A 57,105-nucleotide genomic window follows, 5' to 3' on the forward strand; every position below is an offset into this window, starting at 1 on the left:
ATGGGGGAGGTCCTGTCCGGTCAGGCTGAGCGTGCCGAGACCATCGAGCAGTGCCGCGCCAGGACCGTCGAACTCTGCGAAAAACTCTCGGCCTGGGACAGCGCGCGCGGCGCGGCGCAGGAGGAGGGGGCGAACGACCGCGTGCTGTGGCTGGAAGCCTTCACCCATTCGCTGCAGCTGCATCGCACGCCGCTGTCGATCGCGCCGATCTTCAACAAGCAGCGCGAAGGTTCGCCGCGCGCCTGGATCTTCACATCCGCCACCCTGGCGGTGAAGAACGACTTCAATCACTATCTTTCGCAGATGGGGCTGTGGGATGAACAGGCGCAGGCCTGGCCGAGCCCCTTCGACTATGGCAAACAGGGCTTGCTGTATGTGCCCGAGAACCTGCCGCAGCCGAACGCGCTGGAATACACGGACGCGGTGATCGATGCCGCGCTGCCGATGATCGAGGCGTCCGGCGGCCGCGCGTTCCTGCTCTGCACCACCATCCGCGCCGTCAATCGCGCCGCCGAGCGCTTGCGCACCGAATTCGAGAAGCGCGGCTTGCCGTTTCCGCTGCTGGTGCAGGGGGAGAGCGGCCGCACCGAACTGCTCGACCGGTTCCGCACCGCGGGCAACGCCGTGCTGATCGGCAGTCAGAGCTTCTGGGAAGGCGTCGATGTGCGCGGCGAGGCGCTTTCGCTGGTCATCATCGACAAGCTGCCTTTCTCGCCGCCCGATGATCCGGTGCTGGCCGCACGCATCGACGCGCTCGAGAAAAAGGGATTGAACGGCTTCGTTCACCACCAGCTGCCGGCGGCCATCATCAATCTGAAGCAGGGCGCCGGACGCCTGATCCGCGACGAGACCGATCGCGGCGTGCTGATGATCTGCGACCCAAGGCTTATATCCAAGCCCTACGGCCGTCGCATCTGGCAAAGCCTGCCGCCGTTCCGGCGCACGCGTGATGCGCAGGTCGCGCGCAGCTTCTTTACGGCTCCGCCAGACGGGGATTCGCCGGCCGAGTGAGCCGGCGGGGAGAGGGCGCCGGCTCAGCGCCGGCGCGCGCCGCCTATCGCTGCGGCTGGATCACGATCTTGCCGGTCACCTTTCGCGCCGCCATGTCGTTCAGCGCCTGGGGCGTCTCGGCGAGCGCATAGCGCCCCGAGATATGCGGCCGTACCTTGCCCTCGGCCATCCAGCGCATCAGTTCCTGCATGGCCGCCGCGTTCGCCTTCGGTTCGCGCCGTGCGAATTCGCCCCAGAACACGCCGACGATCGACGCGCCCTTGAGCAACGGCAGATTCAGCGGCAGCTTGGGAATTTCGCCGTTGGCGAAACCGATCACCAGGTAGCGGCCGCGCCAGCCGATCGAGCGGAATGCCGGCTCCGCATAAATGCCGCCCACAGGATCGTAGATCACATCCGGGCCCTTGCCGTCGGTCGCCGCCTTGATTGCTTCACGCAGGTCTTCGGTGCTGTAGTTGATGATCGCGTCGGCACCGTGCTCTTTACAGATCGCCAGCTTCTCGTCGGTGGAAGCAGCGGCGATCACGCGCGCGCCCAGCGCCTTGCCGATCTCGATGGCCGCCAGTCCCACGCCACCTGCCGCGCCCAGCACCAGCATGGTTTCGCCCGCCTTGAGCTGTGCGCGGTCAACCACGGCATGATGCGAGGTGCCGTAGGTAAGCGTGACCGCCGCCGCGGTGTCGAAGTCCAGGCCTGGCGGCATTGGCATGACGGCCTTGGCCGGCACCGCGACCTGTTGCTGGAACGCGCCCTGGCTGACGAACGCAAGCACCTTGTCGCCCGCCTTCAGATGCGTGACGCCTTCTCCGACGGCGCGCACCACGCCCGACAGTTCGCTGCCGGGGGTGAAGGGCAGTTCGGGCTTGAATTGATACTTGTTCTGGATGATCAGGACGTCGGGGAAATTGACGCCGGCCGCGTGCACGTCGATCGCGACCTGGCCGGGCCCCGGCGCAACGTCGGGCAATTCCTCCACAACGAGGGTATCGGGTAATCCCCAGGACTTGCAGAGGACTGCTTTCATGTTGTCTCCTTTTCGCTTTGTGAATAAAAAAAGAACGATCGTTTTATTCTAGGCGTCCGCGAGAAAATGTCAACAAGCGCAGACAGAGCGCGCTGATGCTTCAGGTAAAATTCGCGTATGAAGATTCTCGTTAGTAACGACGACGGCTATCTCGCGCCCGGCCTTGCGGCACTGGCGGATGCGCTGTCCGCCATCGCAGACATCGTCGTCGTGGCGCCCGACAGCAATCGCTCGGGGAGTTCGAACTCGCTGACGCTGGATCGTCCGCTTTCCGTCTACCGCGCCGCCAACGGATTCTACTTCGTCAATGGCACGCCCTCGGATTGTGTCCATGTGGCGCTGACCGGCGGCTTGTCGTTTCGTCCCGATATCATCGTTTCCGGTATCAACCAGGGCCAGAACATGGGTGACGACACGCTGTATTCCGGCACGGTGGCTGCGGCGACCGAAGGTTTCTTGTTCGGCATTCCCGCAATCGCCTTCTCCCAGGTCGAGAAGGGCTGGCTCCATGTCGATGCGGCGGCAAAAGTCGCGCGCGACATCGTCGAGCATGGTTTCGACATGCTGCCCAAACCCTATCTCCTCAACGTCAATATTCCCAACCTGCCGTACGACCAGTTGCGCGGATGGCGCGCCACCCGGCTCGGCAAGCGGCATGAGTCGGAGCCGGTGATCAAGGCGACCGATCCGCACGGCCGGGAGATTTTCTGGATCGGCCCCGCCGGACGTGCCAGGGATGCGGGCGAGGGCACCGATTTCGACGCCGTGGCGACCGGCCATGTGTCGATCACGCCGCTGCGGGTCGATCTGACCCACACCCAGCAGCTAGACCTACTCAGAAAGGGCCTCCAATGAGCGGCAGCGACAAGCGCTTTCCGTTGCCGTTGTCCTCGGTGGTGGAGAAGCCGCCGGCGGTCGCGAACGGCAGGAAACAGCCGCTGGCACGAATCGCCACGCCCCAGACGGCGACGCAGAACGCCGTGCAGAATCTGCAGCGAGCCCCGCAGCAGGCGCAGGCGATCCGGGTCATGCCCGCCGCCGCTGTCCCCGATGCGGCGCCGCGGCCGGCGGCAATGGTCTCGCAGGCGGTGCGCGCGGCAATGGTGGCGCGGCTGGCAAAACAGGGCATCAAGGACGGCAAGGTGCTTGCCGCAATGGAGGCGGTGCCGCGCCACATGTTCATCGAGCCGGGGCTGTCGAGCCAGGCCTATATCGACGCGTCGCTTCCGATCGGGCATCATCAGACGATTTCGCAACCGTACATCGTGGCCCGCATGATCGAAGTGCTGCGCGCCGGACCGAACGGCGCGGCGATGGACAAGGTGCTCGAGATCGGGACCGGATGCGGTTACCAGGCGGCGGTGCTGTCGCTGGTGGCCAAGGATGTTTTCTCGATCGAGCGCATCAAGGGTCTGCATGAATTAGCCAAGGCCAACCTGCGTCCGCTTCGCATTGCAAACATCCGTCTGCAGTATGGAGATGGTATGCTTGGCCTGCCTCAGGTTGCGCCGTTCGACGGCATCATCCTGGCGGCAGCAGGCCTGGAGGTGCCGAAAGCGCTGCTGGAACAGCTCAGCATCGGCGGCCGGCTGGTGGCGCCGGTGGGCGACCGCCGCCAGGTACTCCATCTCGTCGAACGCGTGAGCAAGTTCGAATGGACGAATACCCAGCTCGAAGACTGTCACTTCGTCCCGCTTCGGCCGGGCGTCGTATGAAGCGGTCATCGGGCGTGCGCCGGATATCGGCGCGCATCGGCAAAATAACCTAAGAGTGAGAATGACAATAGCACGTTACGCCGCCGCGGCAGTCCTGCCCCTGTTCATTGCCGCCTGTACCACGCCGCGCCAGTCGGCGCCCGTCGTCGACCGTCCCTTCGGCGGGAGACAGGCGGAAGCCCCGCGCGCAGCGGCACCCGCAACGCCTTCGGCGAGCGCGCCGACCGGGCCGGTGCGCCAGCTCGAAAACCGCGCCTACTATACCGTCCGCAAGGGCGACACCCTGCTGCAGATCGCACTCGACTTCGGACAGAACTACCGCGACCTGGTCGTGTGGAACAACCTGGCCAACCCGAATGACATCAAGGTCGACCAGGTCCTGCGCGTGCTGCCGCCGGAAGGCGCGCCGCAGACGGGCAGCGTCGCCACGTCCTCGGGCATCGAAACCCGCGGCCTGAACACGGCACCGGCGCCGGCCGGCGTGCCCAACAAGACTGCACCGCGCGGCGAAAAACGGCCGTACTCGGATGCGGCACTGGCGGAGCTGCAGAAGCCCGACGGCGCGGCTGCGCCTGCCGTGCCCCCGGTCACGCGCGGCGAGACCCGCCCGCCCGAAAAATCGGCCGAGCCTCCCCAGGCGATCGCCCCCGACGACGAGAACATCGCCTGGGTCTGGCCGGCAGAGGGACGCATCGTATCCACGTTCGGCGACGGCAAGCGCGGTATCGACATTGCCGGCAAGCTCGGGCAACCGGTTGTTGCGGCGGGAGCGGGAAAAGTGCTGTATGCTGGCAGTGGCATTCGGGGTTACGGTAATCTCGTGATTGTGAAGCATTCGAACAACCTCTTGTCCGCCTATGCGCACAACAAAACGATCTTCGTGAAAGAGGATCAGAATGTGAGCAAGGGACAAAAGATCGCCGAGATGGGTAATTCCGACAGCGAAGAGGTGAAGCTGCATTTTGAGATTCGTCATCAGGGAAAACCGGTTGATCCAACCAGATTTTTGCCAAGCCGCTAAATGAATCGCGACCCGCACAATCCTCTCGACGATGAAACACCTTCGGACGACATCTCCGGCGGGATTCCCCTCGACATGGCCGAGGGCGGAGAGGGTGGGCTGAGCGACGACTCGGAGGCGGCGGGCGACGACGAGGTGCTCGAGGCGTCGGACGCCGTCGATGAACTCAAGACCGTGCTGGCGGCTGAGCTGTCCACCGACACCACCCAGCACTACCTGAACCAGATAGGCGCACGGCCTCTGCTCACCGTGGAGGAAGAGGTTCGGTACGCCACACTGGCCAAGCAAGGCAACTTCGAAGCGCGTCAGAAGATGATCGAGCATAACCTGCGGTTGGTTGTCTCGATTGCAAAGCACTACATCAATCGCGGCGTCGTCCTGCTCGACCTGATCGAAGAGGGCAATCTCGGCCTGATGCGCGCGATCGACAAGTTTGAGCCCGAACGCGGCTTCCGCTTCTCCACTTACGCCACCTGGTGGATCCGCCAGAGCATCGAGCGCGCGATCATGAACCAGGCGCGCACCGTCCGGCTGCCGGTGCACATGGTGCGCGAACTCAACCAGATACTGCGTGCCAAGTACCATCTGGAAGCGCAGCACCATGACGGCAAGGATGCGACGGCGGAGGACATCGCGCATCTCGTCGACCGGCCGGTGGAAGACGTGCAGGACATTCTTGCCCTGTCCGAGCATGCGACATCGCTCGATGCGCCGCTCGACAACGACCCGCAGGCGAGCCTGATGGACATGCTGCCGGGCGATGCCGAAGACGGGCCCGATCTGCGCGCCGAACAGCATGAAATGAGCGTGCTGGTGCGGGACTGGCTCAAGAAGTTGCCGGAGAAGCAGCGTCTCGTGATCGTTCGCCGTTTCGGCCTCGACAATGACGATCCCGCGACACTGGAGGAGCTGGCGGCAGAAATGAGCGTCACCCGCGAACGCGTCCGGCAGATACAGCAGGAAGCACTGGTCAAGCTCAAGCGCGCACTGACCGCGCGCGGCGTCGGAAAGGACGCGCTGTTGTGATTCCGGTTCTCGTATTCGACATCGAGACGATCCCCGATGTCGCCGGCCTGCGCGCCCTGAACAACAGCCCCGCGGAACGCAGCGACGCGGAAGTCGCATCCGACGCTTTCGCAGCGCGCCGCGAAAAGACGGGGTCCGACTTCCTGCCGCACCATCTGCAGCGGGTGGCTGCGATTTCCTGCGTATTCCGGGATGACGAAGGCTTTCGGGTACGATCGCTCGGCACGCTCGAGGATGGCGAGACACGCCTGATCAACGATTTTTTCCGCATCATCGACAAGTACACGCCGCAACTCGTGTCGTGGAACGGCGGCGGCTTCGATCTTCCGGTCCTGCACTACCGGGCCATGATCAACGGCGTGACCGCTGCCCGCTACTGGGAAATGGGTGACGACGATCGTGACTTCAAGTGGAACAATTACCTCAGTCGCTATCACACGCGCCATACCGACCTGATGGATCTGCTGGCGCTGTACACGGGACGCGCCAATGCTCCGCTGGACGATCTCGCGAAGTTGTGCGGCTTTCCGGGCAAGCTCGGCGTCGACGGGTCGCAGGTCTGGACGCTGTACCAGGAAGGCCGGCTGGAGGAGATCCGCAACTATTGCGAAACCGACGTGGTGAACACATATCTGGTCTATTGCCGCTATCAGCTCATGCGCGGCACATTCACGCGGGAAGCGTACGACCGTGAGGTCGAACTGGTAAGATCCGCTCTCGGCGCGCTCGCGGCGCCGCACTGGAAGGAGTATCTGGCCGCATGGTAGGCTGAAAGCTCGCCGGATCTCGCATGACAACGGGCCCTTGCTGGCCCGTCATTTTTTTCAATTCTTCTCTATGCAGCAGAACACCATCGTTATCGAATCCCTGGACATGGAAGGCCGAGGGGTAGGCCACCTCGTCAACGAGGACGGCAGTTCCGGCAAGGTCATCTTCGTCGAGGGAGCCCTGCCCGGCGAGCGCGTGAGCTTCCAGTCCTTCCGCAGGAAGCCGAAATGGGAAGCCGCGACGCTCACCGAACTGCATAACGAATCCTCTCTCAGGGTCCGTCCGAAGTGCGTCCATTTCGGCGTGTGCGGCGGCTGCGCGATGCAGCATCTCGAACCGGGCGCCCAGGTGGCGATCAAGCAGCGTGTGCTCGAGGATAACCTGTGGCATATCGGCAAGGTGCGCGCCGAGCGCATGCTGCGCCCGGTCTACGGCCCCACCTGGGGCTACCGCTACCGCGCTCGGCTTTCGGTGCGCAACGTGCCGAAGAAGGGGGGTGTGCTGGTCGGTTTCCACGAGCGCAAGTCTTCGTACATTGCCGACATGAAGACCTGCGAGATCCTGCCGCCGCATGTATCGGCGATGCTGGTGCCGCTGCGCGGGCTGGTCGCGTCGCTGTCCATCTTCGACCAGATGCCGCAGATCGAACTGGCGGTCGGCGAACAGGTGACGGCTCTGGTCATGCGCAACATGGCGCCATTGACGGCTGACGACGAGCAGAAACTGCGCGCGTTCGCCGACACCTGGAAGATCCAGTGGTGGTTGCAGCCCAAGGGACCGGACACGGTGTATCCGTTCTATCCGGCGGAGCAGAAACTTGAGTACGTGCTGCCGGAGTTCGGCGTGCGCATGCCCTTCAAGCCGACCGACTTCACCCAGGTCAACCACCAGATCAATCGTGTCCTGGTGTCCCGCGCACTGCGTTTGCTCGAGGTGCAGCCGGGGGATCGCGTGGCCGACCTGTTCTGCGGTCTGGGCAATTTCACGCTCCCGCTGGCCACGCAGGCGCGCGAGGTCGTGGGCATCGAAGGGAGTACCGCGCTGAACAGCCGCGCCATGGAAAACGCCAAGGCCAACGGACTGGACACCAGGACGGCCTTCCATTGCCGCAATCTGTTCGAAGCAAGCGTCGAGGATTTCATTGCCCTGGGCAAGTTCGACCGCATGCTGATCGATCCGCCCAGGGAAGGCGCTATCGCCGTGTGCCAGGCCATCGTCGGCATGGGAGAGCAATTCCCTGAGCTGCGGCCGAAGCGCATCGTCTATGTGTCCTGCAGTCCCTCGACGCTTGCCCGCGATGCGGGTTACCTGGTCCACCAGGGCGGCTATGTGCTGTCGCAGGCCGGCGTCGTCAACATGTTTCCGCATACGGCCCACGTCGAATCGATTGCGGTCTTCGACCTGCCCTCCAGGCAATAAAAAAGCCGGCCATGCGGCCGGCTTTGCTGGGGGCGAGGGCGTTCAGTCGCGGTCGCCGCCGAAAATGCCGAGCAGCGCCAGCAGATTGCTGAAGATGTTGTAGACGTCGAGGTAGATCGCCAGCGTGGCGGTGATGTAGTTCGTTTCCCCTCCGTTGAGCACCTGCTGCACGTCATACAGGATATAGGCGGAGAAGATGGCAATCGCGATCACCGAGATCGCGAGTTGCAACGCGGGCAACTGCAGGAAGATGTTCGCCACCAGGGCGACAAGCAGGACCAGCACACCGGCGAACAGCCATTTGCCAAGGCCAGAGAAGTCTCGCTTGGAGACGGTGGCGATGGTTGCCATCACGGCGAAGATCGCGGCAGTGCCGCCAAAGGCGGTCATGATCAGGCTTGCACCGTTGGAAAAACCGAGGATATGGCCGATCAGCCGTGACAGCATCAGGCCCATGAAGAATGTAAAGCCGAGCAGCACGGCGACGCCGAGGCCCGAATGCTTGGTTTTCTCGATGGCAAAGAAGAAGCCGAATGCGATTGCCAGGAAGGCGATCAGACCGATTCCCGGGCTGCCGCTGAAGAAGCTGAAGTTGAACTGCACGCCGATCCATGCACCGAGCACGGTGGGCAGCATCGACAGAGCCAGCAGCCAGTAGGTATTGCGCAGGACGCGGTTGCGCACCACCAGCGCGTCGCTGCGGTTTGCATAAGTGTGTTGTAGTTCCTGATTCATATGTCCTCCGTTTATCCACGGCATGGCCGCGTTCCAAAAGCATAACACGTACGATACCACCTACGATGAGCCTGCAGCAGGGAAGTTCGACGAGGCGCAGGCGGAGACGGGGGCGCATGCCAAATTCCGGCTGCTTTGCTTTCCTGTTATAATGGAAGGTTAGTTCAGTCCTGGATTATCAACCTTAACCCCTTCTTTTTATTGGAGTTTTTACAGATGGCAATCGAACGCACCCTGTCGATCATCAAGCCCGACGCCGTGGCAAAGAACGTGATCGGCCAGATCTACACCCGCTTCGAAAACGCAGGCCTGAAGATCGTCGCCGCGCGCATGGCGCAACTGTCGCGCGCTGAAGCCGAAGGTTTCTACGCCGTGCATCGCGAGCGTCCCTTCTTCAAGGACCTGGTCGATTTCATGGTCTCCGGCCCGGTGATGATCCAGGTGCTCGAAGGCGAAAGCGCAATCGCGAAGAACCGCGAACTGATGGGCGCCACCGACCCGAAGAAGGCCGAGAAGGGCACCATCCGCGCCGACTTCGCCGACTCCATCGACGCCAACGCCGTGCACGGTTCCGACGCACCGGAAACCGCGCAAGTCGAGATCGCCTATTTCTTCCCGGCGCTCAACGTCTATTCCCGCTAATGCAAGTCCCGTCGGAGCGGCTCCGCGCCGCTCCGACGGCAGTTTGAGAGAAATATCATGACGCAACTCACCAACCTGCTGGATTTCGATCCCGCGCAACTTGCCGCCTTCTGCGCCGGGTTGGGTGAGAAACCGTTCCGCGCCAAGCAGTTGCAGCGCTGGATACATCAGTTCGGTGTCGGCGATTTCGATGCCATGACCGACCTGGCGAAATCCCTGCGTGACAAGCTCAAGACGAGCGCGACGGTCGTTGCGCCCGCTGTCATCAGCGATCACACCTCGGCCGACGGCACCCGTAAATGGCTGCTGGATGTCGGCCAGGGCAACGCTGTCGAGACCGTCTTCATTCCCGAGGAAAACCGGGGCACGCTGTGCGTGTCGACCCAGGCGGGATGCGCGGTGAACTGCCGCTTCTGCTCCACCGGCAAGCAGGGATTCAGCCGCAATCTGACGGTTGGCGAGATCATCGGCCAGCTCTGGATGGCGGAGTTCGCCCTGCGCCGCAGCAAGGGCGTCGAGCCTGGTCCCAAGGGCGAGCGCCAGATCACCAATGTCGTGATGATGGGCATGGGCGAGCCGCTGCTCAATTTCGAGCCCACCGTCACCGCGCTCAGGCTCATGCTCGACGACAATGCATACGGTCTGTCCCGCAGGCGCGTGACCGTTTCCACGAGCGGCGTGGTGCCGATGATGGACAAGCTCGCACAGGAATGTCCTGTCGCCCTGGCGGTTTCGCTGCACGCGTCGAACGACCCCTTGCGCGACGGCCTGGTGCCGCTCAATCGCAAGTATCCGCTGGCCGAGTTGATGGCGGCCTGCGTGCGCTACCTGGACCACGCGCCGCGTGATTTCATCACCTTCGAATACTGCATGCTCGATGGCGTCAACGACAGCGACGAGCATGCGCGCGAACTGGTGGCGCTGGTGCGGCAGGGCAGTCAGCCGGTGCCGTGCAAGTTCAACCTGATTCCCTTCAACCCTTTCCCCGAGTCGGGCCTGAAGCGCTCGAACAATGCGCGCATCAAGGCGTTCGCCCAGATTCTGATGGACGCCGGCATCGTGACCACGGTGCGCAAGACGCGCGGTGACGATATCGATGCTGCCTGCGGACAGCTGGCGGGCGAGGTGCAGGACAGGACCCGGGTGCAGGAGCGTATGCAGAAAATGGTCGAATATCAGAAGAAATTCGGGCCGGGATTCGGCCGTATCGTCGAGGTGCGCAAGTGAGGCTGGCGGTTCGGCCCAGGCTTCTTGCCGCGACGCTGCTGGCCGCATTGCTGGCGGCGGGATGCGGCGCGCCGGGCGAGCGCGCCGGCGACCTGCCTACCGCGTCCGATCAGACCGACAGTCAGCGTCGTGCCCAGCTTCGACTCCAGCTGGCCATCAGCTACTATGAGCAGCGACAGATGGCGACGGCGCTCGACGAGATCAAGCAGGCGCTGACGGCGTATCCGAACTTTGCCGAAGCGCACAGCATGCGCGGGCTGATCTACATGGACATGGGCGAGAACCGGCTCGCGGAAGAAAGCTTCCAGCAGGCGCTCCGGCTTTCGCCGGCTTCGCCGGATTTCAACAACAACTACGGCTGGTTCCTGTGCCAGAACGGCAGGGAGCGCGAATCCCTGTCCTACTTCGAGACTGCGCTCAAGAGCCGCGCCTACCAGTCGCCGGCCAAGGCGCTGAACAACGCCGGCACATGCAGTCTGCGTCTGAAGGAAACGAAAGCGGCGGAGCAGTATTTTACGCGCGCGTTCCAGGCCGATCCGGGCAACCCGACTACCAACTTCAACCTGGCGAAAATCCATTACAACCAGGGCGACTATGAGCGGGCGAAGTTTTACGTCGGCCGCGTCATGAAGGCTGAAGTCATGAGCGCCGATGTGCTGTGGCTGGCGATCCGGATCGAGCGCAAGCGCGGCGACCGGACGGCGGAACAAAGCCTCGTCACGCAGTTGCGGCGCCGCCATGGATCGTCCGCAGAGTTCGCCGCATACCAGAGAGGTGCGTTCGATGAATGAGCAGGATAGCGGCGATCACATGCGGCCGGATGATAACCTCGCTTCGCAGCCCGCCATGTCGGCCGGCGCGCAGCTTGCGGCCGCGCGCGAAGCCCGCGGCTGGTCCATCGAGGACGTCGCGGCACAGCTCAATCTCGCACCTCGCCAGGTTTACGCGATCGAGACCGACAACCATGCTGCACTGCCGGGTCTGCCGATTACGCGCGGTTTCATCCGCGCCTATGCGAAGCTGCTGAAGATCGACGCCGCGCCGCTGCTGGCGACGCTGGGTGGGCAGGCCAGCGCGCCGATGGAGCCGAGCGCCACGCGCAAGGTCGTGTCCGCGCCTTTCGCCGAGTCGCGCCTGCCGTCACTTGGCGCGCGCAAGCGCTCGCCGCTGCCCGTGGTTGCCGTCGTGGCCGTGCTCGTGCTGGGTGCAGCCGGCTACTGGGTACTGCAGAACCGCGACCTTTTGCCCGCGATCCCTGGCGTCACATCGTCGCCGGCTGCAAGCGAACGGGCGCCCCAGTCGTCGGCCGAAACACCGGCTGCCGGGACCCCTGCGGCGCCCGCCGAAGGTGCGCCGGCGGCAGCGCCTGCCGAGCCGGCAGCGACGGCGGCGCCTGTGGCGCCAGTTGAGCCGTCCGCAAATCCCGCTGCGGATGCTCCGGCCGGCAATGCGCCCGCGCCAGCCACGTCGCCCGCATCCGCCGCTCCCGCATCAACGCCATCGGCCGGCGCCGCAAGCGTTCCGGCATCGGGGCAGCCGGCGTTGCCCGTGCCTGCACCGTCGGCCTCCGTTACCTCCGCGTCCGATGCGTCGGCCGACGTACTGCAACTCACCGCGCGCGAAGAGACCTGGGTCGAAGTGCGGCGCGTCAGCGGCAACGCTATCGTGCTGTCGCGGCTGCTGAAGCCCGGTGAGTCGCAGACCGTGCCGGTCGGCGAACCGCTGTCGGTGGTGATCGGAAACGCCGGAGGCGTCGACCTGACATTGCGCGGCTCGCCGGTGGCGCTCAAGGGCGGTACCGGTAATGTTTCGAAAATCACGGTTAAATGAGATTGAACATGGCAACTGACGCGCCGATTCCCTCCGGACCTCAGGCAAGACGCCTGACACGAGGCGTCACCATCCGCTACGGAACCAGGGAAGTCCTGGTCGGCGGCGGTGCGCCGGTGGTGGTCCAGTCCATGACCAACACCGACACGGCCGACGCCATCGCCACCGCGATCCAGGTGAAGGATCTCGCGCGCGCCGGCTCGGAGATGGTGCGCATCACGGTGAACAACCCCGAGGCGGCGCAGGCGGTGATCGCCATCCGCGAGCAGCTCGACAGGATGGGCATCGATGTGCCGCTGGTCGGGGATTTTCACTACAACGGCCACAAGCTGCTCACCGAGTATCCGGACTGCGCGCAGGCGCTGTCGAAGTATCGTATCAATCCGGGCAACGTCGGGCAGGGCGCCAAGCGCGACACCCAGTTCGCACAGATGATCGAAGTCGCCTGCCGCTACGACAAGCCGGTGCGCATCGGCGTCAACTGGGGCAGCCTGGATCAGTCCCTGCTGGCCCGTATCATGGATGAAAACGCGGCCCGCGCGGAGCCCTGGAGTGCCCAGGCCGTGATGTACGAAGCGCTGGTGACGTCCGCGATCGAGAACGCGCGGCGCGCCGAGGAACTCGGCCTGGCCGGCGACCGCATCATCCTCTCGTGCAAGGTATCGGGCGTGCAGGACCTGATCGCGGTGTACCGCGAGCTGGCACGCCGCTGCGATTACCCGCTGCATCTCGGACTGACCGAAGCGGGCATGGGCAGCAAGGGCATCGTGGCGTCGACTGCCGCATTGTCGGTGCTGCTGCAGGAAGGCATCGGCGACACCATCCGCATCTCGCTCACACCCGAACCCGGCGGCGACCGCACCCGGGAAGTCGTGGTGGGGCAGGAAATCCTGCAGACGATGGGACTGCGCAAGTTCACGCCGATGGTGATCGCTTGCCCGGGCTGCGGCCGCACCACTTCCACGGTGTTCCAGGAACTGGCGGACCGCATCCAGACTTACCTGCGCGAACAGATGCCTGTCTGGAAGCAGCAGTATCCCGGCGTCGAGAACATGAACGTCGCGGTCATGGGCTGCATCGTCAACGGCCCGGGCGAGTCCAAGCACGCCAATATCGGCATCAGCCTGCCGGGCACCGGCGAATCGCCGGCGGCGCCGGTATTCGTCGACGGCGAGAAGAAGATGACACTGCGCGGCGAACGCATCGCCGAAGAGTTCCAGGAGATCGTCCTGGACTATGTGAAGAGTCGTTATGGAAAGGCGGCCGCCTGATAAGGCCGCATCAAAGGTTTCAACAACAGAATGTCCGAAAACAAGAAGACTGAGAAAATCGTCGGCGTGAAAGGGATGAACGACATCCTGCCGGCGGATGCGCCCCTATGGGAGCTGTTCGAGAATACGGTGCAGTCGGTTCTCAAGAGCTATGGCTTTCAGCAGATCCGCACGCCGATCGTGGAGCCGACCGCGCTGTTCGCGCGCGGGCTCGGTGCGGTCACCGACATCGTCGAAAAGGAAATGTATTCCTTCGTCGACTCGATGAACGGAGACCAGTTGACACTGCGCCCGGAAAGCACCGCCGGCGTGGTCCGTGCCGCGCTCGAGCACAACCTGACTTACGACGGCCCCAAGCGCCTCTGGTATGCCGGCCCGATGTTCCGGCATGAGCGTCCGCAGCGCGGCCGCTACCGGCAGTTCCACCAGGTCGGCGCGGAAGCGCTCGGCTTTGCCGGCCCCGACATCGATGCAGAGCTGATCATGCTGTGCCAGCGGCTGTGGGACGATCTCGGCCTGCAGGGCATCCGCCTCGAACTCAACTCCATCGGCAACGCGGAAGAGCGCAACCGGCACCGGGCGGACCTGGTCGCCTATTTCGAGCAGCACAAGGATATCCTCGATGCGGACGCCCAGCGTCGCCTGCATTCGAATCCGCTGCGCATCCTCGATACCAAGAACCCGGCGATGCAAGACATGGTCAACGCGGCGCCGAAGCTGCTCGACTATCTCGGCGAAGAGTCGCGCACCCATTTCGAGGGTGTGCAAAAGATCCTGCGCCACAACAACATCCCGTTCACGATCAATACCCGTCTCGTGCGCGGTATGGACTACTACAACCGCACGGTGTTCGAGTGGGTGACGGATCAGCTCGGCTCGCAGGGCACGGTCTGCGGCGGAGGCCGGTATGACCCGCTGATCGAGATGTTCGGCGGCAAACCCACGCCTGCATGCGGATTCGCCATCGGCGTCGAGCGCCTGCTCGAACTGCTCAAGGCCAACGGCGAGCAATATGCACCCAACCAGTGCGACGTCTACGTCGTTCACCAGGGCGAAGCCGCGCAACTGCAGGCATTCGTCGTGGCCGAGCGGCTGCGCGACGCGGGGCTCGATGTGATACTGCACTGCGCCACGGCGGCCGGCGCCGGCAGCTTCAAGTCGCAAATGAAGCGTGCCGATGCGAGCGGTGCAGGTTACGCGGTCATCATCGGCGAGGACGAAGTCGCGGCCGGCGTCGCCTCGGTCAAGACGCTGCGCGCACAGGAAGGCGAGGGCGGCCAGCAGAGCGTGCCGCTCGAATCGGTCGCCGATTACGTGGTCGGCCAGATCACCTGCGGCGACGGCTGCGACGACCCTTCGCACCACCATCATCATTAATCGACTGACGATCTCCCCATGGCATACGATCTCGAAGAACAGGAACAGCTCGCCACGCTCAAGGCGTGGTGGAACAAGTACGGCGATCTCGTCACCTGGCTGCTGATCGCCGCGCTGGCCGGTTATGCGGCCTGGAGCGGCTGGAACTACTACCAGCGCAACCAGGCCACCCAGGCAGCCCTGCTGTACGACGAGCTGCAGAAAGCCGTCAGCGCGAAGGACAACGCGCGGGTACTGCGTGCGGCGGGCGACATGCAGAACAAGTTCGGGCGCACCGCCTATGCGCAGATGGCAGCGCTGGCAGCCGCGAAGACGGCATGGGAGTCCAAGGATGCGGCCGCCGCCAAGGCGCAGCTGCAGTGGGTGATCGACAACGGTCGGGACGCCGAGTACAAGGCGCTCGCACGCATCCGGCTGGCCGGCGTGCTGCTCGACGAGAAGGCGCATGACGACGCGCTGAAGGTGCTCGCAGCCGACATGCCGCCTTCGTTCGCCGCCGCGGCGGCGGACCGCAAGGGCGATATCCTGGCTGCGCAGAACAAGCTTGAGGATGCGCGCGCGGCGTGGAAGCTCGCACTGGACAAGACCGATGAGAAGAACCCGGCGCGCCAGCTGATTCAGCTGAAGCTGGATGCGGTCGGCGGCGCCCCGAAGGCAGCCTGAAAATAATAAAAGGGAGGTATTGAATGCGTCTGAAGGAAAAGCTCTGGTGTGTCGGGATGATTGCCGTTTTGGCAGGATGTTCCTCCCTCAATCCTTTTGCCAGCAAGGCGGCGCCCCGCAACCCGCCTGCGCCGCTGCAGGAAATCAAGCCCGCGCTCGGCGTGCGCACGGTATGGTCTGCGACGGTCGGCAACAGCGGCAACTACCAGTTCGCGCCCGCGCTTGCCGGCGACAGCGTCTACGCGGCGGCGGCGGACGGCACTCTGACCCGCATCGACGCCGCCAGCGGACGCAGCATCTGGCGGATCAGCGCAGGCGCGCCGCTGACGGCCGGCGTCGGCAGCGACGGCACCACCGTCGCGGTCGTGGCGGACAAGGGCGTGCTGATGGCGTTTGACGCCGACGGCAAGTTGCGCTGGAAGGTACAGGCATCGAGCGAGGTGCTTTCCGCACCGGCGGTCGGCCAGGGGCTGGTCATCGTGCGCAGCGCCGACAATCGCGTTTCCGCCTATGACGTCAGCTCGGGCACCCGGCGCTGGGTCGCGCAGCGGCCGACACCGCCGCTGACGCTGCGCAGCGCTCCCGGCCTCGTCATTTCAGGCAATAACGTCTATGTCGGCCTGCCCGGCGGCCGCCTGCTCGCATTGGCCCTGACCAATGGCGGCGCGCGCTGGGAAGTGGCGGTCGGCGACCCGCGCGGCACGACTGAACTGGAACGTATAGCCGACATGTCCGGCACGCCGGTGGTGCAGGGTGGCGAGGTCTGCGCGGTCGCCTATCAGGGACGGCTTGCCTGTTTCGATGCCGCTTCCGGCGCCGCCCGCTGGGGCAAGGAACTGTCGAGCGAAGTCGGCGTCGGTGTCGATGAACGGCATGTGTATGCCGCCGACGCCGCCGGCAATGTCACCGCTTTTGTCCGGGGCACGGGCAGCGGCGCGTGGCGCAACAACAAGCTCTCATACCGTCGTCTGTCGGCGCCGGTGCCCGTCGGCAAGGCAGTGGCGGTAGGAGATTTCGAGGGACACGTTCATTTTCTGTCGCGTGAAGACGGCGCCTTGCTCGCCCGCGTCCCGACCGACGGCAGCCAGATCAACGCCGGACTCGCCGCCGGCAACGGCGTGATGATTGTCCAGACCCGGGCGGGTACTGTCACGGCCCTGAAAGCAGAATAAGGAATTAATGAAGCCGGTTATTGCATTAGTAGGCCGACCGAACGTCGGCAAATCCACGTTGTTCAACCGGCTCACCCGGTCGCGCGACGCGCTCGTTGCCGACCTTCCCGGATTGACCCGCGATCGCCACTACGGTGAAGGCCGGATAGGCGAGCGCCCGTTTCTTGTCATCGACACCGGCGGTTTCGAGCCGGTGGCCAAGGACGGGATCATGCACGAGATGGCCAAGCAGACCAAGCAGGCTGTCGCGGAGGCCGACGTCGTCGTCTTCATCGTCGACGGCCGTCAGGGGCTCACGCCCCACGACAAGACCATCACCGATTTCCTGCGCAAGTCTGGACGACCGGTGATGCTCGTGGTGAACAAGGCCGAGGGCATGAAGTACACCACGGTCACCGCCGACTTCTACGAGCTCGGTCTCGGCGACCCGTACGTGATCTCGGCGGCGCATGGCGATGGCGTGATGGATCTGGTCAACGAGGCACTCGATGCCGCGTTCGCCCAGCGTCCCGCCGAAGAGGCCGCGCCGGACCCGGCAACCAGGGGAATCAAGCTGGCGATCGTGGGCCGGCCGAATGTCGGCAAGTCCACGCTCGTCAATACGCTGCTCGGGGAAGAGCGGGTGATCGCCTTCGACATGCCGGGCACGACCCGGGACTCGATCGAAATTCCTTTCGAGCGCGACGGCAAGCACTACACCCTCGTCGACACCGCCGGCATCCGCCGCCGCGGCAAGGTCTTCGAAGCGATCGAGAAGTTTTCGGTGGTCAAGACCCTGCAGTCCATTTCGGAAGCCAATGTCGTTCTGCTGCTGCTCGACGCGCAACAGGACATTTCCGAACAGGACGCGCACATCGCAGGCTTCATCCTCGAGTCCGGGCGCGCGCTCGTCGTCGGGGTCAACAAGTGGGACGGCCTGGACAACGACCGGCGCAACCAGATCAAGATGGACATGGAGCGCAAGCTGAACTTCCTGTTCTTTGCCAAGTTCCATTTCATCTCCGCCCTCAACAATAGCGGCATCGGGCCGCTGATGAAGTCGGTGGACGCCGCCTATGCCGCCGCCATGGCCAAGCTGTCCACGCCGCGACTGACCCGTGCCCTGATCGAGGCGGTCGAGCACCAGCAGCCGAGGCGCAAGGGATCGATCCGGCCGAAACTGCGCTATGCTCACCAGGGCGGCCAGAACCCGCCGGTCGTGGTCATCCACGGTAACGCCCTGGAAGCGATCGACGATAACTACAAGCGCTACCTGGAAAAGCACTTCCGCGAAACTTTTTCGTTAGTAGGCACTCCATTACGTATCGAACTGCGTTCCGGAAAGAACCCCTTTGTCAGGGAAGAAAGGTAGTTTGTACGGATTGCCAGCCACCGACGAAATCGTATACATTCATTATTAACAATATTTCGGGCGCTTGAAATTCCTTCGGGTCGCCTCCAACTCCTATCACAACAACACAACGGAGCCGCCATGAGCAATAAAGGGCAACTTCTACAAGACCCCTTCCTCAACGCCTTACGCAAAGAGCACGTCCCGGTTTCGATCTACCTCGTCAACGGAATCAAGCTGCAAGGCCACATCGAGTCCTTTGACCAGTATGTCGTTCTGCTGCGCAATACCGTCACGCAGATGGTCTACAAGCACGCCATTTCCACCGTCGTGCCGGCCCGCGCAGTCAATCTCAACCTCGAATCCGACGCGGAATAACCTATCGTCACCTCGTCCCAACCTCAAATGCGCGCAGCCCTGGTCGGTGTTGATTTCGGCAAGGGCGACTTTGCCGCGAGCCTCGAAGAGCTTTCCCTGTTATCCCGTTCGGCGGGTGCGGAGCCGGTCGTCACAATCACCGGCAAGCGCTCCAGCCCGGACGCGGCCCTGTTCGTCGGGTCGGGAAAGGCCGAAGAAATCGCCGGCGCGGTCGGCGATGAAAAACTCGACCTGGTCATCTTCAATCATGCGCTCTCGCCGGCGCAGCAGCGCAATCTCGAGCGTCACCTGAAAACCCGGGTGATCGACCGCACCAGCCTGATTCTCGACATCTTTGCGCAACGCGCGCAAAGCCACGAGGGCAAGGTGCAGGTCGAACTCGCGCAGCTGCAGCATCTCGCCACCCGCCTGATCCGGGGCTGGACCCACCTTGAGCGTCAGAAGGGCGGTATCGGCTTGCGCGGTCCCGGTGAGACGCAGCTCGAAACCGACCGCCGTCTGCTCGGCGACCGGGTAAAAGCCCTGCGCGCGAGACTCGACAAGCTGCACAAGCAGCGTGAGACCCAGCGACGCGCGCGCGGCCGCAACAACACGTTCTCCGTCTCGCTGGTGGGCTATACCAACGCCGGCAAGTCGACCCTGTTCAATGCGCTGACGAAGGCTCAGGCCTACGCGGCCGACCAGCTGTTCGCCACGCTCGACACCACCTCCCGGCGCATTTACCTCCCTGAAGTCGGCAATATCGTCATTTCAGACACGGTCGGTTTCATTCGCGAGCTGCCGCACCAGCTGGTGGCTGCCTTTCGTGCCACGCTGGAAGAAACCATCCATGCGGACCTCCTGCTGCATGTCGTCGACGCCGCCAGTCCGGTGAGGATGGAGCAGATCGAGCAGGTCAACGATGTGCTGGCGGAGATTGGCGCGGATCACATTCCCCAGATTCTCGTCTGGAACAAGATCGACGCCGCCGGCATGGAACCAACGGTGGAACATGATGAATATGATAAAATCCGCCGGGTTTTCATCAGTGCCCGGACCGGCGCCGGCCTCGATCTCCTTCGGGACGCGATCGCCGAGTACGCGAAGGGGAGCGCGGAGGCGCATCTGGAGCATCTGAACGTGCCTGACGATATCGCGCGTGACAAGGGGCCGCTTCCTCTCAGGGGCCAGCCGGAACAATAAGCAGGAAGTCATCAACATAAGCCGGATAGCGAGAGAATGCCTATTCCTCTAATCAAAAAAATCGGCCTCAAGTTTTCTTTGAATGATCCAAGGTGGGGGCGGGGCAATCAGGATAACGACGGTCAGAACCAGGACGGCAAGCGGCCCAATGACGGGCCGCCCGATCTTGATCAGCTGTGGCGCGATTTCAATCAGCGCCTGAACCGCCTTTTCGGAGGCAAAGGGGGCGGTCGTGGCGATAATGGCGGGTTTGGACCCGACATGAAAGGCGCGGGAATCGGCGTCGGCCTGATTGCCGCCATCATTGCCTTCCTCTGGCTCGTCAGCGGCTTCTTCATCGTCCAGGAAGGCCAGACCGCAGTCGTCATGACCTTCGGTAAGTACGACGCGCCGGCCCGTCCGGCGGGTTTCAACTGGCGCTGGCCCTATCCGATACAAAGCCACGAAATCGTGAACGTGTCGCAGGTGCGCACGGTCGAGGTCGGCTATCGCGCCAACATCAAGAACAAGCAGCCCCGCGAGTCCCTGATGCTGACCGACGATGAGAACATCATCGATATCCAGTTCGCCGTCCAGTACCGCCTGAAGGATGCCGCCGAGTGGGTCTTCAACAACCGCGATCAGGAAGAAACCGTGCGCCAGGTGGCAGAGACCGCCATCCGTGAGGTTGTCGGCCGCAGCAAGATGGATTTCGTGCTGTACGAAGGCCGGGAGAAGGTCGCCTTCGACGCGGGCCAGTTGATGCAGCAGATCGTCGACCGCTACAACGCCGGCGTGCAGATCGCCAACGTGACCATGCAGACCGTGCAGCCGCCCGAGCAGGTCCAGACCGCTTTCGACGACGCGGTCAAGGCCGGCCAGGACCGCGAGCGCCAGAAGAACGAGGGCCAGGCCTACGCGAACGACGTGATTCCGCGTGCCCGCGGCGCGGCATCGCGCCTGCTGCAGGAGGCAGAAGCCTACCGCTCGCGTGTCGTCGCGAATGCCGAGGGTGATGCCTCCCGCTTCCGCCAGGTGCTGGTCGAATACCAGAAGGCGCCTGCCGTCACCCGCGACCGCATGTACCTGGAAACCATGCAGCAGATTTTCACCAATACCGCGAAGATCATGGTCGACAGCCGCAGCGGCAGCAACCTGCTGTATCTGCCGCTGGACAAGCTGATCTCGCAGACGGCGAGCGAGGCCAACCCGGCTCGCAACGGCGCAGCGTCCGGGCAGCAGCCTGCCGCCCAGCCGAGCGCCGACGCCCTGCAGCAGAATATGGAAACGCAACGACAGAGGGATTCCCGCACGCGCGACAGCCGGGATGCCCGTGACAGGGAGACGCGCTGATGAACCGTCTGGTGTCTTATTCGATCGCAGCGCTGATCGTCCTGTCGGTGCTGATGTCCACGCTGTTCGTGGTCGACCAGCGCAAGTTCGCCATCGTGTTCGCGCTTGGCGAAGTCAAGAAGGTGATCAGCGAACCCGGCCTGCACTTCAAGCTGCCGCCGCCTTTTCAGAATGTGATCTTCCTCGACAAGCGCATCCTGACGCTGGATACGCCCGAAGCCGACCGCTTCATCACGGCCGAGAAGAAGAACATCCTCGTGGATGCCTACGTGAAGTGGCGCATCGCCGACCCGCGCCTGTATTTCGTCAGCTTCACCGGCGACGAGCGCCGCGCGCAGGACCGGATGTCGCAGATCATCAAGGCAGCGCTCAACGAAGAGATCACCAAGCGCACGGTGCGCGAAGTGATCTCCGGCGAGCGCGGCAAGGTGATGAACGCGATTCACAAGAAAGTAACCGACGAGGCCAAGCAAATCGGCGTCGATATCGTCGACGTGCGCCTCAAGCGCGTCGACTATGTCGAGCAGATCAACAACTCGGTGTACGACCGGATGCGCGCCGAACGGGTGCGTGTGGCCAACGAATTGCGCTCCACGGGTGCGGCCGAGTCGGAAAAGATCCGCGCAGACGCCGATCGTCAGCGGACCGTGATCCTGGCCGAGGCCTATCGTGAAGCCGAACAGATCCGCGGTGACGGCGACGCCAAGGCGACGCAGATCTACGGCCAGGCATTCGGCCAGAACCCCGAGTTCTTCAAGTTCTACCGCAGCCTGGAGGCCTATCGCGCGAGCTTCAAGGGCCGCAACGACATGCTCGTGGTCGACCCGAATTCCGAGTTCTTCCGGTATTTCAAGAATTCCTCCGCCGGCCCCGCCGCAAACGCGAAGTAAAGATGGCCGGTCGTGGAGAATCCGTGGTTAACCGCTCTTGGAATGATGTTCCTCCTCGAGGGCATCATTCCTTTCCTCTTTCCCGGGCGGTGGCGCGGCATCTTTGATCGCATCTGCCGCCTGAGGGACGGGCAGATCCGATTTCTCGGCCTGGGCGCCGTGGTGGTCGGCTTCGCTCTCCTGTGGCTGGCTCCTCTCTAATTCATTCAGCTTCTTCCCGCCATGCCGAACTGGCTCCTCCCTGAAAACATCGCCGACGTTCTGCCGTCCGAAGCGCGCAAGATCGAAGACCTGCGGCGCGCGCTGCTCGACCATTTCCGTCTCTACGGCTACGAGCTGGTCATGCCGCCGATGCTGGAATATCTCGAGTCGCTGCTGACCGGCGCCGGAAAGGACATGGACCTGCGCATCTTCAAGCTGGTCGACCAGTTGTCCGGACGGACCATGGGCGTGCGGGCGGACATGACGACGCAGGTTGCGCGCATCGACGCGCACCTGCTCAACCGCGACTCGGTTACGCGCCTCTGCTATGCGGGGAGTGTCCTCCATACCCGTCCCTCGGGCTTCCATTCAACCAGAGAGCCGGTGCAGATCGGGGCGGAGATTTACGGTCACGCCGGCCTGGAAGCGGATGCCGAGATCCAGGAACTGGCGCTGGCCTCGCTCGCACTGGCGGGTTTTGGCGAAGTCCGCCTCGACTTGTGCCACGTCGGCGTGCTTCGGAGCATCATCGCGGGAGATGAGGCGGCCAGGCGGCATGAAGCCGAGCTGTTTGCGCTGCTCGAGTCCAAGGACGTGCCCGGCCTGCGGGGCCTCTGCCGGAATTTCGCGCCCGAGACGGGGGCCGCGCTGCTCGCATTGCCCGGCCTGTACGGCGGGGTCGAGGTGCTTGAACGCGCGCGAGCGCTGCTCGGCGCGATCCCGGGCGTCGCCCGGGCGCTTGACGAACTGGAAACGCTGGCGCGCCAGGCGGGCGCTGCAGCAACGGTTACAGTGGATATGGCGGACCTTCGCGGATACCATTACCACAGCGGCGCGATGTTTGCGGCTTACGTAGCGGGCTTGCCCAATGCCGTCGTCCGCGGCGGACGCTACGACCACGTCGGCGAAGCGTTCGGCCGGTCCCGACCGGCGACCGGATTCTCGATGGACTTGCGCGAACTGGCGCGCTTGATGCCGGGCGCCGAACGCAAGCGTGCGATCCGCGCCCCGTGGGGCACCGATGCCGCGCTGCGGGAAAAAATCACTGAATTGAGAAAACAGGGCGAGGTCGTCATCCAGACCTTGCCCGGTCATGAAAATGACCAGGATGAATTCGACTGCGACCGCGCAGTCGTGTGGGAAAACGGAAACTGGATTCTTAAAAACTAGGCAAAAGCATGGCAAAGAACGTCGTTGTCATCGGCACCCAATGGGGCGATGAAGGAAAAGGGAAGATCGTCGACTGGCTGACCGATCACGCGCAGGGCGTGGTCCGCTTTCAGGGCGGACATAACGCAGGCCACACGCTGGTGATCGGCGGGCAGAAGACCGCCCTGCAGCTCATCCCCTCGGGCATCATGCGTGCCGGCGTGGCCTGCTATATCGGCAACGGCGTGGTGCTGTCCGTGCCCGACCTGCTGCGCGAGATCGACAAGCTGCAGGCCAACGGGGTCGAGGTGGTCTCCCGCCTGAAGGTGTCCGAAGCCTGCCCCGTGATTCTGCCGTACCACACCGCCCTCGATGCCGCCCGCGAGGCGGCCCGCGGCGCGGCCAAGATCGGCACCACCGGCAAGGGCATCGGTCCCGCTTATGAAGACAAGGTGGCGCGCCGTGCGATCCGCGTGGCGGACCTGCTGAATGCCGAGCGCTTTACCGAAAAGCTGCGCGAGAACCTGGATTACCACAACTTCGTGCTGACGCACTACCTGAAGTCCGACGCCGTGGATTTCCAGAAGACGCTCGACGATGCGCTTGCGCTCGTGCCGCGCCTGGCGCCCATGGTGGCCGACGTGTCCAGCGCGCTCTATGCCGCGCACAAGGCAGGCGGCAACCTGCTGTTCGAGGGCGCGCAGGGCAGCCTGCTCGACGTCGATCATGGCACCTATCCGTTCGTCACCTCCAGCAACTGCGTGGCGGGCAATGCGGCTGCCGGCACCGGCGTCGGCCCGAACATGCTGCATTACGTGATGGGCATCACCAAGGCTTACACGACGCGCGTCGGCTCAGGCCCGTTCCCGTCCGAGCTGCCGACCGATCAGGGCGTCGGCAAGCACCTGGCCAGCGTCGGTCATGAATTCGGCACGGTGACCGGTCGCGCACGCCGCTGCGGCTGGTTCGATGCAGCGCTGCTGCGCCGCTCCGTCCAGATCAACGGGGTGTCCGGCATGTGCCTGACCAAGCTCGACGTGCTCGACGGACTCGAGTCGCTGCAGCTGTGCACCGGCTACAAGCTCGACGGCAGGATGGTCGACATCTTCCCGGTCGGCGCCGAGGATGCATCGCGCTGCGAGCCGGTGTACGAAACCATGCCGGGCTGGGCCGAGTCCACCGTCGGCGCCAAGTCGCTGGACGCGCTGCCGGCCAATGCGCGCGCCTACATCAAGCGCATCGAAGAGTTGGTCGGGGTGCCGGTCGACATGATCTCCACTGGTCCGGATCGCGAGGAAACCATCGTCCTTCGCCATCCATTCGCCTGACGCCGCAGGATGCAAGAGATGACAGACAAAATGAACGACATGTCCAGCGACAAGGACCTGTGGGTATCCTGGGACGACTACAACCGGGCCGTGGTCGGACTGGCGCGAATGATTCACGAGTCGGGCTGGAAGTTCGACCAGGTGCTGTGCCTCGCGCGCGGCGGCCTGCGCCCGGGCGACATTTTTTCGCGGATATTCGATGTGCCGCTGGCGATACTCTCGACCAGTTCATACCGGGAAGATGCCGGCACCGTGCGCGGTTCGCTCGACATCGCCAAGCACATCACGATCACCAAGGGCGCGCTCGCCGGCAGGATTCTCCTGATCGACGACCTCGTCGACTCGGGGGTGACGCTGGAGAAGGTTCAGGCCCACCTGAAGGAAAACTTCCCCTCGGTGACCGAAGTCCGCACCGCGGTGATCTGGTGCAAGGCCTGCTCTTCGGTGCGGCCGGATTACTATCTGCACTATCTGCCGACCAATCCCTGGATCCATCAGCCGTTCGAGGAGTATGACAGCCTGCGCCCGCACCAGCTGTCGGCATGGCTGAAGAAGGGCGAACCCGGTTGAGGCGTCCGAGCGGCGGCGCGGCCGGTTCGTGCCGCACCGTTCAAACGTGTGCCGGGGCAGAACTTGCCCCTCGATTCAGACTCAAATTTGCCGGTCGCAGAGATACGAGCGAAGGAGAGGGCGGTGCCATGAATGAAAAACCCGTTGCTCGCCAACGGGTTTTTTGTTTGGGCGGTGAACGGCGATCACGCGACGAGGTGGTTGCGCGATGTGGCAGGCAAGAGGAAGCGCGGGGTGGACGATTTCCGGGGCGGAAAAAGAAAAAGGTCCGCGATTGCGGACCTTTTTAAACCTGGTGCCCAGAAGAGGACTCGAACCTCCACAGTGTTGCCACCGCTAGGACCTGAACCTAGTGCGTCTACCAATTCCGCCATCTGGGCTGCGAAAGACAGGCATTATATCGGAATTTCTGGTCATGTCAATTCGCGGGTGCAATGCAGTGAATTCAGTGATGAGGCGGGGGCATTAGGACAATGCAACAGTAGTCCGTTACACTAGCCCCTGAATGAATAACAATTTTAACGAAGCAGCTTTTGAGCCAATTTCAATACTCCATTCCCAGCCGTGAAGAAATCCTCGGCATCTTGCGAACCGTGGGCGCGCCGCATGACCTGCAGTCGCTCGCCGCCGCACTCGATGTGAAGCCCGAGGAAATCGACGCACTCACCCGACGCCTCAATGCGATGGAACGTGACGGTCAGATCAAGCCGAACCGCAACGGCGAATACCAGCTTGCGCACCAGACCAATTTCCTCGAAGGGCGCGTCAGCGGCCATCGCGAGGGTTACGGATTTCTGATTCCCGACGACGGCGGCGACGACATCTTCCTCCCCGAGAAGGAAATGCAGAAGGTGCTGCACGGCGACCGGGTACAGGTACGCATCGTCGGCCTCGACCGCCGCGGCAGGCCGGAAGGCAGCATCGTCGAAGTGCTGGAACGGGCCAACACCCAGGTCATCGGCCGCCTGCTCAATGAAAACGGCGTGTGGCTGGTGGCGCCCGAGGACAAGCGCATCGGCCAGGATATTCTGCTCTCGGGATCGCCAGGCAAGGCCAAGACCGGCCAGGTCGTGACCGTCGAACTGATCGAGCAGCCCTCGCGCTACACCCAGCCGGTCGGCAAGATCGTCGAGGTGCTCGGCGACATCGACGACCCCGGCATGGAGATCGAGATCGCGGTACGCAAGTATGGCGTGCCGCACGAGTTTTCCGATGCCGCCCTCAAGCTCGCGGCCAAGCTGCCGCTGGAGGTGAGGGAAGCGGACCTGCAGGACCGGGTCGACCTGCGTGACGTGCCACTAGTGACGATCGACGGCGAAGACGCGCGCGACTTCGACGATGCGGTGTACTGCGAACCGGTCAAGATCGGCCGCAGCAACGGCTTCCGCCTGATCGTGGCCATCGCGGACGTCAGCCATTACGTCAAGCCCAACGATGCCCTGGACGAGGACGCGCTCGAGCGCAGCACCTCGGTGTATTTCCCGCGGCGGGTGATACCGATGCTGCCGGAAAAACTGTCCAACGGCCTGTGCTCGCTGAACCCCGCGGTGGACCGCCTGGTGCTGGTCTGCGACGCCGTCATCACCGGCAAGGGCGAGATCAAGGCATACCAGTTCTATCCGGCGGTGATCCATTCCGCGGCCCGCCTGACCTACACGGAAGTGGCGGCGATACTGGGCAACACCAAGGGACCGGAAGCCGCGAAGCGGCAGGCGCTGGTGCCGCATCTGCAGAACCTCTACGGCGTCTTCCAGGCCCTGCTGCAAGCCAGGCAGGCGCGCGGCGCCATCGATTTCGAGACGACCGAGACCTATATCGTCTGCAATGCGGCGGGCAAGATCGAACAGATCCTGCCGCGTACGCGCAATGACGCCCACCGCCTGATCGAGGAGTGCATGCTCGCGGCCAACGTCTGCGCCGCCGACCTGCTCGCCCGTCACAAGCATCCGGGGGTGTACCGGGTACACGCCGGGCCGTCGAAAGAGAAGCTCAACCAGGTCCGCACCTTCCTCAAGCAGATGGGATTGCACCTGGGCGGGGGCGACACGCCGGTGGCCTCGGACTATGCCGAACTGATCCCGAAGATCAAGATGCGGCCGGACGCGGTGCTGCTGCAGACCATGCTGCTGCGCTCGATGCAGCAGGCGGTCTACAGCCCGGACAATATCGGACACTTCGGCCTCGCCTACGAGGCCTATGCACACTTCACCAGTCCGATCCGGCGCTATCCCGACCTGCTGACCCACCGCGCGATCAAGGCCATCCTCCAGGGCAAGCGCTATGAGCCCAAGGGCATCGACCTGAGTCAGCTCAACACGCAGCTTTCGCCCGCCGCCCGCCGCATGGCCGCCGAGGACAAGGCAAGCGGCAAGAAAAAGAAGGAAGGCGACCTCGCGATCTGGGAAGCGCTCGGCATCCATTGCTCCGCCAATGAAAGACGGGCCGACGAAGCCTCGCGCGACGTCGAGGCATGGCTCAAGTGCTATTTCGTGCGCGACAAGCTCGGCGAGGAATTCACCGGCACGATTTCCGGCGTCGCGCCCTTCGGTATCTTCGTTCAGCTCGATGCGCTGTTCATCGAGGGCCTGGTGCATGTCACCGAGCTCGGTTCCGATTACTTCCAGTACGACGAAGTGCGGCATGAATTGCGCGGCGAGCGCACCGGCATCCGCTACCAGTTGACCGATCGCGTGACGGTGCAGGTGAGCAGGGTGGATCTGGACGCGCGCAAGATCGATCTGCGCCTGGTCAACGAGCCCGATATCCGCACCGTGATCAAGAACGAGGCGCGCCGCGCCGATGCCGCCCAGTCGGCCGAGAAGAAGCCCAAGGCGAAGAAGGCGGCCAAGCCCGCGACCAGGACGGCGGGCGCCTCGGCGGGCGCGCGCAAGGGCGCGGCATCCAACAGCACCAACAGCAGCAAGAGCGCCAAGACGGCCCGCACCAGGAACGGCAAGAAGAAACGATAACAATGAAAAGCAAACTTATTTTCGGCTTCCACGCCGTGACCGCACGCCTCCGTCATGAGGCGTCGTCGGTGGAAGAAATCTACATCGATGCCGCGCGCCATGACCGCCGCATGCAGGATCTGATCCGTGCGGCCGAGGATGCGAAGGTGCGCATCATCCATGCCGAGGGCGGGAGGCTCGACGGCATGGCGGGCACGCGACGCCACCAGGGCGTGGTGGCCAAGGCCGGCGAGCTGTCGCTGGCGCGGAACCTGGATGAACTGCTCGACGCGATTTCGGGGCCGCCGCTGCTGTTGATCCTCGACGGCATCACCGATCCGCACAATCTCGGCGCCTGCCTGCGCGTCGCGGACGGCGCCGGCGCGCATGCGGTGATCGCACCCAAGGACAGGGCGGTCGGGCTGAATGCGACCGCGGCCAAGGTCGCCAGCGGCGCGGCCGAGACGGTTCCCTACATCACCGTCACCAATCTCGCCCGCACCATGCGCGAACTGAAGGAGCGAGACATCTGGCTGATCGGCACCGACGACCAGGCGCCCCGGGGCCTGTATGAAGCCGACTTCTCCGGCCCCTGCGCGCTGGTGATGGGCTCCGAAGGCGAGGGCATGCGCCGCCTGACGCGCGAGACCTGCGACCTCCTGGTCAACATACCGATGCTCGGCAGCGTCGAAAGCCTGAACGTGTCGGTGGCCTCCGGCGTCTGCCTGTACGAGGCGCGGCGCCAGCGATTTGCCAGGGCCTGAGGCGCGTCGCTGTTCATTCCGTTTCACTCCCTCATGTTCAATCGTCTTCGCGAAGACATCGCCAGCATCATCGAGCGCGACCCAGCGGCCCGTAACGCATGGGAAGTGCTGACCTGCTATCCGGGCCTGCATGCGATCGTCATGCATCGCTGGGCCAACTGGTGCTGGCGGCACGGGCTCAAGTGGTCCGGACGTTTCATTTCTCACGTCGCCCGCGGCCTGACCGGCATCGAGATCCATCCCGGCGCGACCATCGGCCGGCGCGTCTTCATCGACCACGGTATCGGCGTGGTGATCGGTGAAACCGCCGAAGTGGGAGACGACTGCACCATCTACCAGGGCGTCACCCTCGGCGGCACGTCGCTCAGCAAGGGCGCCAAACGTCACCCGACGCTCGCGCGCGGCGCCATCATCGGCGCCGGTGCCAAGGTGCTCGGCGCATTCACCGTGGGCGAGGGGGCCAAGGTCGGCTCCAATGCGGTGGTGGTCAAGGAAGTGCCGCCGGGTGCGACGGCGGTCGGAAACCCGGCGCATATCGTGCAGAAGGACGCCGGCCGGCAGCGGGAGGAAGCGACCGCGCGGGTGTTCGCCGCCTACGGCATCAGCCCCGGCAGCGGTGAGGACCCGCTGGCGACCGCGCTGCATCAGCTGATCGATCACGCTGCGGCGCAGGACAGGCAGATACAGGCGCTGATGGCGGCCCTGGGACGGGCGGGGGTGAGCTGCGAATCGGTGCCGCCGGCGGGCGGCATCGATCCCGAACGCTTGAACAAACTGGTTGACTAGAGGCGAAGATGGAAGCGGATACGATGGCGAATCCCGGGCAGGACCTGCTCGACGATTTCGAGGTGCGGGTGCTGGCGGTGCTGGCCGAGAAGGAGGCGATCACGCCGGACAATTATCCGATGTCGCTCAATGCGCTCACCGCCGGCTGCAATCAGCTGTCGAGCCGCGATCCTGTGATGTCCATCAGCGAGGATACCGTGCTCGACGTGCTGCAGCGCCTGACGAACCGGCGCCTCGTGTCGGAGGTGCGGCAGGCCGGCGCGCGCGTGGCGAAATACGAGCACCGGATGCGCATGAAATGGTCGCTGGAGCAGGACAAGCTCGCCGCCCTGGTGCTGCTGATGCTGCGCGGTCCGCAGACTGCCGGCGAACTCCGGACCCGCAGCGGCAGACTGCATGAATTCGGCTCGGTACAGGACGTCGAGGCGGCGCTACAGTTTTTGATCGACAAGTATCCGCCGCTGGTGGCGAGGCTGCCGCGCGCGCCGGGCACGAAGGAAGCGCGTTACGCACACCTGCTGTGCGGCGAAGAGCGGCTCGATCAGCAAGGGACCGCCGCCAGCTTCTCAGGCAGCGTGGAAGCACCGGCGCGCGGCGACCGCATCGGACAGCTCGAGGAAGAGGTGGCGCGCCTGAAGGCGGAAGTGGAGAGCCTGCAGCAGCAGTTTGCGGAATTCCGGCGGCAGTTCGAATAAGCGCCTTCTGCCGACGCAAGGAGTCGGAAGCGTCCGCGCGCCACGATTCTTTTGCGAGGCCCCGATGGCGTCGCGGGCACGAATGCCCCGCTCGGCATCCATTCAGTCAGGCCTGTTTCACGACACCGCGTCGACAGCGACAGGCACGAGTTCGCCGTCCGCAGTCAGCGCCAGCCAGCCGCCGCGCCGCGGCTCCCTGTCGCAATCCCAGTCGGGCAGGACGTGGCGCACGCCGCCCTGATGCGGGTGGCAGCCGGGGCGATGGGTATGCCCGTGCACCATCAGCTCGGCGCCCGACGCGCGAAACAGCGCGTCGATCGCTTCGGGATTGACATCCATGATCTCGTACGACTTTGCGCGCTGCGCCTCGCGGCTGCCGCTGCGCATTCCCTCGATGATGGCCTTGCGTTCGGCGAGCGGCCTGCCGAGGAAGGCCGCCTGCCAGGCCGGGTCGCGCACCTGTGCGCGGAAAGCCATGTAGCCGGTATCGTCCGTGCACTGTGCATCGCCGTGCACCAGCACCAGGCTGCGGCCGGCGAGCTGCACGACATGCGGTTCCTGCAGCAGCGTCAGGCCCGCCGCGCCGGCAAAGCCCGTGCCGACCAGGAAGTCGCGGTTGCCGGGGAGCCAGAACAATTCGACACCGGCCGCGCCGACCGCTTTCAACGCCGCGATGATGCCGGCGTTGTACGGATCATCGCGATCATCATCGCCGGCCCAGTACTCGAACATGTCGCCGAGCAGGTAGAGGCGCCGGGTCCGGCGCGCGGGACCCCGCAGGAAGTCGAGGAAGGCGGCGGTGGTGCGGGGCAGGCCGGGCTGCAGGTGGACGTCGGAAACAAAAAGCGCAACCGTCTCCGGTTGCGCCTTGCCGTTCCGTGCGACGGATGAGGCTGTCACAGACATGGGGTCAGACGATTTCCGCCTTCTCGATCACCACGTTCTCTTCCGGTACGTCGGCGAACATGCCGGCGCGGGTCGTCTTGACGGACTTGATCTTGTCGACCACGTCGGTGCCTTCCGTGACCTTGCCGAACACGCAGTAGCCCCAGCCGTCCTGGCCCGGGTAGTCGAGGAAGCTGTTGTTCTTGACGTTGATGAAGAACTGCGCGGACGCGGAGTGCGGCGCGGAGGTACGCGCCATGGCGATGGAATAGGCTTCGTTCTTGAGACCGTTCTTGGCCTCGTTTTCGATCGGGTCCCTGGTGGGCTTCTGTTTCATGCCGGGCTCGAAGCCGCCGCCCTGGATCATGAAGCCATCGATCACCCGATGGAAGATGGTGCCGTCATAGTGCCCGGAGCGGACATATTCGAGGAAATTCTCGACGGTCTTCGGCGCTTTCTCCGCGTCGAGTTCAATACGGATCTTGCCGTGATTCGTGGTGAGGATGACTGCCATGCTGTTTCCTTTTCAGTGAGTTACTTGACGACCGTGGCCGACTCTATGACCACCGGCTGCAGCGGGACGTTCTGGTGCATGCCCTTGTTGCCGGTTTTGACCGACCTGATCTTGTCGACCACGTCGGCTCCCTTGATGACCTTGCCGAATACGGCATAGCCCCAGCCGTCCTGGCCGGGATAATTCAGAAACTGGTTGTCGCCGACGTTGATGAAGAACTGTGCGGTGGCTGAGTGCGGATTGGATGTCCGGGCCATGGCGACGGTGAGCGGTTCGTTCTTCAGACCGTTCTTGGCTTCGTTCTCGATCGGCGCCGAGGTCGGCTTCTGCGCCATGTCCTTGTCGAAGCCGCCGCCCTGGATCATGAAGCCGTCCATCACGCGGTGGAAGATGGTGCCGTTGTAGTGGCCGTTCTTGACGTACTGCAGGAAATTGGCGACGGACTTGGGCGCCTTTTCCGGATACAGTTCCATGACGATCTCGCCCATGTTCGTCTTCATCGAGACGCGGGGATTGTCGGCCGCGAGCGCCGCGGGAAGGGCGCCGGCGATGCCGGCCGCGACGGCCAGCTGCATCGAGAAGTTCATGAAGCGACGACGCGAGAGGAAAGACGTGAGGCGGGTTGCTGGCATTGCTGCTTCCTTTGCTCTTTACAGGAGGATAGTGTTTGTGTATCTTCCGTGTCCCTTTTGCCGGCTGCCGGGGCAGGGAAGTAACGGTGCTATACTGCCGCGAAACTGTGCATTTTATCAAAAGAGAAGCATCCCCAAAGGGTTTCGGCGACCGGGCTTTGCGGAATGCGGCCCTGCGCAAGAATGCGCGGTTGACAATACAGCGGCGCGTCGCATCTCCTGCCGAAACGACTACAACACATGACTGCCATCAAGATCTACAACACGCTCGCTCGTGACAAGCAGGCTTTTGTGCCCATGCAGCCCGGCAAAGTCCGCATGTATGTGTGCGGGATGACAGTTTATGACTACTGCCACCTCGGCCACGCGCGCGTGATGGTCGTGTTCGACATGGTGCAGCGCTGGCTGCGCGCTTCGGGTTACGAGGTCACCTACGTCCGCAACATCACCGACATCGACGACAAGATCATCAAGCGCGCGGTGGAGAACGGCGAATCCATCTCCAGCCTCACCGGACGCTTCATCGCCGCGATGGACGAGGACGCGGCGGCCCTCGGCGTGCAGAAGCCCGATCACGAGCCGCGCGCGACGCAGTATGTGCCGCAGATGCTGGACATCATCGACAAGCTTGAGAGCCGCGGCCTGGCCTACAAGGCGGCGGACGGCGACGTCAATTATTCGGTGCGCGATTTCCCTTCCTACGGCAGGCTCTCCGGCAAGTCGCTCGACGACCTGCGCGCGGGCGAGCGCGTCGAGCGCAACAGCGACAAGCGCGACCCGCTCGACTTCGTGCTCTGGAAGTCGGCCAAGGCAAGCGAGCCGGATGAAGTGAAGTGGGATTCGAAGTGGGGCAAGGGACGTCCGGGCTGGCATATCGAATGCTCGGCCATGAGCTGCGAACTGCTGGGCGAGCAGTTCGACATTCACGGCGGCGGCGAAGACCTGCAGTTCCCCCACCATGAGAACGAGATCGCCCAGTCCGAAGGCGCGCATGGCCATGCCTTCGTCAACTACTGGATGCACAACGGCTTCATCCGGGTCGACAACGAAAAGATGTCGAAGTCGCTCGGCAATTTCTTCACCATCCGCGACGTGCTGAAGAAGTACGACGCCGAGGTGGTGCGCTTCTTCATCCTGCGCGCCCATTACCGCAGTCCGCTCAACTACTCCGACGCCCACCTCGACGATGCGCGCCATGCGCTGTCGCGACTCTACACGGCGCTCAAGGAAGTGCCGGCCGACGACGCTCCGCTCGAGCGCGAGGAAGAACATGCGCTGCGCTTCGCCGCCGCGATGAACGACGACTTCAACACGCCGGTGGCCATCGCCGTGCTGTTCGACCTCGCCAACGAGGTCAACCGCGGCAAGTCGCCGGCGCTGGCCCGTCAGCTCAAAGGCCTGGCCGGCATGCTCGGGCTGCTGCAGCGCAGCGCCCAGGACTTCCTGCAGTCCGCACCCGCCGGCGCCGAAGGCGGCCTCGACGAGGCGGCGATCGGAGAGCGCATCGACGCGCGTGCCGCCGCCAAGAAGGCGAAGAACTTTGCCGAAGCCGACCGCATCCGCGCCGAGCTTCTCGCTGCCGGCGTCGTCCTGGAGGACAAGCCGGGCGGCATCACCGAGTGGCGCAGGGCCTGACGGCATGGCGGCGATTCCCATGGCAAGCGTCGTGCCCGGCGTGCCCGACTACTGGCAGGATGCGAAGGATGAGCTGATGCGGCGCGACCGCATCATGCGCAAGCTGATTCCCCAGTTCGGCGATCTCCACCTGAAGGGGCGGGGCGAAGCCTTCGTCACCCTCGCGCGCTCCATCGTCGGCCAGCAGATATCGGTGAAGGCGGCCGACGCGGTCTGGCAGCGCTTTCTCGAGGCTTGTCCGAAATGCACCCCCGCGCAAGTCATCAAGGCCGGGCCCGAAAGGCTGGCCGAATGCGGCTTGTCGAAACGGAAAGCGGAATACGTGCTCGACCTGGCCGAGCATTTCAAGGCCAAGCGGGTGCACGCCGAGAAATGGGCGGAGATGGGCGACGAAGAAGTCATCTCGGAACTGATCCAGATACGCGGTATCGGACGCTGGACAGCAGAGATGTTTTTGATATTTAATCTGCTCCGTCCGAATGTGTTGCCTCTCGACGATCTTGGTCTGTTGAAAGGCATCAGCGTCAATTATTTTTCCGGCGAGCCAGTATCCCGCAGCGATGCGCGAGAGGTTGCGGCCAATTGGGAGCCGTGGCGCACCGTCGCGACCTGGTATCTATGGCGCAGCCTCGACGCTGCCCCGGTCGTGTACTGAGTCCCGGCACGCAACGCTCTGCTGAACAAGGAGTCACGATGAGCAAGACCACTTTCCTCGGTTTCGAACAGCCGATCGCCGAACTCGAGGGAAAAATCGAAGAACTGCGCTTTGTACAGGACGACTCTGCCGTCGACATCTCCGAAGAGATCGAGCGCCTGTCCAAGAAAAGCCAGCAGCTGACCAAGGATATCTACTCCAAGCTGACGCCGTGGCAGGTCTCGCAGATCGCGCGTCATCCGCAGCGCCCCTACACGATGGATTACGTGAACGAGATATTCACGGACTTCCATGAGCTGCATGGCGACCGCACTTACGCCGACGACCTTTCGATCGTCGGCGGCCTGGCCCGCTTCAACGGACAGGCCTGCATGGTGATCGGCCATCAGAAGGGGCGCGACACCAAGGAGCGCGCGCTGCGCAATTTCGGCATGCCCAAGCCCGAGGGCTATCGCAAGGCCATGCGCCTGATGAAGCTGGCGGAGAAATTCGGCCTGCCGATCTTCACCTTCGTCGATACCCCCGGCGCCTTCCCCGGCATCGATGCCGAAGAGCGCGGCCAGTCCGAAGCGATCGGACACAATCTCTACGTGATGGCGGAGCTGAAGGTGCCGCTCATCGCCACCATCATCGGCGAGGGCGGCTCCGGCGGCGCGCTGGCGATCGCCGTCGGCGACGTGGTGCTGATGCTGCAGTACGCCACCTATTCGGTGATCTCGCCGGAGGGCTGCGCCTCCATCCTCTGGAAGACCTCGGAAAAGGCGGCGGACGCCGCCGACGCGCTCGGCCTCACCGCGCACCGGCTCAAGGCGCTCAACCTGATTGACAAGATCGTCAATGAACCGCTGGGCGGCGCTCACCGCGATCCCAAGCAGATGGCGGCGCTGCTCAAGCGCGCGCTGGCGGATTCGCTGCGCCAGGTGCAGGGCATGAAGCCGCGCGAACTGGTCGCGGCCCGCCACGAAAAGCTCATGAGCTACGGCAAGTTCAAGGAAATCAATCCCTCGGAATAAAGTGGCCGACATGCAGCAGGCCTCGCTGCGCGAGGCTTTTGAACGCGCGCTCGGAGCGATCCTGGCGCGCGTTTGCGTTTCCGGCGACCCGCCGGTTCTTGCGGTGGCATGCAGCGGCGGGCTCGACTCCATGGTTCTGCTCGATCTCGCGCGCCGCCACGCCGGCGAAGCAGGGTTGCGCATGCTCGCGCTCCACGTGCATCACGGTCTCAGTCCGAACGCCGACCTCTGGCAGCAGCACGTCGAACGGGAATGCGCCCGGCATGGCGTCCCCGTGCACGCCGCGCAGGTCACCGTGCCCAGGGAAGGCGACGGCATCGAGCAGGGTGCACGCCTGCAGCGTTACCGTGCGCTCGGCGAGCTTTGCCGCGAGCACGGCGCGCGCCTGCTGCTGACCGCGCACCATCTTGACGACCAGGCGGAGACGGTCCTGCTGCAACTGCTGCGCGGCGCCGGCGTCGCGGGCATGGGGGCGATGGAAGCGGTGAGCAGCGCCCCCGGACTGCTCGGCGACGCCGGCATCGCGCTCGCGCGCCCGCTGCTGGGCGTCACCCGCGCTGCGCTCGAAGCCTATGCCCGGGAGTGCGGGCTGGCATGGATCGATGATGAATCGAACCGCGACCCGCGCTTCGCGCGCAACGCATTGCGGCACGCCGTCATGCCGGCGCTGGCCGCGCATTTTCCCGGCTATCAGGCGCGGCTGGCGCGCGCGGCCGACCATGCACGCGCCGCGCAGCGCCTGCTCGACGAGATCGCGGCCGAAGACCTGGCGCGCTGTCTCGAGGGCGAGAGCCTGCGCCTAGATCGTCTTGACGAACTCGGGCCGGAACGTGCGTCCAACGTCGTCCGGCACTGGTTTGCCAGGCGCGGCATGCGCATGCCGAGCACTGCCTGGCTGGAGCAGATGCTGACCCAGGTGGGTGCGGCGCGGGAGGATGCACGGGTGCGCGTCGAACATCCCGACGGCGAGATACACCGTCACCGGGGCCGGCTGTTCCTCGTGCCGTGCATCGAAGACGCGATGCTCGACGCGGCACCGGTTCCGTTCCGGTGGCAGGGTGAGGAGGTGCTGCATTTCCCGTCTTATCGCGGCAGCCTGCGCTTCGCGGTGGAGGGTGAGGCCGGGCGGCGCTGGCTGGCGTCGCAGCCGCTTGAACTGCGGCGCCGGCAAGGCGGCGAAACGCTGAAGCTTGCCGCCAACCGTCCCGCGCGCAGCCTCAAGCAGCATTTCCAGGCGCTCGACGTGCCCGCGTGGGAGCGCCGGATTCTTCCGCTGGTGACGGCGGACGGAAAGCTGCTCTTTGCCGCGGGCATCGGCATGAACCGGGCCGTGACGCCGGAAGAGGCCGGCATTTCGCTGAAATGGGAGCCCGACCGCCGCTGACGGCGCACGAGGGCGACCGTATTTTGTGCGGTTTTGCAGGGGGAAGCCTGAATTATCGCGCCTACCGTCTTGCTTTCCTGTCTTGTGGCAGGTAAAGTAAAGGGTTGATTTTTATCACAATTTCTCCTTTCTCCTGAAGCTTCCTCATCCTCCGTTATGGCTTTAATCGTTCACAAGTACGGCGGCACTTCGATGGGCTCGACCGAGCGCATCAAGAACGTCGCTAGGCGCGTCGCCAAGTGGCACGACGCCGGACACCAGATCGTTGTCGTGCCGTCGGCCATGTCCGGCGAAACCAACCGGCTGATTGCGCTGGCCAAGGAAATCATGCCGCAGCCCGATCCCCGCGAGCTCGACATGCTGGCATCCACCGGCGAGCAGGTCTCGGTGGCGCTGCTGTCCATGGCGCTGCAGACCATCGGCAAGCAGGCGGTGTCCTACGCCGGCTGGCAGGTGCCGATCAAGACCGACTCGGCCTATACCAAGGCCCGCATCCAGTCGATCGACGACGCGCGCGTGCGCAAGGACCTCGCCGCCGGCCGCATCGTGATCATCACCGGTTTCCAGGGCGTGGATGAGGAAGGCAACATCACCACCCTCGGCCGCGGCGGCTCCGATACCTCGGCGGTGGCGGTGGCGGCGGCGCTGAAGGCGCAGGAATGCCTGATCTACACCGACGTCGACGGCGTCTACACCACCGACCCGCGCGTCGTATCCGAAGCGCGCCGGCTGCGCACCGTGACCTTCGAAGAGATGCTGGAACTGGCGTCGCTGGGTTCGAAGGTCCTGCAGATCCGCTCGGTCGAATTCGCCGGGAACTACAAGGTGCCGACGCGCGTGCTGTCGTCGCTCACCGATCCGCTGATGCCGCTGGAAGAGGAAGCGACTTCCGGCACCCTGATTTCGTTTGAGGAAGACACACACATGGAACAAGCCGTCATTTCCGGTATCGCGTTCAATCGCGACGAGGCCAAGATCACCGTGCTCGGCGTGCCCGACAAGCCCGGCATCGCCTATCAGATCCTGGGACCGATCGCCGACGCCAACATCGAAGTCGACATGATCATCCAGAACCAGTCGGTCGAAGGCAAGACGGACTTCACCTTCACCGTCGCACGCGGCGAGTATGCGAAGGCGATGGACGTCCTCAACAAGAGCGTGAAGGAGCACATCGGGGCGGGCAGCATCGTCGGCGACACCAAGGTATCGAAAGTGTCCGTGGTCGGCGTCGGCATGCGCAGCCACGTGGGCATCGCCTCGCAGATGTTCCGCACGCTGTCCGAGGAGGGCATCAACATCCAGATGATCTCCACCTCGGAGATCAAGATCTCGGTGCTGATCGACGAAAAGTACATGGAGCTCGCCGTGCGCGCGCTGCACAAGGCTTTCGACCTCGAGAAGGCTTGAGTAAGCGCATTCGAAAGCAATGTTTCATTGACCAATTGCGCATGAGTCGCTATCATGCGTGACTTCACTGCGGTGGCGTAAGCTGCCGGGTGTGGAGACGTGGCCGAGAGGTCGAAGGCACTTCCCTGCTAAGGAAGCATACGGGCTTAAACCTGTATCGAGGGTTCGAATCCCTCCGTCTCCGCCAGTACAGACAAGTCCCTCACGGACTTGGGTGGATGAAGAAGGCGCCTCAGCCGAAATCTTCTTCCACTGCAAAGAGCCTCCCCTGCGGAGGCTTTTTTGTTTCCCGCGTCCTCCAGGTTCTGCCCGGTGTGCTTCCCCGGCGGCGGATACAGTCTCCGCACGAGTCGTGCACGCATCTCCGGGCGTGCAAATACGTCCCTTTGCGTGCGCATGTTTTACCCCGCTCATGCGCGCCGAAGCTGCTTGCCTTCGCTGACGCCCCTAACCGGCGACGGAAGCCGCCTGCAGTCTTCCCTCGCGCAAGCTGGTAGGAATTATGCTTGGTATCGGCATGCCCGACGAAACCCATTCTTCTCTGTCCTTTGCCGAACTCGACCTGGGAGAGCCGCTGCTGCGCGCTCTGCGGGACCTGGGGTATGAAGTGCCGTCCCCGATCCAGGCGTCGGCCATTCCCATTCTGCTGAGCGGCCGCGACGTGCTGGGCCAGGCGCAGACCGGCACCGGCAAGACGGCGGCGTTCGCGCTGCCGGTACTTGCCCGCCTGGGCCTTGAGGACGGGGGATTGCAAGCCCTGGTGCTGACACCGACGAGGGAGCTTGCGATCCAGGTCGCCGAGGCATTCCAGAAGTATGCGGCGCATCTTCGCGGCTTCCGCGTGCTGCCCGTTTATGGAGGACAAGCTTACGGCCCGCAACTTGCCGCCCTGCGGCGCGGCGTGCATGTCGTCGTGGGCACGCCCGGGCGCCTGATCGATCACATTGAAAAGGCCACCCTCGACCTGTCGCGGATCAGGACCCTGGTGCTCGACGAGGCGGACGAGATGCTGCGCATGGGCTTCATCGACGATGTCGAGACGATCCTGCAGCGCACGCCGGCGATGCGGCAGAGCGCGCTCTTTTCAGCCACCATGCCGGCCCCGATCCGGCGCATCGCGCAGACCTATCTGCGCGAGCCGGCGGAAGTGACGATTGCCGCGAAGACCGCGACCGCCGTCAACATCCGGCAGCGCTACTGGCTGGTCAGCGGCATGCACAAGCTGGATGCGCTCACACGCATCCTGGAAGCCGAGCCGTTCGACGGGATGATCATTTTCGTGCGCACCAAGCTTGAAACGGAGGAGCTGGCCGGCAAGCTGCAGGCACGCGGCTTCGCCGCCGCCGCGATCAACGGCGACATGGCGCAGCAGCAGCGCGAACGCACCATCGGGCAGCTGCGGGAAGGGCGGATCGACATTCTCGTGGCGACCGACGTAGCCGCGCGCGGCCTGGACGTGGAGCGGATCAGCCATGTGGTGAACTACGACGTGCCGTACGATCCCGAGAGTTATACCCATCGCATCGGCCGCACCGGACGCGCCGGCCGCAGCGGCGAGGCCATCCTGTTCATCGCGCCCCGGGAGCGACACCTGCTCAAGACGATCGAGCGGGCGACGCGCCAGCGTATCACGGTGCTCGAACTGCCGACGGTGCAGGCCATCAATGACGCGCGTATCGCCCGCTTCAAGGACCAGATCTCCGAGGCGCTCGCCGAGAATGGACTCGATGTGTTCCGCTCCCTGGTGGAGGACTATGAGCGTGAACGGAACATTCCCGCGATCGAAATCGCGGCCGCGCTCGCCCGGATGGCGCGCGGCGGGACGCCCTTGCTGCTCGAGAAGAGCGGGCCTGCCCGGGCGGAAGAAGCGCGCGGCGGAGAGCAGCGACGCGTCCGCAACGCGGCGGACGACGATCCGGCGGAACCCGGGATGAAGCGCTATCGCATCGAAGTCGGCCATATGCATGGCGTCAGGCCCGGCAACATCGTCGGGGCGATCGCGAACGAGGCGAAGCTCGACGCCGGGCATATCGGGCGTATCGACATACGCGACGACCATGCGCTGGTCGAACTGGACGCCAGGCTTCCGGCCGCAGCGCTCGACAAGCTGGGTGAAGCGTGGGTCGCCGGGCGCCAGCTGCGCATCTCGGAAGTCCGCGGGCCTGGATCGGAAGCCGGGCATGGCAGGGAGGGGCACGAGCCGCCCGCCCGGCGAAGCGGTGCCGGGCACAAGGAAGACAGCAAGCGCGCAAAGCCATCGGACCCCCGTCCGGCGGTCGGCATGGAGACCTACCGCATCGAGGTCGGACGCATGCATGACGTCAGGCCGGCGAGCATCGTCGGCGCGATCGCGAATGAAGCGGGGCTGGAAGCGCGCTACATCGGCCGCATCGAAATCCTCGACGACCACAGCCTGCTCGATCTGCCGGAGGGCATGCCGAGGGAAATCATGCGGCAATTGCAATCGGTGGCGGTCGCCGGCCAGCCCCTGCGTATCAGCCGCGTCGGTCCCGCGCAGGCCAGGGCCGGGAAGGCGCCGAAGCCGACGGAGCCGGCCGCCCAGGCCCGCTCCCATCGCAAGGGAAAGCGCGGCGGCTAGCCCGGGGCCATCCGTCGCACTTCGCACGCCCTTTTGTCTGCACAACCGCCGTCATCGAAGACAGACGCCCGGACGCCTGCTGTAGGACGAGAGATGACGCGCCTGTCGGGGTCCCGCTGCCTGTTTCCAATCCATCCAGCAACCTATACTTCGGCTGACAGAAACCATGTCGTGCGCAGGTGTAATCGCCTGGTCCGGACCGGGCCGGCGCCGGCATGACTCACCGACAGAAAGGTCAAAGTAATGAAGTGGTCATTTCGCAAGAAGCTCTTCGCCCCGCTCGTCATTGCATGGATCAGCCTGTGGGCGATCACGCTGACCGACATGTACAGCAACAAGGTGCGCCGGCTGGAGGAGCGCCAGCTGTCGCTGCGTTACGCGACGCAGATCGGCCTGTCCGTGGTGCAGGAGTATGCGGCGCTCGCGGCGGCCGGGAAGATGAGCGTGGAGGAGGCGCAGAAGCAGGCGCTGGCACGCGTGAAGGCCATGCGGTTCGGCGAGGATGGCTATCTGACCGTGATCTCGTCGCGCGCCGCGGTGGTCATGCATCCGCTCAAGCCTGAGCTGGATGGCAAGGACATGGGGGACTACAAGGACCCGGCGGGGAATTACCTGTTCCGCGACATGGCGGCGATCGCAAAAGGGAAGGGCGAGGGATGGGTGGAGTATGTGTGGCCCAAGCCGGGTCACCCGGACCAGTCCAAGGTTTTCCCCAAGGGCTCGTACGTGCTGACCTACAAGCCCTGGGACTGGAGCTTCGTCACCGGCGTCTATCTCGATGATCTGACCGACGCGCTCATCAGCGACTTCTGGCGCGCCTTCCTGATGCTGACCATCGTCGGCATTTTCCTCAATGGCAGCATCCTGCTCGTCATCCGCAGCGTGGAGCGCTCCATCGGGGGTGATCCGGATGACGCGGCCGAGGTCGCCCGCCGTATCGCCGGCGGCGACCTGACCTCGCCGGTGGTGCTCAGGAAGAACGACGGCGGCAGCCTGCTGTCGGCGATGAAGACCATGCAGGACAGCCTGCTCGGCATTGTCAGCCAGGTGCGGTCGGGCACGGAATCGATCTCGACCGCCTCCGGCCAGATCGCCGCCGGCAATCTCGATCTGTCCTCGCGTACCGAGCAGCAGGCGGCCTCGCTCGAAGAGACGGCGTCGTCGATGGAGGAGCTGACCTCCACCGTGCGGCAGAACGCGGAGAACGCACGCCAGGCCAACCAAATGGCGATCGCGGCGTCGGAAGTGGCGGGCAAGGGCGGCGAAGTGGTGCACCAGGTGGTGGAGACGATGTCGGAGATCAATGCGTCGGCAGGCAAGATCGTGGACATCATCGGCGTCATCGACGGCATCGCTTTCCAGACCAATATCCTGGCACTGAATGCGGCGGTGGAGGCCGCGCGGGCCGGCGAGCAGGGCCGGGGCTTCGCGGTGGTGGCGGCGGAGGTGCGCACGCTGGCGCAGCGCTCGGCGTCGGCCGCGCGCGAGATCAAGGAACTGATCGGCAATTCGGTGCAGAAGGTGAACGACGGCAGCGCGCTGGTCGACCAGGCGGGCGCGACCATGCAGGACGTGGTGGCGAGCGTCAGGCGCGTGGCGGACCTGATCGGCGAGATCGCCGCGGCCAGCGACGAGCAGACCGCGGGCATCGAACAGGTGAATCAGGCGATCGCGCAGATGGATCAGGTGACCCAGCAGAACGCGGCGCTGGTGGAAGAGGCGGCCGCCGCCTCCGATTCGATGCAGAAGCAGGCAAAGGAGCTTGCCGAGTCCGTCAGCGTCTTCAAGCTGTCGACCGGCGGCGACGCCGCGCCCGCCCCGGTGCGCGCTCCCCGGCAGCCGACCGCGGCACGGCCGGCGCCGGCGGCCAGATCGTCGGTTCCGGCAAGGCGGCCGGCGGCCCCGCCCGCACCGGCGTCCGCGCCGGCGCGCGCCAGCCTGCCGGTGGCCGCGGGCGACGACTGGGACGAGTTCTGATCTCTCCAGGACCGGCCCCCGGAACATGGGGGCCTTTCCCTTCAGGATCCGCTTCGGCGGATTTTTTTTTCGGCGGCCCTAAATCGGGCTGCGGGTCTGCCGTTATTCATAAGGAAGGCAGTACGAGGCCGGCGAAAATTTTTTTCGCGGACACCCTAAATTTCCTGAAATTGCTGCCGATAAGCAACAGAGGCGACCGGAAGCGGCATTTTTTTATGCACGAATCTGGCTGCCGGGAAGTAAGTTTTTTTAACAATATGTTACCGGCAAGGGATGCCTGGCGAGGCCCGTCTGATCGCCGCAAACCCAGTATCCATGCCGCTTCCAGCGCTTCAGTCTGCAAGCGCTGAATAGCTCTGTTCGTCTTTTGTAGGACAAAAGACGACAGGGCTGCTCGCCGTTTGTCCGTCTCCAAATACGGGCAAAGGCCTATTCCCCTTCCCATAGTTACTCTGGAGAATCGCCTTTCACGGAATGCCGTTAGGCAATAAGCCGCGATCTCAACCGACGGGGGTGTACATGAAAACGAGCGACATGCTGGCTGAAATCCGGGATGCCAACCTGAGCTATCTGATGCTTGCACAGCAGATGATCCGGTCGGACAAGGCCACCGCGGTTTTCAGGCTGGGGATCAGCGGCGAAATCGCGGACCTGATCGAGGGCCTCAACAATTCCCAGCTTCTCAAGCTTGCCGGTACCAACATGATGCTCGCGCGCTTCCGTTTCGACGATGGCGCGATACTCGGCATGCTGACCAACTACAACAAGGATCGCGAACTCGCGCATACGCACGCGGCGATCCTGATGGCGGGCCAGCAGGTCGAGCAAGTGGCGTAAGGCGTTCGGACAGAGACGGGATCGACATGACAAAGAAAAGCGTAGTAACCGAAGCACAAGAGATTCAGCTCGCCATCGAGCTCATCAATCTCGGCGCCCGACTGCAGCTGCTCGAATCCGAAACCTCGCTCTCGCGCGAACGCCTGCTCAAGCTCTACAAGGAACTCAAGGGCGTGTCGCCGCCCAAGGGCATGCTGCCGTTTTCGACCGACTGGTTCATCACCTGGCAGCCGAACATCCATTCCTCGCTGTTCATCAACATCCACAAATACCTGGTCGAGCATGCCCAGATCAGCGGCATCGAAGCCGTGATGAAGGCCTACAAGCTCTACCTCGAACAGGTCGAACCGGAGCCGGGCGGCGAGCCCGTGCTGTCGCTGACCCGCGCCTGGACGCTGGTGCGCTTCTTCGAGAGCAAGATGCTGGAGACGGCCTGCTGCAGCAAGTGCGGCGGCGAGTTCGTCGTGCACCGTCTCGACCTCAACCACGATTACACCTGCGGCCTCTGCCACATGCCGTCGCGGGCGGGCAAGACACGCAAGGCGCGCGAAGACGCGGCTTCGGCTTCGGCTTCGGCCCCGGCTTCGACGCAAGCCTGATTGCCATCGCTTCATCCCACGCCTGCCGGGCCCGCAGTCTCCTCACATGAATAACGATCGGGCGCCGGCGCGCCGTCCGCCCTGGCGCATTCCCTCGGTGCAGGCGCTCGCGGTCCAGCTCGGCGCATTCGCGCTGGTGCTGGCGCTGTCGTTCGCAGCGGCCCGCATCGCCGGCGTCGAACTCAGCATCGCGCATGCCGTGCTGCTGCAGGCCGTAATCGCCGCGCTGTTGTCCCGCCTGGCCGGCATGGCCAGCTGGTGGACCTGGATTCATCTGCTGTTTCCGCCGGCCGCGGCCGCGATGCATGCGCTGCGCCTGCCGCCGGTACTGTTCCTGTCCGCTTTTGCCGCGCTGCTCGCGCTCTACTGGTCGAGCTTCCGCACCCAGGTGCCGTACTACCCGTCGCGGCGCGCCGCATGGGAGGCTGTCGTCGGCCTGCTGCCGGCGCCGCGGCCCGGCGAGCCTGTGTCGTTCATCGATATCGGCAGCGGCTTCGGCGGCATGGCGATGCATGTCGCGCGGGTACGCCCGGATGCCGAGGTCGAAGGCGTGGAGCTGGCGCCGCTGCCGTGGCTGGCCAGCGCGCTGCGGGCGCGCTGGCTCGGCAGCCGCGCGCGTTTTTCGCGCGGCGACTACGAGGCGCTGGACTTCGGGCGCTACGACCTGGTTTTCGCCTATCTGTCGCCGGCGGCCATGCCGGCGCTCTGGGCGAAGGCGCGGCGCGAGATGCGTCCCGGCTCGCTGCTGGTCAGCCATGAATTCCCGGTTCCGGGACAGCAGGCCTCGCAGGTTCTGCAGACGGGGCAGGGCCATCCTCCGCTTTTCGCCTGGCGCATGTAGCAAAACTCAAGTTTTCCATCCTTGCGGACGTAAATTCCTTACCGCTTTCGAGAACAGGGGCGATTCGACGACAGATTCGACGACAGTCGGCCAGATACTGGTTGTGATCCTGTCGGTGAATTGGCAAAATGCTCGTGGGAAATATCGTCCCTGGAAAGTAACCATCACGCCGGAGCCGGGTCTTGTTAGTCATTGTCGGATACATCATTGTTTGTGGGTCGGTCTTCGGCGGCTTCCTGCTGGCGGGCGGTCATTTGCATTCCCTGTTCCAGCCGGTGGAGCTGCTGATGATCGGCGGCGCCGCGGTCGGCGCTTTTTTCGTCGGCAACAACGGCAAGGCGATCAAGGCCACCATGAAGGCCCTGCCGACCGTGCTCAAGGGCTCCCGCTACACCAAGGCGCTGTACATGGAGCTGATGACCCTGCTGTTCGAGATCCTCAGCAAGGTGCGCAAGGAGGGCCTGATGTCGATCGAAGGCGACATCGAGAAACCCGAGGACAGCCCGATCTTCAGCAAGTATCCCGGCATCCTGGCGGATCACCACATCACCGAATTCATGACCGATTACCTGCGCCTGATGGTGGCGGGGAACATGGATGCGTTCCAGATCGAGAACCTGATGGACAACGAGATCGAGACCCACCATGTGGAGGGGGAGATCCCGGTGCACTGCGTCTCGAAACTCGGCGACGGCCTGCCCGCCTTCGGCATCGTCGCGGCGGTCATGGGCGTGGTCCACACCATGGCCTCGGTCGGCCTGCCGCCCGCGGAACTCGGCATCCTGATCGCGAATGCACTGGTCGGCACCTTCCTCGGCATCCTGCTGGCCTACGGCTTCGTCGGCCCGCTTGCCAGCTTGCTCGAGCAGAAGCTGCATGAGTCGAGCAAGATGTTCCAGTGCGTGAAGGTGACGCTGCTGGCCAGCCTCAACGGCTATGCGCCCGCGCTGGCGGTGGAATTCGGCCGCAAGGTGCTGTTCTCGACCGAGCGCCCGTCGTTCAGCGAGCTGGAAGATCACATCAAGCAATCCAAGTCGAAATAAGCAGCCATGATCCGCAAGGCGGCTGGGGGAACAGGAACATATGGCTGACGAAGGGCTGCGGCCGATCATCGTAAAGCGCATCAAGAAGGGCGGCGGCGGACATCACGGCGGCGCCTGGAAGATCGCGTATGCCGACTTCGTGACGGCGATGATGGCCTTCTTCCTGCTGATGTGGCTGCTCGGCTCGACCGCCAAGGGCGACCTGCAGGGCATCGCCGAATATTTCCAGACGCCGCTGAAGGTCGCCATGTCGGGCGGCTCGGGCTCGGGCGACAGTTCGAGCGTCATCCAGGGCGGCGGCAAGGACCTGACGCGCAAGGAAGGTCAGGTTCGCAAGGCCGACGACCCGCAGATGAAGAAGACCTACAACCTGCAGGCCGCGCATCTCAAGGACCTGGAGCAGGAGCTGGAGCGCGCCGAACTGGCCCGGCTGCGCACGCTCAAGACCAAGATCGAGGACGCGATCAACGCGCGTCCGCTGCTCAACCAGTTCAAGAGCCAGCTGCTGCTCGACATCACCTCCGAGGGCCTGCGCATCCAGATCGTGGACGAGCAGAACAGGCCGATGTTCGCACTTTCCAAAGCCGAGCTGCAGCCCTACACGAAGGAAATCCTGCTCGAGATCGGCAAGGCGCTCAATGACGTCCCCAACCGCATCAGCCTGTCGGGCCACACCGACGCCACGCCGTATGCGAGCGGCGAAAAGGGCTACAGCAACTGGGAGCTGTCCTCGGATCGCGCCAACGCGTCGCGCCGCGCGCTGATCGCCGGCGGCATGGACGAAGCCAAGGTGATCCGCGTGGTGGGCCTGTCGTCGGCGATGCTGTTCGACAAGGAGAATCCCTTCAATCCGATCAACCGCCGCATCAGCATCATCGTCATGAACAAGAAGGCGGAAGAATCCGCCCTGAAGGATGGCGGCACGGTGGAGGTGCAGGCGCAGGGAGCGCAGGCTCCCGCCGCGCCGGCCGCCCCCGCGGCCAGGCCGCAATAATGTCGGTCGCGATACGGGCGACCCTGAGGACGGAATGAGACCATGACAAGAGAGAAGCTGCTCGGATCGCAAGTCAGGCACTTGCTGTCGAACTTGTCTGACCACGGCACGCAGCATCTTGCGGAGATCGAGACGGACCTGGTGCAGACGAATGTCCTGCTCGCCGAAGCCATACAGAAGCTCGGCGCCAGTTTCATGTCCATCCACGAGGCGGTGAGCGCCCAGCAGCAGGCCATCGATGCGCTGCTTGCCTCAGGCGCCGACGTCGCACCGGAAACCGCCGCGCAGATCAGGGCGCGGCAGGAAGAGGTCGGCCGCCATGTGAACGCCGCCGTGACCGGACTGCAGTTCCAGGACATGACCAGCCAGCTGATCGGCAGGACGATGCAGCGGGTGACCGGCCTGCGCGACGTACTCGACAGCGTCGGCTCCGGCAGCACCGGCATCTCCGAAAGCAGCGCCGAGGAAATCGTCGCCGCGCTCACCAGCATCAACAACGCGCTGGAAGAACAGAGCGTGAAGCTGGAGAGCGCGCTGTACAAGGCGGTGTGCCAGACCCACATGGAAAGCGGCGACATCGAGCTTTTCTAGTCATCGCCGCGCGACAGGAACAACGATCGGCGGGAAATCCCGCAAACGGAAATCAGGAGCAACAAACATGGCAAAGACGATTTTGGCAGTGGACGACTCGGGCTCGCTGCGGCAGATGGTGGTGTTCAGCCTGCGCGCCGCGGGCTACCAGGTCACCGAGGCGGTGGACGGCCAGGACGGTCTCGACAAGGCGAAATCTCAGGTCTTCGACCTGGTCCTCACCGACCAGAACATGCCGCGCATGGACGGCCTGACCCTGATCCGCTCCCTGCGCGGCCTGCCCACCTACCAGAAAGTGCCGATCCTGATGCTGACCACGGAATCGAGCGACGAGATGAAGAGCAAGGGCCGTGCGGCCGGCGCGAACGGCTGGCTGGTCAAGCCCTTCGATCCACAGCGGCTGACCGAGGTCGTGAAGAAGGTCATCGGCTGAGCAGGAGCGGCCGCCACAGCATATGCAGATAACGGAGTCCGACCATGACCATTGACATGAGCCAGTTCTTCCAGGTGTTCTTCGACGAGACAGAAGAGCTTCTCGCCGAGATGGAAAAACTGCTCCTTGCGATCGATGTCGACGCGCCCGACGTTGAGGATCTCAACGCGATCTTCCGCGCCGCGCATTCGATCAAGGGCGGTGCCGGTACCTTCGGTCTCACGGATCTCACCGATGTCACCCATGTGCTGGAGTCGCTGCTCGACAAGATACGCAAGGGCGAGATGACGCTGTCGTCCGAGCATGTCGATGCCTTCCTGAACGCCAAGGATGTGCTGAAGATGCAGCTCGACGGACACCGCCTGCAGACGCCGGTCGACCAGGATGCGGTCGCCAACGCGCGCATGCTGCTGCTGTCGCTGTCCCAGGGCGAGGTGCCGCATCCGCCGCCGACGGGCGCGCTCGACGTGCCGGCGCGCGCCCACCATGCCGACGTCGAGGGCGGCCCGCATCGTTTCCGCATCGTGCTGCCCGCGGTCTCCGACCGCGACGCCGAGGCGCTGCAGGCCGAGCTCGGCCTGCTCGGACAGATCAGCCGGGCACAGACCGCCGACGGTCACGTGGAATTCACGCTGCAGGGCGGCTGCAGCCGGGATGACATCCTCGCGATCTGCTCCTTCATCGTCGACGCCGACGACATGCAGATCCATGACGAGACCGTCGTCGTCCCGGCGCCGAGCCCGGAACAGCAGGCGGCGCAGGAAGCCGCGCAGGGTTACGGCTTCTTCGAGCCGCTGGAAAATTTCGCCGGGCCGGACGCCAGGGCGGCCGCCGAGAAGGCGGCGCAGGAAGCGCGCCAGGGCTACGGCTTCTTCGACAACATGGAGCTGCCGGTACGGGGCAGGGAAGACGCGCCGGCGGCGGAAACGCGTCCGGCGGAAGCGGCGCAGCCGCCGCAGCACGCGCCCGATGCGGCGGCCCAGGAAAAGAAGGCGGCCGCAAAGCGCGAGGCGGAAAAGGCGGCGCATGCGCACAATGCGGAGACCACCTCCATCCGGGTCGGCATCGAAAAGGTCGACCAGCTGATCAACCTGGTCGGCGAGCTGGTGATCACGCAGGCCATGATCGAGCAGCGCACCAATACCCTCGACCCCATTCTGCATGAACGCCTGATGGCGTCGGTCAACCAGCTCACCCGCAATACCCGCGACCTGCAGGAAGCGGTGATGTCCATCCGCATGATGCCGATGGACTATGTGTTTTCGCGCTTCCCGCGCATGGTGCGCGATCTCGCCGGCAAGCTCGGCAAGCGCATCGAATTCGTGACGCAGGGCGCGGCCACCGAACTGGACAAGGGCCTGATCGAGCGCATCGTCGATCCGCTGACCCACCTGGTGCGCAACAGTATCGACCATGGCATCGAGATGCCCGAGGTGCGCAGGGCGGCCGGCAAGAACGAAACCGGGCGCCTGTCGCTGTCGGCCGGCCACCAGGGCGGCAATATCGTCATCGAGGTCTCCGACGACGGCGGCGGCCTCAACCGAGAAAGAATCCTGGCCAAGGCGCAGTCCCAGGGCATGCCGGTGTCGGACAGCATGAGCGACGACGAAGTCTGGCAACTGATCTTCGCCCCGGGCTTCTCGACCGCGGAAGTGGTGACCGACGTCTCGGGCCGCGGCGTCGGCATGGACGTGGTCAAGCGCAATATCGCCGCCATGGGCGGCGTGGTCGACATCCGCTCGGCCAAGGGATTCGGCACCACGATTTCGATTTCGCTGCCGCTGACGCTGGCCATCCTCGACGGCATGTCGATCAAGGTCGGCGAGGAGATCTACATCCTGCCGCTCGGCTACGTGGTCGAGTCGCTGCAGCCCGATCCGGCGGACGTCAAGGAAATCAGCGGCCAGGGCCGGGTGGTCAAGGTGCGCGGCGACTATCTGCCGCTCATTCCGCTGTACCAGATGTTCGACATCACGCCGCGCTTCACCGATCCGTCGGAAGGCATCGTGGTGATTCTCGAATCCGAAGGCAGGAAGGCCGCGCTGTTCATCGACGAACTCGTCGGGCAGCAGCAGGTCGTGGTCAAGAACCTCGAATCCAACTACCGCAAGGTTGCCGGCATTTCCGGTGCCACCATCCTCGGCGATGGCGGCGTCTCACTCATCATCGATGTGGCGGCGCTGCTGCGCTCCTCGCGCCAGCTCGCCGATGAATCCATCTTCTCCTGACAGGAAGGAAAAACCATGACACAAATCGCACAAACCGCCCAGATCCCGGGAGACAAGGCCGACCGCGACAGCACCGGCCAGGAATACCTCGCCTTCACGCTGGGCAAGGAAGAGTACGGCATCGACATTCTCAAGGTGCAGGAGATCCGCGGGTACGAGACCGTGACCCGCATCGCCAACGCGCCGGACTTCATCAAGGGCGTGGTCAACCTGCGCGGCATCATCGTCCCGATCGTCGACATGCGCATCAAGTTCAAGCTCGGCGAGCCGACCTACGATCAGTTCACCGTGGTCATCATCCTCAACATCGGCGGCCGCGTGGTCGGCATGGTGGTCGACAGCGTTTCCGACGTCATCACCCTGTCGCCGGAGCAGATCAAGCCGGCGCCGGAAATGGGCACCGCGCTCAACACCGACTACCTGATCGGCCTCGGCACGCTGGAGCAGCGCATGCTGATCCTGGTCGACATCGACCGCCTGATGTCCAGCTCGGAAATGGGCCTGATCGACAAGATCGCCGCCTGAGCCGACGACGCACCCGCCACGCCGCGCAGACGGCGGGCGACATATAACGATAACAAGCCCGGCTGCGGAAGCGCCGCAGCCGACGGCCCCCGGAGACGACATGTTCAAGAACCTGACGATCAAGTCACGCCTGATCTTTGTGATCGGCTTCCTGTCGCTGCTGCTCATCGGCAGCGGCGTCATCGCCGTCGCGAGCCTGCGCTCGGCCAACGAATCCCTGCGAACCATCTACGACGGACGACTGGTGCCGAGCGGCCAGCTGGCACAGATCGTCACGCTCATCGGCGAGAACCGGATGGCGGTGGCGGAGTCGGTCAATGGCGATCCCGCGGTGGTCAACAAGCGCATGGACGAGGTTGACAAGCGGATGGCCGAGGTCGACGCGATCTGGAAGCAGTTCATGGCGGCAGATCTGACCGAACGCGAGCGGGCGCTGGCGGACAAGGTGGCGGCCAGCCGCGAGCGGTTCGTGAACGAGGGGCTCAGGCCTGCGGTGGAGGCGCTGCGCGCGGCCAACGTGCAGATGGCGATGGAAGTGCTGGCGGGGCAGATGAGCCAGACCTATGCCGGCTTCAAGCAGCAGGTGGATGCGCTGGTGAAGCTGCAGCAGGACGTGGCGAAGTCGGAGTTCGACAGCACCCAGCGCCTGTACTCAATGGTGCTGGCGGTGTCGATCGCCGCGGTCGCGTTCGGCGTCGGCCTCGCCGCGCTGATCGGCTGGTGGCTGATCAATGCGATCTCGGTCCCGCTGAACAAGGCGGTGAGGGTGGCGCGGGCGGTGTCGGAGGGAGACCTGACGCAGCAGATCGACATCCGGTCCAACGACGAGACCGGCCAGTTGCTGGCCGCGCTGAAAATGATGAATGACGGGCTGGCGGCGACGGTGAGCAAGGTGCGCGTGGCGACCGAGACCATCGGCGTGGCGTCGCGCGAGATCGCGGCCGGCAATGCCGACCTGTCGGCGCGCACCGAGGCGCAGGCGAGTTCGCTGGAAGAAACCGCGTCGTCGATGGAGGAACTGACCTCCACCGTGCGGCAGAACGCCGACAACGCGCGCCAGGCCAACCAGCTGGTGGTGTCCGCCTCCGACGTGGCGACCCGGGGCGGCGACGTGGTGGGGCAGGTGGTGCAGACCATGGCGTCGATCAAGGACAGCTCCCGCAAGATCGTCGACATCATCGGCGTCATCGACGGCATTGCCTTCCAGACCAATATCCTGGCGCTGAACGCCGCGGTGGAGGCGGCACGCGCCGGTGAACAGGGGCGCGGCTTCGCGGTGGTGGCGGCGGAGGTGCGCAGCCTGGCGCAGCGCTCGGCAGGGGCCGCGCGGGAAATCAAGGCGCTGATCGGCGATTCGGTGGAAAAGGTCGATGCCGGCTCCAGCCTGGTGGACGAGGCGGGCAAGACCATGGACGAGATCGTGAGCTCGGTCAGGCATGTCGCCGACATCATGAACGAGATCAGCGCGGCCAGCCAGGAGCAGAGCTCGGGCATCGAGGAAGTCAATCGCGCGGTCGGCCAGATGGATGAAATGACACAGCAGAACGCGTCGCTGGTGGAGCAGGCCGCGGCGGCGGCCGAGAGCATGCGGGCGCAGGCGGCCGAACTGGCGGCCGCCGTGGCGGTGTTCCGTCTCGATGCTGCGCGACAGGCGGTGGCGCCGGTTGCGCCGGCACGCCCGGCGGTCCCGGCGACGCGCGCCGTCGCCCCTGCCGCCCGCACCGCAGGCGCCGCCGGCAGCGCCGTCGCGGTGGCGAAACCGGCGCCGGCTACGCGTGCTCCGGCGCGTGTCGGAAGCCGTGACGCCGACGAGTGGGAAGAATTCTGACAGCCGCTGTTGCGCGGCAAGCGAAGAAGGCGTGTTCAGGCAAACACGCCTTTTTCTTTTGGGAAATAGGCGCAATAATACCGATGTGTTCCGTCGACCAGGTCGCGGCCTGCCGCGGCATTGTGACGGCGGGCGCGTGCAGAACGGGAATGCTTGCCAGGCAAGCGAAAACGGCAGGGAAAGATTTTGGGTGTGGATAGCACGGGACGACAGCTGAGCAGGCCGGATACGGTGAAGGAATTCGATTTCACGCCGCGCGACTTCGAGCGCGTGCGCTCGCTGATCCATCGCCGCGCGGGCATCGCGCTGGCAGAGAGCAAGCAGGAAATGGTGTACAGCCGGCTGGCGCGGCGTCTGCGCGCCACGGGCATCCGTTCCTTCCAGTCCTACCTGGACGGTCTCGAAAGCCATCCCGACAGCGAGGAGTGGGAATCCTTCACCAATGCGCTGACCACCAATCTGACGTCCTTCTTTCGGGAAGCGCATCACTTTCCGATCCTGCACGACCACGTGCGCGGGGCGAAGGAGCCGGTGCTGATCTGGTGCGCCGCCAGCTCCACCGGCGAGGAACCGTATTCGATCGCGATGACGCTGTGCGAGGCTTTCAATACCATGACGCCGCCCGCCCACGTGATCGCCACCGACATCGATACCAACGTGCTGGCCACCGCATCGGCGGGCATGTATTCGATCGACCGCCTGGAGAAGATGCCGCCGGAGCAGGCGCGCCGCTTTTTCCTGAAGGGGAAGGGGCAGCACGAGGGCATGGTCAAGGTGAGGCCGGAACTGCGGCAGCTGGTGACCTTCAAGCAGCTCAACCTGCTGTCGGACCAGTGGCCGGTAACCGGGCCGTTCGATGCGATCTTCTGCCGCAACGTGATGATTTACTTCGACAAGCCGACGCAGGGAAAAATACTGACGCGCTTTGCGCCGCTGATGAAGCCGGATGCCCTGCTGTTCGCCGGACATTCGGAAAACTTCCTGTACGTGTCGGATGCGTTCAGGCTGCGGGGCAAGACCGTCTACGAACTCGACCCGCGGCACGCGTCCGGACAGCGCGCGCCGGCCCGCAAGAACGGAATGTGACCATGAGCTTCGGCATACAAGAGCAGTTCGCCACCAACGTCTACTACGACCGCACCTTCGATTGCGACGCGGCCAAGATCCTGCCGGGCGAGTACTACTACACCTGCAAGGACATGATGATCGTGACCGTGCTCGGCTCCTGCGTGTCGGCCTGCATCCGCGACCGCGTGACCGGCATCGGCGGCATGAACCACTTCATGCTGCCCGACGGCGGCGACGCCGACAGCCCGGTCTCCGCGTCGATGCGCTACGGGACCTACGCGATGGAAGTCCTGATCAACGACCTGCTCAAGGCCGGGGCGCGGCGCGAGAACCTGGAGGCCAAGGTGTTCGGCGGCGGCAACGTGCTGCGCGGCTTCGTGGCGATCAATGTGGGCGAGCGCAACGCCCAGTTCGTGCGCGAATTCCTGCGCGCCGAGAATATCCGGGTGGTGGCGGAAGACCTGAACGACATCTACCCGCGCAAGGTGTACTTCTTCCCGCGCAGCGGCAAGGTGCTGGTGAAGAAGCTCAGGCAGCTCAACAACAACACGCTGGTCAACCGCGAACAGGATTACGCGAACCGCCTGCTGTCCACGCCGGTCGCGGGTGATGTCGAACTGTTCGGTGATTAATCATGAACAAGACAAAAGTACTCATCGTCGACGACAGCGCGCTGATCCGCAGCGTGATGAACGAGATCATCCGCAAGCAGCCCGACATGGAAGTGGTGGGCGTGGCGCCCGACCCGATCGTGGCGCGCGAGCTGATCAAGCAGACCAACCCCGACGTGCTCACGCTGGACGTCGAAATGCCGCGCATGGACGGCCTCGATTTCCTTGAAAAGCTGATGCGCCTGCGGCCGATGCCGGTGGTGATGGTGTCGTCGCTGACCGAGCGCGGCTCGGAAATCACGCTGCGCGCGCTGGAGCTGGGCGCGGTGGATTTCGTCACCAAGCCCAAGCTGTCGATCCAGAGCGGCATGCTCGAGTATGCCGAACTCATCACCGACAAGATTCGTGCCGCGGCGCGTGCGCGCGTGAAGGCCCGCAGCGTGCCGCATCCGGAGCACAAGAGCAGCGCCGAGGGTTTGCCGCTGATCCGCAATCCGCTCACCAGCAGCGAGAAGCTGATCATCATCGGCGCCTCCACCGGCGGCACCGAAGCGATCAAGGATTTCCTGATGCAGATGCCTTCCGACTGCCCGGGCATCCTGATCACCCAGCACATGCCCGAGGGCTTCACGCGCTCCTTCGCCAAGCGCCTCGACAGCCTGTGCCGGATCACCGTGAAGGAGGCGGAGGGCAACGAGCGGGTGCTGCCCGGCCATGCCTTCATCGCGCCCGGCCACTCGCACCTGCTGCTTGCGCGCAGCGGCGCCAACTACGTGACCCAGCTCGACCAGGGCCCGCCGGTCAACCGTCACCGGCCGTCGGTCGACGTGCTGTTCGAATCGGCGGCGCGCTGCGCGGGCAAGAACGCGGTCGGCGTGATCCTGACCGGCATGGGCAAGGATGGCGCGGCCGGCATGCTCACGATGCGCAACGCGGGCGCCTACAACTTCGCGCAGGACGAAGCGTCCTGCGTGGTGTTCGGCATGCCGCGCGAAGCGATCGCTGTCGGCGCCGCGCACGAGGTCGGTTCGCTGCAGGCGCTGCCGGGCATGGTGCTCGGCCACCTGGCCGCACAGGGCAGCCGCGCGCTGCGGGTGTGATGCCCGCGTGTTGTCAAACTTCTCACGCTCTTGCGGGAAGTGCGGCGGCGGGGAAACGGATTCGCGCCGGATGCGCTCCGGCGGAGTTGATGTACGACAAAATCAGGGGCGGAAGGATTATACTTGGAGCGCCTTCCGGCTCTGTCAGTAAACAGTTAGCAGCTTCAATTGGAGTAACACATGGCTAGTCCCAATACGAAATTCCTGGTGGTTGACGACTTTTCGACCATGCGCCGCATCGTTCGCAATCTGCTGAAGGAATTGGGCTACACGAACGTGGACGAAGCGGAAGACGGCTCCATGGCATTGTCCAAGCTGCGGAGCGAGCAATTCGACTTCGTCATCTCGGACTGGAACATGCCGGTCATGGACGGCCTGACCATGCTGCAGACGATCCGCGCCGATCCCGCATTGGCCAAGCTGCCGGTGCTGATGGTGACCGCCGAGGCCAAGAAGGAAAACATCATCGCCGCCGCCCAGGCCGGCGCCAACGGCTACGTGGTCAAGCCCTTCACCGCGGCCACGCTGGACGAGAAGCTGAGCAAGATCTTCGAGAAGCTGGAAAAGGTCGGCGCCTGACGCCGCAGGGCTCGACCCTGGCACACGCGCACGGCTGCCCGCCGCGGTCCGCTGTCCGCGACGCGGCGGCTTGCTGAAATCACGGGGCAGGGCGGACCACCGCGCTGCCTTTGTCGTTTCTCACCCGGATCACTATGCAAGAAGACAACTACATCGTCCGCGAAGCGCTGGTCAATGCGCAGGAGCGCGTGGTCGGCTATCGGCTTTCCTGGAACACGACGCCCGAGGGCGCGGCGGTGACGCCGGACGGGGCACGCCAGCTGGCCGCCTTCGTGGTTGGCCAGATGGCTGAAGACGGCACGGCCGCGCTCGGCGCGAGCCAGACCGTGGTGCTGGACATGCCGGCGTCGCTGCTGGCCGATCCGGTCTGCGCCGCGCTGCCGCCGAAATCCACGATCATCGCGCTCGACGCCTCCGGGCTGTCGGCGGCCGGCGCGCAGGAAGACGCGCGCGGGCTGCGCGCCGGCGGCACCGGCATCCTGCTGCGCGGGTTCAGGCCCGACGAGCATGCGGCGCTGCTGCCGCTGGCGACGCACCTCGAACTGGATGTCAAGGCGCCCGATTTCGCCGCCCTCGTGAACCAGGTGCGGGCCATGAATCAGCCCGGCCTCACGCTCATCGCGCGCGGCATCGACAACTGGCGCGTATTCGCCGCCTGCGCCCAGGCCGGCAT

The 57,105-nt window shown here is 64.3% G+C and carries 55 protein-coding genes and 2 tRNA genes (2 of these 57 cut by a window edge); 51 read left to right on the forward strand and 6 right to left on the reverse strand.

Features of this window, described 5'->3' with window-relative positions; genetic code table 11:
- A protein-coding gene (gene yoaA, locus NCCP691_RS13255) for a DNA repair helicase YoaA (protein ID WP_220809022.1) crosses the window boundary here: on the forward strand, positions 1-1,011 show its 3' portion. It extends 921 nt beyond the left edge of the window; only the last 1,011 of its 1,932 coding nucleotides appear in the window; the start codon falls outside the window, past its left edge; the stop codon is at positions 1,009-1,011.
- Between the two features lie 43 nt (positions 1,012-1,054).
- On the opposite strand, the gene NCCP691_RS13260 is transcribed toward yoaA, so the two are convergent.
- Positions 1,055-2,035, reverse strand: a complete 981-nt coding sequence (locus NCCP691_RS13260) for an NADPH:quinone oxidoreductase family protein (RefSeq protein ID WP_220809023.1) — start codon at positions 2,033-2,035, stop codon at positions 1,055-1,057.
- Positions 2,036-2,152: 117 nt separating this feature from the next.
- On the opposite strand from NCCP691_RS13260, the gene surE reads away from it, so the two are divergent.
- The 6 genes from surE to rlmD all read left to right on the forward strand — a co-directional run bounded on the left by surE (position 2,153) and on the right by rlmD (position 7,984).
- Positions 2,153-2,890: a 5'/3'-nucleotidase SurE gene (surE, locus tag NCCP691_RS13265; protein ID WP_220809024.1), complete on the forward strand. Its 738-nt coding sequence runs from the start codon at positions 2,153-2,155 to the stop codon at positions 2,888-2,890.
- Positions 2,887-3,750: a protein-L-isoaspartate(D-aspartate) O-methyltransferase gene (locus tag NCCP691_RS13270; protein ID WP_220809025.1), complete on the forward strand. Its 864-nt coding sequence runs from the start codon at positions 2,887-2,889 to the stop codon at positions 3,748-3,750. Before surE ends, NCCP691_RS13270 begins: the two co-directional genes overlap by 4 nt.
- Positions 3,751-3,811: 61 nt before the next feature.
- On the forward strand, positions 3,812-4,771 hold the full coding sequence (locus NCCP691_RS13275; RefSeq protein ID WP_220809026.1) for a peptidoglycan DD-metalloendopeptidase family protein: 960 nt from the start codon (positions 3,812-3,814) through the stop codon (positions 4,769-4,771).
- Positions 4,772-5,797 carry an RNA polymerase sigma factor RpoS gene (gene rpoS, locus NCCP691_RS13280; protein WP_220809027.1) on the forward strand — a complete coding sequence of 342 codons (1,026 nt, stop codon included), beginning with the start codon at positions 4,772-4,774 and terminating at the stop codon, positions 5,795-5,797.
- On the forward strand, positions 5,794-6,564 hold the full coding sequence (locus tag NCCP691_RS13285; protein ID WP_220809028.1) for a 3'-5' exonuclease: 771 nt from the start codon (positions 5,794-5,796) through the stop codon (positions 6,562-6,564). The genes rpoS and NCCP691_RS13285 overlap by 4 nt, the downstream gene beginning before the upstream one ends.
- 70 nt (positions 6,565-6,634) lie before the next feature.
- Positions 6,635-7,984, forward strand: a complete 1,350-nt coding sequence (rlmD, locus tag NCCP691_RS13290) for a 23S rRNA (uracil(1939)-C(5))-methyltransferase RlmD (RefSeq protein WP_220809029.1) — start codon at positions 6,635-6,637, stop codon at positions 7,982-7,984.
- Between the two features lie 42 nt (positions 7,985-8,026).
- Here the strand turns inward: rlmD and NCCP691_RS13295 are convergent, their stop codons facing one another.
- Entirely contained in the window at positions 8,027-8,719 is a 693-nt protein-coding gene (locus NCCP691_RS13295; protein ID WP_220809030.1) for a Bax inhibitor-1/YccA family protein, read from the reverse strand.
- Positions 8,720-8,935: 216 nt separating this feature from the next.
- On the opposite strand from NCCP691_RS13295, the gene ndk reads away from it, so the two are divergent.
- The 17 genes from ndk (at position 8,936) to NCCP691_RS13380 (ending at position 25,261) form a co-directional block, all read left to right on the forward strand.
- Positions 8,936-9,361: a nucleoside-diphosphate kinase gene (gene ndk, locus NCCP691_RS13300; protein WP_220809031.1), complete on the forward strand. Its 426-nt coding sequence runs from the start codon at positions 8,936-8,938 to the stop codon at positions 9,359-9,361.
- A 57-nt stretch (positions 9,362-9,418) separates the two neighbouring features.
- Positions 9,419-10,588, forward strand: coding sequence for a dual-specificity RNA methyltransferase RlmN (gene rlmN / locus NCCP691_RS13305; RefSeq protein ID WP_220809032.1), 1,170 nt, complete (start codon positions 9,419-9,421; stop codon positions 10,586-10,588).
- Positions 10,585-11,379 (forward strand): type IV pilus biogenesis/stability protein PilW, encoded by a 795-nt coding sequence (gene pilW / locus NCCP691_RS13310; protein WP_238482424.1) that lies wholly within the window; start codon positions 10,585-10,587, stop codon positions 11,377-11,379. Before rlmN ends, pilW begins: the two co-directional genes overlap by 4 nt.
- The gene (locus NCCP691_RS13315; protein ID WP_220809033.1) at positions 11,372-12,418 is read left to right on the forward strand and encodes a helix-turn-helix domain-containing protein; all 1,047 of its coding nucleotides are present in this window, start codon (positions 11,372-11,374) and stop codon (positions 12,416-12,418) included. Before pilW ends, NCCP691_RS13315 begins: the two co-directional genes overlap by 8 nt.
- Positions 12,419-12,426: 8 nt before the next feature.
- The gene (gene ispG, locus NCCP691_RS13320; RefSeq protein ID WP_220809034.1) at positions 12,427-13,689 is read left to right on the forward strand and encodes a flavodoxin-dependent (E)-4-hydroxy-3-methylbut-2-enyl-diphosphate synthase; all 1,263 of its coding nucleotides are present in this window, start codon (positions 12,427-12,429) and stop codon (positions 13,687-13,689) included.
- 30 nt (positions 13,690-13,719) lie between these two features.
- Positions 13,720-15,066: a histidine--tRNA ligase gene (gene hisS / locus NCCP691_RS13325; protein WP_220809035.1), complete on the forward strand. Its 1,347-nt coding sequence runs from the start codon at positions 13,720-13,722 to the stop codon at positions 15,064-15,066.
- 18 nt (positions 15,067-15,084) lie between these two features.
- Positions 15,085-15,729 (forward strand): YfgM family protein, encoded by a 645-nt coding sequence (locus NCCP691_RS13330; protein ID WP_220809036.1) that lies wholly within the window; start codon positions 15,085-15,087, stop codon positions 15,727-15,729.
- A gap of 23 nt (positions 15,730-15,752) precedes the next feature.
- The gene (gene bamB, locus NCCP691_RS13335; protein WP_220809037.1) at positions 15,753-16,901 is read left to right on the forward strand and encodes an outer membrane protein assembly factor BamB; all 1,149 of its coding nucleotides are present in this window, start codon (positions 15,753-15,755) and stop codon (positions 16,899-16,901) included.
- A 7-nt stretch (positions 16,902-16,908) separates the two neighbouring features.
- Positions 16,909-18,252: a ribosome biogenesis GTPase Der gene (gene der / locus NCCP691_RS13340; RefSeq protein WP_220809038.1), complete on the forward strand. Its 1,344-nt coding sequence runs from the start codon at positions 16,909-16,911 to the stop codon at positions 18,250-18,252.
- Between the two features lie 120 nt (positions 18,253-18,372).
- On the forward strand, positions 18,373-18,609 hold the full coding sequence (gene hfq / locus NCCP691_RS13345) for an RNA chaperone Hfq (protein WP_136418236.1): 237 nt from the start codon (positions 18,373-18,375) through the stop codon (positions 18,607-18,609).
- 27 nt (positions 18,610-18,636) lie between these two features.
- Positions 18,637-19,791, forward strand: coding sequence for a GTPase HflX (gene hflX / locus NCCP691_RS13350; protein WP_238482425.1), 1,155 nt, complete (start codon positions 18,637-18,639; stop codon positions 19,789-19,791).
- Positions 19,792-19,827: 36 nt separating this feature from the next.
- The gene (hflK, locus tag NCCP691_RS13355; protein ID WP_220809039.1) at positions 19,828-21,123 is read left to right on the forward strand and encodes an FtsH protease activity modulator HflK; all 1,296 of its coding nucleotides are present in this window, start codon (positions 19,828-19,830) and stop codon (positions 21,121-21,123) included.
- On the forward strand, positions 21,123-22,013 hold the full coding sequence (hflC, locus tag NCCP691_RS13360) for a protease modulator HflC (RefSeq protein WP_220809040.1): 891 nt from the start codon (positions 21,123-21,125) through the stop codon (positions 22,011-22,013). The genes hflK and hflC overlap by 1 nt, the downstream gene beginning before the upstream one ends.
- Positions 22,014-22,058: 45 nt before the next feature.
- Positions 22,059-22,214 (forward strand): DUF2065 domain-containing protein, encoded by a 156-nt coding sequence (locus NCCP691_RS13365; protein WP_238482433.1) that lies wholly within the window; start codon positions 22,059-22,061, stop codon positions 22,212-22,214.
- 21 nt (positions 22,215-22,235) lie between these two features.
- A complete protein-coding gene (locus NCCP691_RS13370) occupies positions 22,236-23,384 on the forward strand; it encodes an ATP phosphoribosyltransferase regulatory subunit (protein WP_220809042.1) in 1,149 nt (382 codons plus the stop codon).
- Between the two features lie 8 nt (positions 23,385-23,392).
- A complete protein-coding gene (locus tag NCCP691_RS13375) occupies positions 23,393-24,691 on the forward strand; it encodes an adenylosuccinate synthase (RefSeq protein WP_220809043.1) in 1,299 nt (432 codons plus the stop codon).
- Positions 24,692-24,709: 18 nt separating this feature from the next.
- On the forward strand, positions 24,710-25,261 hold the full coding sequence (locus NCCP691_RS13380) for a phosphoribosyltransferase (RefSeq protein WP_238482426.1): 552 nt from the start codon (positions 24,710-24,712) through the stop codon (positions 25,259-25,261).
- Between the two features lie 293 nt (positions 25,262-25,554).
- Here NCCP691_RS13380 and NCCP691_RS13385 read toward each other — a convergent pair.
- Positions 25,555-25,641, reverse strand: a tRNA-Leu gene (locus NCCP691_RS13385).
- 153 nt (positions 25,642-25,794) lie between these two features.
- Here NCCP691_RS13385 and rnr point away from each other — a divergent pair.
- From rnr to NCCP691_RS13405, 4 genes are read left to right on the forward strand one after another with little or no spacing between them, the layout of a single operon-like run.
- Positions 25,795-28,230 carry a ribonuclease R gene (rnr, locus tag NCCP691_RS13390; RefSeq protein ID WP_220809044.1) on the forward strand — a complete coding sequence of 812 codons (2,436 nt, stop codon included), beginning with the start codon at positions 25,795-25,797 and terminating at the stop codon, positions 28,228-28,230.
- A 2-nt stretch (positions 28,231-28,232) separates the two neighbouring features.
- Entirely contained in the window at positions 28,233-28,973 is a 741-nt protein-coding gene (gene rlmB, locus NCCP691_RS13395; protein WP_220809045.1) for a 23S rRNA (guanosine(2251)-2'-O)-methyltransferase RlmB, read from the forward strand.
- A 33-nt stretch (positions 28,974-29,006) separates the two neighbouring features.
- Positions 29,007-29,759 carry a serine O-acetyltransferase gene (gene cysE / locus NCCP691_RS13400; RefSeq protein ID WP_220809046.1) on the forward strand — a complete coding sequence of 251 codons (753 nt, stop codon included), beginning with the start codon at positions 29,007-29,009 and terminating at the stop codon, positions 29,757-29,759.
- Between the two features lie 8 nt (positions 29,760-29,767).
- Positions 29,768-30,454, forward strand: coding sequence for a YceH family protein (locus NCCP691_RS13405; protein ID WP_220809047.1), 687 nt, complete (start codon positions 29,768-29,770; stop codon positions 30,452-30,454).
- A gap of 117 nt (positions 30,455-30,571) precedes the next feature.
- Here NCCP691_RS13405 and NCCP691_RS13410 read toward each other — a convergent pair whose 3' ends face one another.
- From NCCP691_RS13410 to NCCP691_RS13420, 3 genes are read right to left on the reverse strand one after another with little or no spacing between them, the layout of a single operon-like run.
- The gene (locus NCCP691_RS13410; RefSeq protein ID WP_220809048.1) at positions 30,572-31,360 is read right to left on the reverse strand and encodes a UDP-2,3-diacylglucosamine diphosphatase; all 789 of its coding nucleotides are present in this window, start codon (positions 31,358-31,360) and stop codon (positions 30,572-30,574) included.
- A 4-nt stretch (positions 31,361-31,364) separates the two neighbouring features.
- Positions 31,365-31,853 (reverse strand): peptidylprolyl isomerase, encoded by a 489-nt coding sequence (locus NCCP691_RS13415; protein ID WP_220809049.1) that lies wholly within the window; start codon positions 31,851-31,853, stop codon positions 31,365-31,367.
- Positions 31,854-31,873: 20 nt separating this feature from the next.
- The gene (locus NCCP691_RS13420; protein ID WP_373870357.1) at positions 31,874-32,485 is read right to left on the reverse strand and encodes a peptidylprolyl isomerase; all 612 of its coding nucleotides are present in this window, start codon (positions 32,483-32,485) and stop codon (positions 31,874-31,876) included.
- A 240-nt stretch (positions 32,486-32,725) separates the two neighbouring features.
- Between NCCP691_RS13420 and cysS the strand changes: the two genes are divergently transcribed.
- The 23 genes from cysS to NCCP691_RS13535 form a co-directional block, all read left to right on the forward strand.
- Complete coding sequence (gene cysS, locus NCCP691_RS13425) at positions 32,726-34,120, forward strand: cysteine--tRNA ligase (protein ID WP_220809050.1); 1,395 nt, start codon at positions 32,726-32,728, stop codon at positions 34,118-34,120.
- A complete protein-coding gene (locus NCCP691_RS13430; RefSeq protein WP_238482427.1) occupies positions 34,026-34,775 on the forward strand; it encodes a DNA-3-methyladenine glycosylase family protein in 750 nt (249 codons plus the stop codon). The genes cysS and NCCP691_RS13430 overlap by 95 nt, the downstream gene beginning before the upstream one ends.
- A gap of 38 nt (positions 34,776-34,813) precedes the next feature.
- Positions 34,814-35,788, forward strand: a complete 975-nt coding sequence (locus NCCP691_RS13435) for an acetyl-CoA carboxylase carboxyltransferase subunit alpha (RefSeq protein WP_220809051.1) — start codon at positions 34,814-34,816, stop codon at positions 35,786-35,788.
- A 10-nt stretch (positions 35,789-35,798) separates the two neighbouring features.
- On the forward strand, positions 35,799-37,172 hold the full coding sequence (gene tilS / locus NCCP691_RS13440) for a tRNA lysidine(34) synthetase TilS (protein ID WP_238482434.1): 1,374 nt from the start codon (positions 35,799-35,801) through the stop codon (positions 37,170-37,172).
- A gap of 156 nt (positions 37,173-37,328) precedes the next feature.
- Positions 37,329-38,579, forward strand: a complete 1,251-nt coding sequence (locus NCCP691_RS13445) for an aspartate kinase (RefSeq protein ID WP_220809053.1) — start codon at positions 37,329-37,331, stop codon at positions 38,577-38,579.
- Positions 38,580-38,672: 93 nt separating this feature from the next.
- A tRNA-Ser gene (locus tag NCCP691_RS13450) sits at positions 38,673-38,766 on the forward strand.
- Positions 38,767-39,096: 330 nt separating this feature from the next.
- Positions 39,097-41,178, forward strand: a complete 2,082-nt coding sequence (locus NCCP691_RS13455; protein ID WP_220809054.1) for a DEAD/DEAH box helicase — start codon at positions 39,097-39,099, stop codon at positions 41,176-41,178.
- A gap of 243 nt (positions 41,179-41,421) precedes the next feature.
- Positions 41,422-43,155 carry a methyl-accepting chemotaxis protein gene (locus tag NCCP691_RS13460; protein ID WP_220809055.1) on the forward strand — a complete coding sequence of 578 codons (1,734 nt, stop codon included), beginning with the start codon at positions 41,422-41,424 and terminating at the stop codon, positions 43,153-43,155.
- 519 nt (positions 43,156-43,674) lie between these two features.
- Positions 43,675-43,992, forward strand: coding sequence for a flagellar transcriptional regulator FlhD (flhD, locus tag NCCP691_RS13465; protein ID WP_220809056.1), 318 nt, complete (start codon positions 43,675-43,677; stop codon positions 43,990-43,992).
- A 26-nt stretch (positions 43,993-44,018) separates the two neighbouring features.
- Positions 44,019-44,591 carry a flagellar transcriptional regulator FlhC gene (gene flhC / locus NCCP691_RS13470; RefSeq protein WP_220809057.1) on the forward strand — a complete coding sequence of 191 codons (573 nt, stop codon included), beginning with the start codon at positions 44,019-44,021 and terminating at the stop codon, positions 44,589-44,591.
- A gap of 46 nt (positions 44,592-44,637) precedes the next feature.
- Complete coding sequence (locus NCCP691_RS13475; protein WP_220809058.1) at positions 44,638-45,432, forward strand: SAM-dependent methyltransferase; 795 nt, start codon at positions 44,638-44,640, stop codon at positions 45,430-45,432.
- Between the two features lie 182 nt (positions 45,433-45,614).
- A complete protein-coding gene (motA, locus tag NCCP691_RS13480) occupies positions 45,615-46,475 on the forward strand; it encodes a flagellar motor stator protein MotA (RefSeq protein ID WP_220809059.1) in 861 nt (286 codons plus the stop codon).
- 40 nt (positions 46,476-46,515) lie between these two features.
- Positions 46,516-47,469 carry a flagellar motor protein MotB gene (gene motB, locus NCCP691_RS13485; protein WP_220809060.1) on the forward strand — a complete coding sequence of 318 codons (954 nt, stop codon included), beginning with the start codon at positions 46,516-46,518 and terminating at the stop codon, positions 47,467-47,469.
- 42 nt (positions 47,470-47,511) lie between these two features.
- Entirely contained in the window at positions 47,512-48,060 is a 549-nt protein-coding gene (locus NCCP691_RS13490; RefSeq protein ID WP_220809061.1) for a chemotaxis protein, read from the forward strand.
- Between the two features lie 67 nt (positions 48,061-48,127).
- Entirely contained in the window at positions 48,128-48,493 is a 366-nt protein-coding gene (locus tag NCCP691_RS13495; protein ID WP_220809062.1) for a response regulator, read from the forward strand.
- Positions 48,494-48,537: 44 nt separating this feature from the next.
- Positions 48,538-50,721, forward strand: coding sequence for a chemotaxis protein CheA (gene cheA / locus NCCP691_RS13500; protein ID WP_220809063.1), 2,184 nt, complete (start codon positions 48,538-48,540; stop codon positions 50,719-50,721).
- 15 nt (positions 50,722-50,736) lie between these two features.
- A complete protein-coding gene (locus tag NCCP691_RS13505; protein ID WP_220809064.1) occupies positions 50,737-51,246 on the forward strand; it encodes a chemotaxis protein CheW in 510 nt (169 codons plus the stop codon).
- Positions 51,247-51,346: 100 nt separating this feature from the next.
- Positions 51,347-53,074 (forward strand): methyl-accepting chemotaxis protein, encoded by a 1,728-nt coding sequence (locus tag NCCP691_RS13510; RefSeq protein WP_220809065.1) that lies wholly within the window; start codon positions 51,347-51,349, stop codon positions 53,072-53,074.
- 231 nt (positions 53,075-53,305) lie between these two features.
- Positions 53,306-54,160 (forward strand): CheR family methyltransferase, encoded by an 855-nt coding sequence (locus NCCP691_RS13515; RefSeq protein WP_238482428.1) that lies wholly within the window; start codon positions 53,306-53,308, stop codon positions 54,158-54,160.
- A 2-nt stretch (positions 54,161-54,162) separates the two neighbouring features.
- Positions 54,163-54,774: a chemoreceptor glutamine deamidase CheD gene (gene cheD, locus NCCP691_RS13520; protein ID WP_220809066.1), complete on the forward strand. Its 612-nt coding sequence runs from the start codon at positions 54,163-54,165 to the stop codon at positions 54,772-54,774.
- 2 nt (positions 54,775-54,776) lie between these two features.
- A complete protein-coding gene (locus tag NCCP691_RS13525; RefSeq protein ID WP_220809067.1) occupies positions 54,777-55,853 on the forward strand; it encodes a protein-glutamate methylesterase/protein-glutamine glutaminase in 1,077 nt (358 codons plus the stop codon).
- A 180-nt stretch (positions 55,854-56,033) separates the two neighbouring features.
- The gene (gene cheY / locus NCCP691_RS13530) at positions 56,034-56,432 is read left to right on the forward strand and encodes a chemotaxis response regulator CheY (protein WP_220809068.1); all 399 of its coding nucleotides are present in this window, start codon (positions 56,034-56,036) and stop codon (positions 56,430-56,432) included.
- Between the two features lie 134 nt (positions 56,433-56,566).
- On the forward strand, positions 56,567-57,105 hold the 5' portion of the coding sequence (locus tag NCCP691_RS13535; protein ID WP_220809069.1) for an EAL and HDOD domain-containing protein. Its footprint extends 670 nt past the window's final position; the window shows 539 of its 1,209 coding nt (coding positions 1-539); the start codon lies at positions 56,567-56,569; its stop codon lies beyond the right edge, outside the window.

It is taken from the genome of Noviherbaspirillum aridicola (assembly GCF_019656455.1).
Classification (GTDB): domain Bacteria; phylum Pseudomonadota; class Gammaproteobacteria; order Burkholderiales; family Burkholderiaceae_D; genus Noviherbaspirillum; species Noviherbaspirillum aridicola.

Coding starts and splice junctions, on each gene's coding strand:
- NCCP691_RS13260 (WP_220809023.1), bottom strand. CDS start 2,035: ATGAAAGCAGTCCTCTGCAAGTCCTGGGGATTACCCGATACCCTCGTT.
- surE (WP_220809024.1), top strand. CDS start 2,153: ATGAAGATTCTCGTTAGTAACGACGACGGCTATCTCGCGCCCGGCCTT.
- NCCP691_RS13270 (WP_220809025.1), top strand. CDS start 2,887: ATGAGCGGCAGCGACAAGCGCTTTCCGTTGCCGTTGTCCTCGGTGGTG.
- NCCP691_RS13275 (WP_220809026.1), top strand. CDS start 3,812: ATGACAATAGCACGTTACGCCGCCGCGGCAGTCCTGCCCCTGTTCATT.
- rpoS (WP_220809027.1), top strand. CDS start 4,772: ATGAATCGCGACCCGCACAATCCTCTCGACGATGAAACACCTTCGGAC.
- rlmD (WP_220809029.1), top strand. CDS start 6,635: ATGCAGCAGAACACCATCGTTATCGAATCCCTGGACATGGAAGGCCGA.
- NCCP691_RS13295 (WP_220809030.1), bottom strand. CDS start 8,719: ATGAATCAGGAACTACAACACACTTATGCAAACCGCAGCGACGCGCTG.
- ndk (WP_220809031.1), top strand. CDS start 8,936: ATGGCAATCGAACGCACCCTGTCGATCATCAAGCCCGACGCCGTGGCA.
- rlmN (WP_220809032.1), top strand. CDS start 9,419: ATGACGCAACTCACCAACCTGCTGGATTTCGATCCCGCGCAACTTGCC.
- NCCP691_RS13315 (WP_220809033.1), top strand. CDS start 11,372: ATGAATGAGCAGGATAGCGGCGATCACATGCGGCCGGATGATAACCTC.
- ispG (WP_220809034.1), top strand. CDS start 12,427: ATGGCAACTGACGCGCCGATTCCCTCCGGACCTCAGGCAAGACGCCTG.
- hisS (WP_220809035.1), top strand. CDS start 13,720: ATGTCCGAAAACAAGAAGACTGAGAAAATCGTCGGCGTGAAAGGGATG.
- NCCP691_RS13330 (WP_220809036.1), top strand. CDS start 15,085: ATGGCATACGATCTCGAAGAACAGGAACAGCTCGCCACGCTCAAGGCG.
- bamB (WP_220809037.1), top strand. CDS start 15,753: ATGCGTCTGAAGGAAAAGCTCTGGTGTGTCGGGATGATTGCCGTTTTG.
- der (WP_220809038.1), top strand. CDS start 16,909: ATGAAGCCGGTTATTGCATTAGTAGGCCGACCGAACGTCGGCAAATCC.
- hfq (WP_136418236.1), top strand. CDS start 18,373: ATGAGCAATAAAGGGCAACTTCTACAAGACCCCTTCCTCAACGCCTTA.
- hflX (WP_238482425.1), top strand. CDS start 18,637: ATGCGCGCAGCCCTGGTCGGTGTTGATTTCGGCAAGGGCGACTTTGCC.
- hflK (WP_220809039.1), top strand. CDS start 19,828: ATGCCTATTCCTCTAATCAAAAAAATCGGCCTCAAGTTTTCTTTGAAT.
- hflC (WP_220809040.1), top strand. CDS start 21,123: ATGAACCGTCTGGTGTCTTATTCGATCGCAGCGCTGATCGTCCTGTCG.
- NCCP691_RS13365 (WP_238482433.1), top strand. CDS start 22,059: ATGTTCCTCCTCGAGGGCATCATTCCTTTCCTCTTTCCCGGGCGGTGG.
- NCCP691_RS13370 (WP_220809042.1), top strand. CDS start 22,236: ATGCCGAACTGGCTCCTCCCTGAAAACATCGCCGACGTTCTGCCGTCC.
- NCCP691_RS13375 (WP_220809043.1), top strand. CDS start 23,393: ATGGCAAAGAACGTCGTTGTCATCGGCACCCAATGGGGCGATGAAGGA.
- NCCP691_RS13380 (WP_238482426.1), top strand. CDS start 24,710: ATGACAGACAAAATGAACGACATGTCCAGCGACAAGGACCTGTGGGTA.
- rlmB (WP_220809045.1), top strand. CDS start 28,233: ATGAAAAGCAAACTTATTTTCGGCTTCCACGCCGTGACCGCACGCCTC.
- cysE (WP_220809046.1), top strand. CDS start 29,007: ATGTTCAATCGTCTTCGCGAAGACATCGCCAGCATCATCGAGCGCGAC.
- NCCP691_RS13405 (WP_220809047.1), top strand. CDS start 29,768: ATGGAAGCGGATACGATGGCGAATCCCGGGCAGGACCTGCTCGACGAT.
- NCCP691_RS13410 (WP_220809048.1), bottom strand. CDS start 31,360: ATGTCTGTGACAGCCTCATCCGTCGCACGGAACGGCAAGGCGCAACCG.
- NCCP691_RS13415 (WP_220809049.1), bottom strand. CDS start 31,853: ATGGCAGTCATCCTCACCACGAATCACGGCAAGATCCGTATTGAACTC.
- NCCP691_RS13420 (WP_373870357.1), bottom strand. CDS start 32,485: ATGCCAGCAACCCGCCTCACGTCTTTCCTCTCGCGTCGTCGCTTCATG.
- cysS (WP_220809050.1), top strand. CDS start 32,726: ATGACTGCCATCAAGATCTACAACACGCTCGCTCGTGACAAGCAGGCT.
- NCCP691_RS13435 (WP_220809051.1), top strand. CDS start 34,814: ATGAGCAAGACCACTTTCCTCGGTTTCGAACAGCCGATCGCCGAACTC.
- tilS (WP_238482434.1), top strand. CDS start 35,799: ATGCAGCAGGCCTCGCTGCGCGAGGCTTTTGAACGCGCGCTCGGAGCG.
- NCCP691_RS13445 (WP_220809053.1), top strand. CDS start 37,329: ATGGCTTTAATCGTTCACAAGTACGGCGGCACTTCGATGGGCTCGACC.
- NCCP691_RS13455 (WP_220809054.1), top strand. CDS start 39,097: ATGCCCGACGAAACCCATTCTTCTCTGTCCTTTGCCGAACTCGACCTG.
- NCCP691_RS13460 (WP_220809055.1), top strand. CDS start 41,422: ATGAAGTGGTCATTTCGCAAGAAGCTCTTCGCCCCGCTCGTCATTGCA.
- flhD (WP_220809056.1), top strand. CDS start 43,675: ATGAAAACGAGCGACATGCTGGCTGAAATCCGGGATGCCAACCTGAGC.
- flhC (WP_220809057.1), top strand. CDS start 44,019: ATGACAAAGAAAAGCGTAGTAACCGAAGCACAAGAGATTCAGCTCGCC.
- NCCP691_RS13475 (WP_220809058.1), top strand. CDS start 44,638: ATGAATAACGATCGGGCGCCGGCGCGCCGTCCGCCCTGGCGCATTCCC.
- motB (WP_220809060.1), top strand. CDS start 46,516: ATGGCTGACGAAGGGCTGCGGCCGATCATCGTAAAGCGCATCAAGAAG.
- NCCP691_RS13490 (WP_220809061.1), top strand. CDS start 47,512: ATGACAAGAGAGAAGCTGCTCGGATCGCAAGTCAGGCACTTGCTGTCG.
- NCCP691_RS13495 (WP_220809062.1), top strand. CDS start 48,128: ATGGCAAAGACGATTTTGGCAGTGGACGACTCGGGCTCGCTGCGGCAG.
- cheA (WP_220809063.1), top strand. CDS start 48,538: ATGACCATTGACATGAGCCAGTTCTTCCAGGTGTTCTTCGACGAGACA.
- NCCP691_RS13505 (WP_220809064.1), top strand. CDS start 50,737: ATGACACAAATCGCACAAACCGCCCAGATCCCGGGAGACAAGGCCGAC.
- NCCP691_RS13510 (WP_220809065.1), top strand. CDS start 51,347: ATGTTCAAGAACCTGACGATCAAGTCACGCCTGATCTTTGTGATCGGC.
- cheD (WP_220809066.1), top strand. CDS start 54,163: ATGAGCTTCGGCATACAAGAGCAGTTCGCCACCAACGTCTACTACGAC.
- NCCP691_RS13525 (WP_220809067.1), top strand. CDS start 54,777: ATGAACAAGACAAAAGTACTCATCGTCGACGACAGCGCGCTGATCCGC.
- cheY (WP_220809068.1), top strand. CDS start 56,034: ATGGCTAGTCCCAATACGAAATTCCTGGTGGTTGACGACTTTTCGACC.